Source organism: Egicoccus sp. AB-alg6-2 (genome assembly GCF_041821025.1).
Classification (GTDB): Bacteria; Actinomycetota; Nitriliruptoria; order Nitriliruptorales; family Nitriliruptoraceae; genus Egicoccus.
Genome location: NZ_JBGUAY010000005.1, coordinates 114,513 through 171,385 on the forward strand (window position 1 = coordinate 114,513; position 56,873 = coordinate 171,385).

General features: G+C 72.9%; 60 protein-coding genes and 1 pseudogene (2 of these 61 cut by a window edge). 18 read left to right on the forward strand and 43 right to left on the reverse strand.

Annotated elements, in window-relative coordinates; all coding sequences use genetic code 11:
* The 19 genes from ACERMF_RS10000 to ACERMF_RS10090 form a co-directional block, all read right to left on the reverse strand.
* On the reverse strand, positions 1–1,629 hold the 5' portion of the coding sequence (locus tag ACERMF_RS10000) for a bifunctional (p)ppGpp synthetase/guanosine-3',5'-bis(diphosphate) 3'-pyrophosphohydrolase (protein ID WP_373668936.1). The gene continues 699 nt to the left of window position 1, outside the view; the window shows 1,629 of its 2,328 coding nt (coding positions 1–1,629); its start codon is at positions 1,627–1,629; its stop codon lies beyond the left edge, outside the window.
* Positions 1,630–1,636: 7 nt separating this feature from the next.
* Positions 1,637–3,409 carry an ATP-binding protein gene (locus ACERMF_RS10005; protein WP_373668937.1) on the reverse strand — a complete coding sequence of 591 codons (1,773 nt, stop codon included), beginning with the start codon at positions 3,407–3,409 and terminating at the stop codon, positions 1,637–1,639.
* 77 nt (positions 3,410–3,486) lie between these two features.
* Positions 3,487–4,011 carry an adenine phosphoribosyltransferase gene (locus ACERMF_RS10010; protein ID WP_373669249.1) on the reverse strand — a complete coding sequence of 175 codons (525 nt, stop codon included), beginning with the start codon at positions 4,009–4,011 and terminating at the stop codon, positions 3,487–3,489.
* A gap of 49 nt (positions 4,012–4,060) precedes the next feature.
* Positions 4,061–5,116 carry a protein translocase subunit SecF gene (gene secF, locus ACERMF_RS10015; protein ID WP_373668938.1) on the reverse strand — a complete coding sequence of 352 codons (1,056 nt, stop codon included), beginning with the start codon at positions 5,114–5,116 and terminating at the stop codon, positions 4,061–4,063.
* Positions 5,113–6,594: a protein translocase subunit SecD gene (gene secD, locus ACERMF_RS10020; protein ID WP_373668939.1), complete on the reverse strand. Its 1,482-nt coding sequence runs from the start codon at positions 6,592–6,594 to the stop codon at positions 5,113–5,115. Before secD ends, secF begins: the two co-directional genes overlap by 4 nt.
* A gap of 33 nt (positions 6,595–6,627) precedes the next feature.
* Positions 6,628–7,521, reverse strand: a complete 894-nt coding sequence (locus ACERMF_RS10025) for a phosphohydrolase (protein ID WP_373668940.1) — start codon at positions 7,519–7,521, stop codon at positions 6,628–6,630.
* Complete coding sequence (gene yajC / locus ACERMF_RS10030) at positions 7,518–7,793, reverse strand: preprotein translocase subunit YajC (RefSeq protein WP_373668941.1); 276 nt, start codon at positions 7,791–7,793, stop codon at positions 7,518–7,520. Before yajC ends, ACERMF_RS10025 begins: the two co-directional genes overlap by 4 nt.
* Positions 7,794–7,913: 120 nt before the next feature.
* A complete protein-coding gene (locus ACERMF_RS10035) occupies positions 7,914–9,464 on the reverse strand; it encodes a potassium/proton antiporter (protein WP_373668943.1) in 1,551 nt (516 codons plus the stop codon).
* A 56-nt stretch (positions 9,465–9,520) separates the two neighbouring features.
* Complete coding sequence (ruvB, locus tag ACERMF_RS10040; RefSeq protein WP_373668944.1) at positions 9,521–10,630, reverse strand: Holliday junction branch migration DNA helicase RuvB; 1,110 nt, start codon at positions 10,628–10,630, stop codon at positions 9,521–9,523.
* A complete protein-coding gene (gene ruvA, locus ACERMF_RS10045; RefSeq protein WP_373668945.1) occupies positions 10,627–11,250 on the reverse strand; it encodes a Holliday junction branch migration protein RuvA in 624 nt (207 codons plus the stop codon). Before ruvA ends, ruvB begins: the two co-directional genes overlap by 4 nt.
* Positions 11,247–11,912, reverse strand: coding sequence for a crossover junction endodeoxyribonuclease RuvC (ruvC, locus tag ACERMF_RS10050; RefSeq protein ID WP_373669250.1), 666 nt, complete (start codon positions 11,910–11,912; stop codon positions 11,247–11,249). Before ruvC ends, ruvA begins: the two co-directional genes overlap by 4 nt.
* Positions 11,913–12,024: 112 nt before the next feature.
* Positions 12,025–12,783, reverse strand: a complete 759-nt coding sequence (locus ACERMF_RS10055; protein WP_373668946.1) for a YebC/PmpR family DNA-binding transcriptional regulator — start codon at positions 12,781–12,783, stop codon at positions 12,025–12,027.
* A gap of 90 nt (positions 12,784–12,873) precedes the next feature.
* Positions 12,874–13,158: a hypothetical protein gene (locus tag ACERMF_RS10060; RefSeq protein WP_373668947.1), complete on the reverse strand. Its 285-nt coding sequence runs from the start codon at positions 13,156–13,158 to the stop codon at positions 12,874–12,876.
* Positions 13,155–13,787: a pyridoxal 5'-phosphate synthase glutaminase subunit PdxT gene (pdxT, locus tag ACERMF_RS10065; protein ID WP_373669251.1), complete on the reverse strand. Its 633-nt coding sequence runs from the start codon at positions 13,785–13,787 to the stop codon at positions 13,155–13,157. Before pdxT ends, ACERMF_RS10060 begins: the two co-directional genes overlap by 4 nt.
* Positions 13,788–13,852: 65 nt before the next feature.
* A complete protein-coding gene (pdxS, locus tag ACERMF_RS10070; protein ID WP_373668948.1) occupies positions 13,853–14,782 on the reverse strand; it encodes a pyridoxal 5'-phosphate synthase lyase subunit PdxS in 930 nt (309 codons plus the stop codon).
* Positions 14,783–14,829: 47 nt separating this feature from the next.
* The gene (locus ACERMF_RS10075) at positions 14,830–15,951 is read right to left on the reverse strand and encodes a DUF3048 domain-containing protein (RefSeq protein WP_373668949.1); all 1,122 of its coding nucleotides are present in this window, start codon (positions 15,949–15,951) and stop codon (positions 14,830–14,832) included.
* A 152-nt stretch (positions 15,952–16,103) separates the two neighbouring features.
* Positions 16,104–17,225, reverse strand: coding sequence for a glycosyltransferase family 4 protein (locus tag ACERMF_RS10080; RefSeq protein ID WP_373668950.1), 1,122 nt, complete (start codon positions 17,223–17,225; stop codon positions 16,104–16,106).
* Positions 17,222–18,250: a phosphatidylinositol mannoside acyltransferase gene (locus ACERMF_RS10085; RefSeq protein ID WP_373668951.1), complete on the reverse strand. Its 1,029-nt coding sequence runs from the start codon at positions 18,248–18,250 to the stop codon at positions 17,222–17,224. The genes ACERMF_RS10080 and ACERMF_RS10085 overlap by 4 nt, the downstream gene beginning before the upstream one ends.
* The gene (locus ACERMF_RS10090) at positions 18,247–19,086 is read right to left on the reverse strand and encodes a CDP-alcohol phosphatidyltransferase family protein (protein WP_373668953.1); all 840 of its coding nucleotides are present in this window, start codon (positions 19,084–19,086) and stop codon (positions 18,247–18,249) included. The genes ACERMF_RS10085 and ACERMF_RS10090 overlap by 4 nt, the downstream gene beginning before the upstream one ends.
* Before the next feature lie 163 nt (positions 19,087–19,249).
* Here ACERMF_RS10090 and ACERMF_RS10095 point away from each other — a divergent pair, with 163 nt between their 5' ends.
* Both ACERMF_RS10095 and msrB read left to right on the forward strand, forming a co-directional pair.
* Entirely contained in the window at positions 19,250–19,951 is a 702-nt protein-coding gene (locus ACERMF_RS10095) for a hypothetical protein (protein WP_373668954.1), read from the forward strand.
* Positions 19,948–20,349, forward strand: a complete 402-nt coding sequence (msrB, locus tag ACERMF_RS10100) for a peptide-methionine (R)-S-oxide reductase MsrB (RefSeq protein WP_373668955.1) — start codon at positions 19,948–19,950, stop codon at positions 20,347–20,349. Before ACERMF_RS10095 ends, msrB begins: the two co-directional genes overlap by 4 nt.
* A 20-nt stretch (positions 20,350–20,369) precedes the next feature.
* Here the strand turns inward: msrB and ACERMF_RS10105 are convergent, their stop codons facing one another.
* Positions 20,370–21,134, reverse strand: a complete 765-nt coding sequence (locus tag ACERMF_RS10105) for a lysophospholipid acyltransferase family protein (protein WP_373668956.1) — start codon at positions 21,132–21,134, stop codon at positions 20,370–20,372.
* 243 nt (positions 21,135–21,377) lie between these two features.
* Here ACERMF_RS10105 and ACERMF_RS10110 point away from each other — a divergent pair, with 243 nt between their 5' ends.
* Entirely contained in the window at positions 21,378–21,845 is a 468-nt protein-coding gene (locus ACERMF_RS10110) for a hypothetical protein (protein ID WP_373668957.1), read from the forward strand.
* A 376-nt stretch (positions 21,846–22,221) separates the two neighbouring features.
* Here the strand turns inward: ACERMF_RS10110 and ACERMF_RS10115 are convergent, their stop codons facing one another.
* The 12 genes from ACERMF_RS10115 to ACERMF_RS10170 all read right to left on the reverse strand — a co-directional run bounded on the left by ACERMF_RS10115 (position 22,222) and on the right by ACERMF_RS10170 (position 33,754).
* Positions 22,222–24,423, reverse strand: a complete 2,202-nt coding sequence (locus tag ACERMF_RS10115; protein WP_373668958.1) for a prolyl oligopeptidase family serine peptidase — start codon at positions 24,421–24,423, stop codon at positions 22,222–22,224.
* The gene (locus tag ACERMF_RS10120; protein WP_373668959.1) at positions 24,396–25,166 is read right to left on the reverse strand and encodes a hypothetical protein; all 771 of its coding nucleotides are present in this window, start codon (positions 25,164–25,166) and stop codon (positions 24,396–24,398) included. The genes ACERMF_RS10115 and ACERMF_RS10120 overlap by 28 nt, the downstream gene beginning before the upstream one ends.
* On the reverse strand, positions 25,163–26,128 hold the full coding sequence (locus ACERMF_RS10125) for an ROK family protein (RefSeq protein WP_373668960.1): 966 nt from the start codon (positions 26,126–26,128) through the stop codon (positions 25,163–25,165). The genes ACERMF_RS10120 and ACERMF_RS10125 overlap by 4 nt, the downstream gene beginning before the upstream one ends.
* A gap of 38 nt (positions 26,129–26,166) precedes the next feature.
* Entirely contained in the window at positions 26,167–26,526 is a 360-nt protein-coding gene (locus tag ACERMF_RS10130; RefSeq protein WP_373668961.1) for a hypothetical protein, read from the reverse strand.
* On the reverse strand, positions 26,523–27,734 hold the full coding sequence (locus ACERMF_RS10135; protein ID WP_373668962.1) for an ArsA family ATPase: 1,212 nt from the start codon (positions 27,732–27,734) through the stop codon (positions 26,523–26,525). Before ACERMF_RS10135 ends, ACERMF_RS10130 begins: the two co-directional genes overlap by 4 nt.
* Positions 27,735–27,819: 85 nt before the next feature.
* Positions 27,820–28,311 (reverse strand): hypothetical protein, encoded by a 492-nt coding sequence (locus tag ACERMF_RS10140; protein WP_373668963.1) that lies wholly within the window; start codon positions 28,309–28,311, stop codon positions 27,820–27,822.
* A complete protein-coding gene (locus tag ACERMF_RS10145) occupies positions 28,308–29,093 on the reverse strand; it encodes an alpha/beta hydrolase (protein ID WP_373668964.1) in 786 nt (261 codons plus the stop codon). The genes ACERMF_RS10140 and ACERMF_RS10145 overlap by 4 nt, the downstream gene beginning before the upstream one ends.
* A 48-nt stretch (positions 29,094–29,141) precedes the next feature.
* Positions 29,142–30,272 carry a glycosyltransferase family 4 protein gene (locus ACERMF_RS10150; RefSeq protein WP_373668966.1) on the reverse strand — a complete coding sequence of 377 codons (1,131 nt, stop codon included), beginning with the start codon at positions 30,270–30,272 and terminating at the stop codon, positions 29,142–29,144.
* Positions 30,269–31,642 (reverse strand): M48 family metalloprotease, encoded by a 1,374-nt coding sequence (locus ACERMF_RS10155; protein WP_373668967.1) that lies wholly within the window; start codon positions 31,640–31,642, stop codon positions 30,269–30,271. The genes ACERMF_RS10150 and ACERMF_RS10155 overlap by 4 nt, the downstream gene beginning before the upstream one ends.
* A 25-nt stretch (positions 31,643–31,667) precedes the next feature.
* On the reverse strand, positions 31,668–32,897 hold the full coding sequence (locus tag ACERMF_RS10160) for an NYN domain-containing protein (protein ID WP_373668968.1): 1,230 nt from the start codon (positions 32,895–32,897) through the stop codon (positions 31,668–31,670).
* Entirely contained in the window at positions 32,897–33,142 is a 246-nt protein-coding gene (locus ACERMF_RS10165) for a hypothetical protein (protein ID WP_373668969.1), read from the reverse strand. The genes ACERMF_RS10160 and ACERMF_RS10165 overlap by 1 nt, the downstream gene beginning before the upstream one ends.
* 12 nt (positions 33,143–33,154) lie before the next feature.
* Complete coding sequence (locus ACERMF_RS10170) at positions 33,155–33,754, reverse strand: DUF309 domain-containing protein (protein ID WP_373668970.1); 600 nt, start codon at positions 33,752–33,754, stop codon at positions 33,155–33,157.
* A 111-nt stretch (positions 33,755–33,865) separates the two neighbouring features.
* Here ACERMF_RS10170 and mutM point away from each other — a divergent pair, with 111 nt between their 5' ends.
* Complete coding sequence (mutM, locus tag ACERMF_RS10175; RefSeq protein ID WP_373668971.1) at positions 33,866–34,699, forward strand: bifunctional DNA-formamidopyrimidine glycosylase/DNA-(apurinic or apyrimidinic site) lyase; 834 nt, start codon at positions 33,866–33,868, stop codon at positions 34,697–34,699.
* 22 nt (positions 34,700–34,721) lie between these two features.
* Here the strand turns inward: mutM and ACERMF_RS10180 are convergent, their stop codons facing one another.
* Positions 34,722–35,366 carry a TetR/AcrR family transcriptional regulator gene (locus tag ACERMF_RS10180; protein WP_373668972.1) on the reverse strand — a complete coding sequence of 215 codons (645 nt, stop codon included), beginning with the start codon at positions 35,364–35,366 and terminating at the stop codon, positions 34,722–34,724.
* A gap of 205 nt (positions 35,367–35,571) precedes the next feature.
* Between ACERMF_RS10180 and ACERMF_RS10185 the strand changes: the two genes are divergently transcribed.
* Positions 35,572–35,829, forward strand: coding sequence for a WhiB family transcriptional regulator (locus ACERMF_RS10185; protein ID WP_373668973.1), 258 nt, complete (start codon positions 35,572–35,574; stop codon positions 35,827–35,829).
* 125 nt (positions 35,830–35,954) lie between these two features.
* Entirely contained in the window at positions 35,955–37,793 is a 1,839-nt protein-coding gene (locus ACERMF_RS10190; protein WP_373668974.1) for a DEDD exonuclease domain-containing protein, read from the forward strand.
* On the opposite strand, the gene ACERMF_RS10195 is transcribed toward ACERMF_RS10190, so the two are convergent.
* Genes ACERMF_RS10195 through trpD form a run of 3 tightly spaced genes read right to left on the reverse strand, consistent with a single transcriptional unit; the run spans position 37,703 to position 39,619 of the window.
* Positions 37,703–38,170, reverse strand: a complete 468-nt coding sequence (locus tag ACERMF_RS10195) for a hypothetical protein (protein WP_373668975.1) — start codon at positions 38,168–38,170, stop codon at positions 37,703–37,705. The two genes, ACERMF_RS10190 and ACERMF_RS10195, sit on opposite strands and share 91 nt — an antisense overlap.
* Positions 38,167–38,565: a tRNA-binding protein gene (locus ACERMF_RS10200; RefSeq protein ID WP_373668976.1), complete on the reverse strand. Its 399-nt coding sequence runs from the start codon at positions 38,563–38,565 to the stop codon at positions 38,167–38,169. The genes ACERMF_RS10195 and ACERMF_RS10200 overlap by 4 nt, the downstream gene beginning before the upstream one ends.
* Entirely contained in the window at positions 38,558–39,619 is a 1,062-nt protein-coding gene (trpD, locus tag ACERMF_RS10205) for an anthranilate phosphoribosyltransferase (RefSeq protein WP_373668977.1), read from the reverse strand. Before trpD ends, ACERMF_RS10200 begins: the two co-directional genes overlap by 8 nt.
* Before the next feature lie 144 nt (positions 39,620–39,763).
* On the opposite strand from trpD, the gene ACERMF_RS10210 reads away from it, so the two are divergent.
* Positions 39,764–40,492: a response regulator gene (locus ACERMF_RS10210; protein ID WP_373668978.1), complete on the forward strand. Its 729-nt coding sequence runs from the start codon at positions 39,764–39,766 to the stop codon at positions 40,490–40,492.
* 8 nt (positions 40,493–40,500) lie between these two features.
* On the opposite strand, the gene ACERMF_RS10215 is transcribed toward ACERMF_RS10210, so the two are convergent.
* Positions 40,501–40,953, reverse strand: coding sequence for a response regulator (locus ACERMF_RS10215; protein WP_373668979.1), 453 nt, complete (start codon positions 40,951–40,953; stop codon positions 40,501–40,503).
* Between the two features lie 112 nt (positions 40,954–41,065).
* Here ACERMF_RS10215 and ACERMF_RS10220 point away from each other — a divergent pair, with 112 nt between their 5' ends.
* The 3 genes from ACERMF_RS10220 to ACERMF_RS10230 all read left to right on the forward strand — a co-directional run bounded on the left by ACERMF_RS10220 (position 41,066) and on the right by ACERMF_RS10230 (position 43,659).
* Positions 41,066–42,232, forward strand: a complete 1,167-nt coding sequence (locus ACERMF_RS10220; RefSeq protein ID WP_373668980.1) for a cysteine desulfurase family protein — start codon at positions 41,066–41,068, stop codon at positions 42,230–42,232.
* Position 42,233: 1 nt separating this feature from the next.
* Positions 42,234–43,349, forward strand: coding sequence for a universal stress protein (locus ACERMF_RS10225; RefSeq protein WP_373668981.1), 1,116 nt, complete (start codon positions 42,234–42,236; stop codon positions 43,347–43,349).
* 61 nt (positions 43,350–43,410) lie between these two features.
* Positions 43,411–43,659, forward strand: a complete 249-nt coding sequence (locus ACERMF_RS10230; RefSeq protein WP_373668982.1) for a sulfurtransferase TusA family protein — start codon at positions 43,411–43,413, stop codon at positions 43,657–43,659.
* Positions 43,660–43,668: 9 nt separating this feature from the next.
* Here the strand turns inward: ACERMF_RS10230 and ACERMF_RS10235 are convergent, their stop codons facing one another.
* A complete protein-coding gene (locus ACERMF_RS10235; protein WP_373668983.1) occupies positions 43,669–44,211 on the reverse strand; it encodes a hypothetical protein in 543 nt (180 codons plus the stop codon).
* Between the two features lie 167 nt (positions 44,212–44,378).
* Between ACERMF_RS10235 and ACERMF_RS10240 the strand changes: the two genes are divergently transcribed.
* Positions 44,379–44,666: a hypothetical protein gene (locus ACERMF_RS10240; protein ID WP_373668984.1), complete on the forward strand. Its 288-nt coding sequence runs from the start codon at positions 44,379–44,381 to the stop codon at positions 44,664–44,666.
* A gap of 11 nt (positions 44,667–44,677) precedes the next feature.
* Here the strand turns inward: ACERMF_RS10240 and ACERMF_RS10245 are convergent, their stop codons facing one another.
* Positions 44,678–45,052 carry a DUF983 domain-containing protein gene (locus tag ACERMF_RS10245; protein ID WP_373668985.1) on the reverse strand — a complete coding sequence of 125 codons (375 nt, stop codon included), beginning with the start codon at positions 45,050–45,052 and terminating at the stop codon, positions 44,678–44,680.
* A 182-nt stretch (positions 45,053–45,234) separates the two neighbouring features.
* Between ACERMF_RS10245 and ACERMF_RS10250 the strand changes: the two genes are divergently transcribed.
* Complete coding sequence (locus ACERMF_RS10250; protein ID WP_373668986.1) at positions 45,235–47,271, forward strand: heavy metal translocating P-type ATPase; 2,037 nt, start codon at positions 45,235–45,237, stop codon at positions 47,269–47,271.
* 75 nt (positions 47,272–47,346) lie between these two features.
* Here ACERMF_RS10250 and ACERMF_RS10255 read toward each other — a convergent pair whose 3' ends face one another.
* Together ACERMF_RS10255 and ACERMF_RS10260 are read right to left on the reverse strand one after the other, a co-directional pair.
* Positions 47,347–47,697 (reverse strand): HesB/IscA family protein, encoded by a 351-nt coding sequence (locus ACERMF_RS10255; protein ID WP_373668987.1) that lies wholly within the window; start codon positions 47,695–47,697, stop codon positions 47,347–47,349.
* A gap of 88 nt (positions 47,698–47,785) precedes the next feature.
* A complete protein-coding gene (locus ACERMF_RS10260; RefSeq protein ID WP_373668988.1) occupies positions 47,786–48,814 on the reverse strand; it encodes a glycerate kinase in 1,029 nt (342 codons plus the stop codon).
* Between the two features lie 149 nt (positions 48,815–48,963).
* Here ACERMF_RS10260 and nadA point away from each other — a divergent pair, with 149 nt between their 5' ends.
* Positions 48,964–50,220 (forward strand): quinolinate synthase NadA, encoded by a 1,257-nt coding sequence (nadA, locus tag ACERMF_RS10265; protein WP_373669252.1) that lies wholly within the window; start codon positions 48,964–48,966, stop codon positions 50,218–50,220.
* A 34-nt stretch (positions 50,221–50,254) separates the two neighbouring features.
* Here nadA and ACERMF_RS10270 read toward each other — a convergent pair whose 3' ends face one another.
* Positions 50,255–51,076, reverse strand: a complete 822-nt coding sequence (locus ACERMF_RS10270) for an SDR family NAD(P)-dependent oxidoreductase (protein WP_373668989.1) — start codon at positions 51,074–51,076, stop codon at positions 50,255–50,257.
* 158 nt (positions 51,077–51,234) lie between these two features.
* On the opposite strand from ACERMF_RS10270, the gene ACERMF_RS10275 reads away from it, so the two are divergent.
* Both ACERMF_RS10275 and ACERMF_RS10280 read left to right on the forward strand, forming a co-directional pair.
* Positions 51,235–52,098, forward strand: coding sequence for a YihY/virulence factor BrkB family protein (locus ACERMF_RS10275; RefSeq protein WP_373668990.1), 864 nt, complete (start codon positions 51,235–51,237; stop codon positions 52,096–52,098).
* A gap of 93 nt (positions 52,099–52,191) precedes the next feature.
* On the forward strand, positions 52,192–53,337 hold the full coding sequence (locus tag ACERMF_RS10280) for a phosphatidylserine/phosphatidylglycerophosphate/cardiolipin synthase family protein (RefSeq protein ID WP_373668991.1): 1,146 nt from the start codon (positions 52,192–52,194) through the stop codon (positions 53,335–53,337).
* 21 nt (positions 53,338–53,358) lie between these two features.
* Here ACERMF_RS10280 and gcvT read toward each other — a convergent pair whose 3' ends face one another.
* Entirely contained in the window at positions 53,359–54,462 is a 1,104-nt protein-coding gene (gene gcvT, locus ACERMF_RS10285; protein WP_373668992.1) for a glycine cleavage system aminomethyltransferase GcvT, read from the reverse strand.
* Positions 54,463–54,726: 264 nt separating this feature from the next.
* Between gcvT and ACERMF_RS10290 the strand changes: the two are divergent.
* The 3 genes and pseudogenes from ACERMF_RS10290 to sucB form a co-directional block, all read left to right on the forward strand.
* Positions 54,727–54,942 (forward strand): annotated as a pseudogene (locus ACERMF_RS10290) (biotin/lipoyl-containing protein); the annotation flags it as partial.
* Positions 54,943–55,179: 237 nt separating this feature from the next.
* Complete coding sequence (gene lpdA / locus ACERMF_RS10295) at positions 55,180–56,604, forward strand: dihydrolipoyl dehydrogenase (protein WP_373669253.1); 1,425 nt, start codon at positions 55,180–55,182, stop codon at positions 56,602–56,604.
* Positions 56,605–56,664: 60 nt separating this feature from the next.
* Positions 56,665–56,873 carry the 5' portion of a 2-oxoglutarate dehydrogenase, E2 component, dihydrolipoamide succinyltransferase gene (gene sucB, locus ACERMF_RS10300; protein ID WP_373668993.1) on the forward strand. The gene runs 1,219 nt beyond the window's last position, so the window shows 209 of its 1,428 coding nt (coding positions 1–209); the start codon lies at positions 56,665–56,667; the stop codon falls past the right edge of the window.

Below are 56,873 nucleotides of genomic sequence, written 5' to 3' on the forward strand. Positions count from 1 at the left end.
ACGCAGCGCCCGTGTGATCGCGTCGCGTCCGCGCGTGATGGCGTCCTCGCGGCGCTCACGGTTGAAGTAGGCCCGGATCTTGGACTGTGCCCGGGTCGACCCGGCGATCTGCAGCCAGTCCCGCGAGGGCCCGGCGTCCTCGGCCTTCGAGGTCAGCACCTCGATGGAGTCGCCGTTCACGAGCTGGTGGTCGAGCGGGACCAACCGCCCGTTGACGCGGGCGCCGATGCAGCGGTGCCCGACCTCGGTGTGGACCGCGTAGGCGAAGTCGATCGGCGTCGAGCCGGCCGGCAGCCCCATCACCTCGCCCTTGGGGGTGAAGACGAACACCTCGTCCTGGTACAGGTCGATCTTGAGCGACTCGAGGTAGTCGCCCGGCTCCTGGACCTCCTGCTGCCACTCGAGCAGCTGCTCGATCCAGGGCAGGTCGTCGGTCGAGGCAGAGTCGCCGTCGGCGCTGCGCGAGCCGTCCTTGTACTTCCAGTGGGCGGCGACGCCGTACTCGGCGGTCTCGTGCATGGCGCGGGTGCGGATCTGCACCTCGAGCGGGCGGCCCTGGGGCCCGATGACCGAGGTGTGCAGCGACTGGTACAGGTTGACCTTCGGCATCGCGATGTAGTCCTTGAAACGTCCCGGAACGGGACGCCAGGTCGCGTGCAACTGGCCGAGGACCGCGTAGCAGTCGCGGACGGACGAGACGATGACGCGGACGGCGACGAGGTCGTAGATCTCGTCGAACTCCTTGCCGCGCAGGACCATCTTCTCGTAGATGGAGTAGTAGTGCTTCGGCCGCCCGGTGACCTCGCCGCGGACCTTCAGTTCGCGCAACTCGTCGCGGATCGCGGCCATCACCTGCTCGATGTAGGCCTCGCGCTCGGGGTTTCGCTCCTCGACCATCGCCACGATCTCGTCGTAGCGCTTCGGGTGCAGCGTCTTGAACCCGAGGTCCTCCAGGCGCAGCTTGAAGTTCTGCATGCCGAGGCGGTGCGCGAGCGGCGCGTAGATGTCCAGGGTCTCCTGGGCGATGCGCTTCTGCTTCTCGCGCGGCATGTGGCCGATGGTCTCCATGTTGTGGAGCCGGTCGGCCAGCTTGATGACGAGCACCCGGATGTCGCGGGCCATCGCCAGGATCATCTTGCGCAGCGTCTCGGCCTGCTGCTGCTGCTTCGACTCGACCTGGATCCGGTCGAGCTTGGTCACCCCGTCGACGAGGTGCGCGACCTCCTCGCCGAACCCCTCGCGGATGTCCTCGAGGGTGGCCGGGGTGTCCTCGACCGTGTCGTGGAGCAGCGCCGCCGCCAGCGTCGGGGTGCCCAGGCCCAGGGTGGCGAGCTCGGTCGCGACGGCGACCGGATGCGTGATGTAGGCCTCGCCGGACTTGCGGCGCTGCCCCTCGTGCATCAACTCGGCGAAGCGGTAGGCGCGGACGACCTCGCGCAGGTCGGCGCGGGTCGAGGCGCGGATCGCGGCCGCCAGCCCCTCGAGTTCGGGCGGGACCTGTTCACGCTGCACCAACGGCAACCGCGAGAAGACGCCGAGGACGCCGCTCGGGCGCGCCGGACGTGCCCCAGGGCGCGCTTCACGGCCCTGCTCGGTCCCGGTCCCCGACTCCTGCGCCAGCTTCGCCACCCCGCGATCAGTCGTTTGGATCCACTGTACCGACCGCCGCCCGGGGCACCGGGGCGGCCAGGGGCAGCCGCAGCACGAAGCAGGCACCGGGCCGGTCGGCCGCGGGCTCGTACGACAACCGGCCACCGTTCGCCTCGGCGAGTCGGTGGCTGATGGAGAGCCCGAGGCCCAGCCCGTGTGCCGTGCGCTCCAGTCCCGTCGGCGCCTGTGCGAACGGCGTGAACAGGTCCGGGACGAAGGCCGGCGGCACCCCGTCGCCGTGGTCGCGGACGCGCACCACGGCGACCTCGTCCTCACGGCTCACCTCGACCTCGACGGGGGCGCGCCCGTAGGTGTGGGCATTGACCAGCAGCCCGGTCACGACCTGCGCGACGTGGCCGCTGTCGGCCTCGGCCACCACGTCGGGGTCGAGGTGCGCGCGGATCGCCGACCCCAGGACCGGCCGCAGCTCGGCAAGCAGGTCCGCGACCGTCGTCGCCAGCGCCACCGGCTCAGGCTGGACGGGCGTCGCGACACGTTCGATCCGCGCGTGGGTCAGCAACGTGGAGACCAGCCGGGTGAGCCGGTTGCCGGCCCGGTGGGCCCGATCGAGCAGTTCGAGCCGGCGATGGTCGTCGAGTCCGTCCCAGCGCACCATCACGGTTTCGAGCAGGCCGTTGACGGATGCGAGCGGCGTCCGCAGCTCGTGCGCCACGCGCGACACCAGGTCGTCGCGCAGCCGGTCCAGCTCCACCTGCGCCGTGACGTCGCGGCCGACCAGGACCACGCCCTGCCGCGGGTCGTCCCCACCGCCGATCGGCGTGCGGTCGAGGCGGACCGTCCGGATCTCCCCCGAGGCGGACCGCAGCCGTGTCTGGCCGTCCTGGACCGGTTCGCCCGCCGGCGCGGCTTCCGCGAGGACGTCGTCGGCGCGTCGGCCGATCACGGCATCGTGGTCGGTGCCCGTCAGGGCCGCCATCGCCGGGTTCCAGACCTCGATGCGCCCGTGGACGTCGAGCAGGGCGATGCCGTCGGACGCACCGGCCAGCGTGCGCTCGAGGCGGTCGTGCTGGGCCATGCGGGAGCGTTCGAGCGCCTCCTGCTGCTGGAGCCGGCCGCGCTGGACGACGATCGGCAGCACGAGCAACGGCACCAGGGCCGGGGTGTGGCGCAGGAGCGCGGCACCGACCAGTCCGGTGGCCCCGGCGAGCAGTCCGGTGACGAGGTGGCTGACCAGGCCGTCCCAAAACACGGTGGGCAGCGGACGACGGTCGCCCAGCCGCTGCCGGAGCCCGGCGATGGCGACCCAGTTGACCAGCGTGAAGGTCGTGACGGCGGCGGCGATCGCGACGAGCCCGAGCGGTCCGAACGCGTCCGTCGGCCCGATCGCGACATAGACGAGCATGGCCGAGGCGACGGCCGCTGCGGACCAGGCCGTGTTGAAGCCGAACCGCAGCCTGCCCCGGCGCTCGAGCATGGAGGCGCCGACCGTCCCCGCGAGCGCGATCACGACCGCCCAACCGGGGCGGAGCACGCACAACCCCGCGGCCAGGATCAACTCCTCGGGGCCCTCGACGCCCTCGAGGTGTCGCCCGAGGATGTCCACGCCGTAGCTGCTCAGGACGACGGCAACGGCCCCGAGCGCCAGCAGGTACCACCACGGCCCCTCGGACGTCGCCGGCCAGGGCAGGCCCACGTACACGAGACCGGCCGCCAACACCGCGGCGCCCACGACGGCACACAGGATCACATACGACGGCACGCCGGCGGGAACGCTCCGGGCCTCGCTGTCGGTGTCCACGATCCTCGGCGCCTCCGATGCCACACCGGTGGACCTGTCGGCCGCCTGCGTGCTCGGACGAGGGCCGGCCCGGTGGATCAGTAGGTCAGCAACGCCACATGGTCGTACTTCAGTCGCTCGGCACCGGCGAGGAACGCCAGTTCGATCAGGAAGCCCAGCCCGACGACCTCGCCACCGAGCTCCTCGACCAGCTGGATCGCCGCCGCCGCCGTCCCACCGGTCGCCAGCACGTCGTCGACGATCAGGACCCGGTCGCCGGGCGCGATCGCGTCGCGGTGCAGCTCGAGGGTCTCGGTGCCGTACTCGAGGTCGTAGGTGGCCGTGACGGTGTCGCCGGGCAGCTTGCCGGCCTTGCGTGCCGGCACGAAGCCGGCACCGAAGTGGTAGGCGACGGGCGCGGCGAGGATGAACCCGCGCGCCTCGATGCCGACCACCTTGTCGACCGTGCCGCGCCCGAAGCGCGTGACCAGCCAGTCCACGGCGGTGGAGAAGGTGACGTGGTCACCGAGCAACGGCGTGACGTCCTTGAAGACCACCCCCGGCTTGGGGTAGTCGGGGACGTCGCGGATCCGGTCGGCCAACACCGCCGGATCGAGTTGGATCTCCACCTGCTCTCCTGTCGAGCGCGCCGACGCCGGCACCCTACTGCGACTAACGCCGACGCTTCTTGCGCTTGCCCTCGCCGCGGACGTACTCGGTCGTGATGGGCGCACGACGGCTGGCGCTGGCGGTGGGGGCGGCGACCTCGGCGTCGGGTTCGTCACCGCGGGCGAGCCGTTCGGTCTCGCGCTCGGCGGCCTTGCGCTGCTCGGGCTCGCGCATCTTCCACCATGCGAGGAAGGGCGAAGCCACGAACAGCGACGAGTAGACGCCGACCGCCATGCCGAGGAACAGCGCCAAGGCGAGGTCCTGCAGCGTCGTCGCACCCAGGACCTGGGCGCCGATGAACAGCAGTGCCGCGACCGGCAGGACCGACGTGATCGAGGTGTTGAGCGAGCGGTACAGCACCTCGTTCATCGACGCGTTGATCAACTGCGCGTACGTGCGTCGGCCCGGCTCGCCGAGCTGGACCGCGTTCTCCTTGACCCGGTCGAACACCACCACCGTGTCATAGAGCGAGTAACCGAGGATCGTCAGCAGCGCGATCACCGTGGCCGGCGAGACGTTGAAGCCCACCAAGGCGTACAGGCCGATCGTGATGAGCAGGTCGTGCACCAGCGCGACGACGGCCGCGACGGCCATCTTGAACTCGAGCCGGAAGGAGATGTAGATCACGACCACGACCATGAAGACCAGCAGGGCCTCGAGCGCCTGCTGGGTGATGCGCTGGCCCCAGTTGGGCCCGACGAAGCTGATGGTGGCGTTGTCGGCGTCCGACACCTCGACCAGCGCCCGCTCCACCGCGAGCGCCTCGTCGCTGCCGGGCTCCATCGCGTCCGTACGCACGAGTGCGCCGCGGGTGTCGCCCTCGCCCTGCAGCTGCGGGAGCACGTCGCGGGCACCGGCGTCCTCGGCGGCCGCGCGCAGGTCGTCGGAGGTCGTCTCGGGATCGATGCCCTCGAGCCGGTAGGCGGTCCCCCCGACGAAGTCGATCGACAGGTCGAGGCCGCCGATCAGCAACGAGCCGAGGCTGACGAGCACCAGGGCACCCGAGATCATGGCCCACAGGCGGCTGCGCCCGACGAAGTCGAAGTTGGGCGTCCTCATCGGCGTCCCCCTGCGGTCACGGTGGCCGGTTCGGCGGCCCGGACCGTCCGGCGGTTCATCAGCTTGGTACCCGAGAGCAGGAACACCAGCGGGCGGGTGAAGAAGTACATGATGACGATGTCGAGGATGCTGGCGATGCCGAGCATCAGCGCGAAGCCACGGACCGGGCCCACGGCGAGGAAGTACAGGATCACCGCGGCCGCCAGCGTGACGGTGTTGCCGGCCAGGTTGGTCCGGAAGGCCGACGAGAAGGCGGTCCGGACGCTGGTGCGTACCGTCTTGCCCAGGTTGGCCTCGTCACGGATGCGTTCGAAGAAGATGATCGAGGAGTCGGCGGTGATGCCGATCGAGACGATCAACCCGGCGATGCCGGCCAGGGTCAGGGCGAACCCGACCGTGCCGAGCGCCGTGACCAGCGACAGGATGACCACGCCGAAGATGCCCAGCGCCGCGAGCGCGACCGCCCCGAGCGCGCGGTAGAAGAAGAGCAGCCAGATCGCGACCAGCACCAGGCCGATGATCCCGGCGAGCAGCCCCGAGCGCAACGACTCGGTGCCCAGGGTCGGCGACACGACGTCGAAGGTGGCGGCGTCGAGGCTGATCGGCAGCGCACCCGTGCGCAGGATCAGGGCGAGGTCGACCGCGTCGGTCTCCTGTTCGGCCTGGGTCGCGCCGCCGGTGGTGATCGTCGCCTGTCCGCCCGTGATGCCGACGCCGCAGGCGACGCCGGGGTTCATCCCGGGCGCGGACTCCACGACGTTGTCGAGGACGATGGCGAGCATCCCTGGCTGGCCCTGGTCGCGCTGGCAGGCCAGGTCGCCGGTGATCTGCGCCCACTCCGCCGCGCCCTGGCTGTCGAGCTGCAGCGACACCTCGAAGCCGCCTTGTCCCAGGGTCGGGAAGGCGTCGTCGATCCGTTCGCCGGTCAGGGCGATCGGTCCGACGCGGTACTTCTCGACCTCGGCGAGGGCGGCCTCGTCGTCGTCGTCACCGGGGGTGGCGCCGTCGGTCGGGGACCCGCACAGGATCCCCGACTCCTCGGCCGGGAGCTCCTCGCGCTCGTCGACCGGGGCGGTGCAGTCGGGGCCCTCGTCGTAGGCGGGGTCACCGGGCACGAGGATGTCCTCGACCGGACGGAAGGCGAGCTGCGCCGTCGTGCCGATGATCTCCTGGACCCGGTCCGCGTCGGAGATGCCAGGCAACTGCACGATGATGTCGTTGCCGGCCCGCGAGATGTCGGGCTCGGCGACCCCGAGGCTGTCGACGCGCGCGCGGATGACCTCGACGGTCTGGTCGAGGATGTCGTCGATGCCCTCCTCGGGCTCGTCCCCCTCGAGTTCGGCGGTGTAGACCGCGCTGATGCCGCCCTGCAGGTCGAGGCCGAGGTTGGGCCGGTTGCCCAGGCCGAGGTAGGTGCCGGCGAGCAGCACCACGAGCAGGGTCACCATGAGGGTGGCGACGAGGCTCCGTTTGTTCACGTCAGGTCCTACGTTCGTTCGGCGCCGGCTGGATCAGCCGAGCGGGACGCCGTTGGCGGTGATGCGGAACTCGCATCCGAGGGTCCGCGCGGCGCGGCGGCACATCACCATGCGTTCCAGGAAGATCTCGAAGTACTCGATCACCGTCGACCGTTCCGTGTCGAGATCGAGTTCGAGGGTGATGGTGGCGCGGTCGGCGTCGACCCGCAGGAACGAGTGCGTGACGGCATCGTTCACGCGGTCGTGGATGTCCGTCGCGGTGTCGGCGCCCTTGCGGACCCGGCTGCGGTGCACGTCGGCCTTGTCGGCGAGGATCACGGCCGCGCCGACGGGACCGATGGAGGACCCGTACTGCTCCTCGTGGTTGCCGATGGCCGATAGCACCAACCCGATGCGGTAGGGATCCACCTCCAGCCGGCGCAGCGCGTCGTAGGCGATCCACGCGCCGGACAGGCCGTGGTTCATGCGGCTGACGACGTTGCCGACGTCGTGCATGTACCCGCCGATGGCGGCGAGGTCGCACAGGTCCTGGTCGGCGCCGAGGTGCAGCAGCACGTTGTGGGCGATGCGGCCGACCAGGTTCGCGTGGCGGAATCCGTGCTCGGTGAACCCCTGGGTGCCGAGGAACTGGTCGGAGAGCTTGATGAAGGCGCTGACGACCTCGTCCTGCTGCAACTGCGTGAGGATGGAGACCTGACCGGCACTGCGCTCGGCGGCCAGGGCGACCTCGGCGGCCTCGACGACCGCGTCCTGCGCGTCCGCCCCTCGCACGAGCGCGGCCTCGGCGGACTCGGCGATGGTCGCCGCCGGGTCGCTGAGGCCGGCCGGGTCGGCGAGCTGCTCGGGCCGCTCGACCTCGGCGGCCGCCAGCGGTGCCGCGTCGGCGCGTTCGGCGGCGGCCGGGTCGAGATCGTCGTGCTCGGTCACGCGGTCTCCGCGTCCTCGCGCACGACACGCGCGAGCGAGCTGCGCTGGAAGCGCAGCACGACGTCGTCGGTCACCAGCAGGTCCATGGTGTCGTCGGACAGGGCGGTGATGCGCCCATGCAGACCACCGATCGTCACCACGTCGTCGCCGACCTGCAGGTCCGCGACCTGGGCCTGGTGCTGCTTCTGGCGCTTCTGCTGCGGGCGGATGAGCAGCATGTAGAGCACGACCAGGAACAGCAGCGGCAGCAGCAGTCCACTGAGGTTTTCCACGGCGAGGTCCTTTTGGCGAGTCGAGCCCGCGCGGCCGGCTGACGCCCCGGAACCGGCCGGAGGTGACCGCGCGGAAAGCCGCCCAGACCGGTGGGGACGGTGGGCGGACGGACGGGCAGCCTACCGTCCAGCGTCCCGGCTGCCACGACGACGCCGCCGCTCCGCGTCCCGGTCCTCGCCCCGCGCGGCGGGTAGGGCCTCACCGCGCGCCCATGCGGTCAGCCGCAGCAGCGCGTCGCCCTCGCGTTGGGCGGTCAAGAGCAGCACGTCGCCGTTGGCCAGGCGCGTGTCGCCGCGCGGGATCAGCACCCGGTGCCCGCGCACGATCGCGGCGACGAGCGCGCGCTCCGGTGGGGGCACCTCCCGCAGGCGGCGTCCGTGCAGGGGCAGGTCCTCGGTGACGAACACCTCGATGAGGTCGACGTCGATGCCCTCGAGCGGCAGCGCCTCGGCGACCGGCGACCAACCGGGGCGGGTGACCTCCAGACCCAGCCAACGCACCAGTGGCACGAGGGTCGTGCCCTGCACGAGCACGGACACCAGCACGACGAAGAAGACGACGTTGAAGATCGCGCCGCCGTCGTCGAGGTCGGCGGTTGCCGGAAAGGTTGCCAGGACGATCGGGACCGCGCCGCGGAGCCCACCCCACGACATCAGGGCACGTTCGCGCCAGCCGTAGCGCTGACCGAGGGTGCACGCCCACACCGCGATCGGCCGGGCGACGAAGGTGAGCACGAACGCCACCAGCAGGCCCGCCAGCGCCACCCCCGGCAGGTCCGATGGGAACACCAGCAGGCCGAGCAGCAGGAACAGCCCGATCTCGCTGGCGTTGGCGAGCGCTTCGTGGACGCCGCGGATCGAGCGCCGGTGGCGGGGTACGAGGGCGCCGATGAGCAGCCCGGCCAGGTACACCGCGACGAAGCCGGAGGCGCCCAGGGTGGCCGCCACCGCGTAGGCGAGCGCCCCGAGGGCGCCGGCGATCACCGGGTACATCCCCTCGGCGCCCAGCTCCAGGCGACGCAGGGCGGCGACGCCGGCGAGACCGATCGCACCGCCGACCAGGGCGCCCCCGAACAACTGGGTGACGGCGAAGACGACCCAGTCGCCGGACGTGACGCCGGGACCGGTGAGCGTGGCGATGAGGCCGACGGTGAGCATCACCGCGATGGGGTCGTTGGCGCCGGACTCGAGCCGCAGCAGGGCCGACACCCGTCGCGGCAACGGCGTCGTGCGCATCATGGAGAAGACCGCGGCGGCGTCGGTGGACGCGACCACCGCACCGAGCAGCCCGGCGGTGAGCGGGTCGAGGTCGAGCACGAGCCAGATCCCGAACCCGGTGACTGCGGCCGTGATGGCCACTCCCAGTGTCGCGAGCAGCGTCCCCGGCAGCGCGGCCAGCCGGAGGTCGGTGGGCTTGGTGGTCAACCCGCCCTCGAACAGGATGAACAGCAGCGCCATCGTGCCGACGTTCTGGACCAGCGCGGGATCGCTCATGCGCACCAGCCCGAGGCCGTCGTCGCCGGCGAGCATGCCGAGGCCGAGGAACAGCAACGCGCCCGGGATGCGCAGCCGCGCGCCTGCGGAAGCCATCACGGCCGCCGTGACCGCCGCGGCGAGCAGCAACACGGAGCCGATCAGCAGGACACCGTCGACGCCGAGTTCGAGTTGCACACCGCGCCTGTCGTCACCTGGCCGAACACGCCCGTGCCCGGGTCCGCGCGCAGAAGTTAGCCGGCGTCGCCGCCGGGCTCGTCGCGGTCGTCGAACAGCGACACCGCCCCCGGCGTGCGGTGCGGCAGACCGCTCGCGGGCGGCGGCATGGGCCGGCCGAGGTGGGCATAGGCGCCGGCCGTGGCGATCCGTCCGCGCGGCGTGCGTTGCAACAGGCCGCAGCGGAGCAGGAACGGTTCGACGGCGTCCTCGAGGGTGTCGGACTCCTCGGTCACCGCGGTCGCCAGCGTGCCGAGGCCGACCGGTCCCCCGCCGAAGCTGTCGACCAGTGCCTCGAGGACCCGCCGGTCGAGCCGGTCGAGCCCGAGTTCGTCGACGTCGAAGACCTCCAGCGCGGCCCGCGCGACGGTGAGGTCGATGTGGCCGCCCGCCTCGACCTCGGCGTAGTCGCGGACGCGGCGCAGCAGGCGGTTGGCGATGCGCGGGGTGCCGCGCGAGCGGCTGGCGATCTCGCTGGCTCCCTCGTGGTCGACGTCGACGCCGAGCAGGCCCGCCGAGCGACGGACGATGGCGAGCAGCTCGTCGGTCTCGTAGTGCTCGAGGTGCGCGGCGAACCCGAAGCGGTCGCGCAGCGGCGAGGAGATCAGGCCGGTGCGGGTGGTGGCGCCCACCAGCGTGAAGCGCGGCAGGTCGAGACGGATGGACCGGGCGCCCGGACCCTTGCCGACCACGATGTCGAGTTGGAAGTCCTCCATGGCGGAGTACAGGACCTCTTCCACCGTGCGTGGCAGCCGGTGGATCTCGTCCACGAACAGCACGTCGCCGCCCTCGAGGCCGGTGAGGATCGCGGCGAGGTCGCCGGGCCGCTCGATCGCGGGGCCCGACGTGGCCCGGAACTGTGCCCCGACCTCGGCGGCGACGATCGCGGCCAGGGTCGTCTTGCCGAGCCCCGGCGCACCCGAGAGCAGGACGTGGTCGGCCGGCTGCCCGCGACGGCGGGCGCCGGTGAGCACGAGCTGCAGTTGGCGGCGGACCCGGTCCTGGCCGATGAACTCGTCCAGCCGCGTCGGGCGGAGACTCGCCTCGAGGCCGTCCTCGCCCGGCAGCGGATCCACGTGCAGCAACGGGTTGCCGTCGAGGGGTTCGTGGCCGGGACCGCCGGTCATCGGGCGCCCTCGAAGGCGGCGGCGCCGAGGTGGCGCAGGCACGCGCGAAGCACGTCGGTGACCTGCGCGTCGGCCGGCAGGCCGCCGTCGGCACCGACCGCCCCCAACGCCTGCTGCACCTCGCCGGAGGAGTAGCCGAGTGCCAGCAGCGCGTCGCGCGCCTCGGTCAGCAGGTCGGCGTCGGGGCCGTCGACCGACACGCCCGCGAGCTGACCGCCGGTCACGCCGCCGACCTTGTCCTTGAGCTCGAGCACCAACCGTTCGGCGACCTTCTTGCCGACGCCGGGGATGGCGGTCAGCGTCGCGATGTCCCCGCCTCCGATCGCGGTGCGCAGGACGTCGGGGCGGTGGGTGCCCAGGGCCGCGAGGGCCAGCTTGGGCCCGACGCCGGAGGAGGTCAGCAGCAGTTCGAACAGCTGCAGCATGCTGCGTTCGGCGAAGCCGTACAGGGTCATCGACTCCTCGCGGACCTGCAAGGAGGTGTGCAACTCGACCGACTCACCCCGGGCGGGGATGCGCTCGGCCGGCGTCACGTGCACCAGGTAGCCGACGCCGCCGACGTCGACGACCACGGTCGAGGTGTCGCGGTGGGCGACCCGGCCCCGGAGTGAGGCGATCACGAACGTCCTCCTGCGGGCCGGGCGGAGCGGGCCGGGCGGCGCGCGGGCGTGCCGGCCGGTTTCGGCAGCCGGTCCCCCAGTACCGCCTCCCAGCCGCCTCGGGCGGCGGTGTCGGCCGCGCGATGCGCGTCGGCGAGCTCCGACGCCGCGGCGGTCCCCACGACCCGGCTGGCGAGCCGCGACCGGGCCAGGTGGGTGAGGGCCACCGCGAGGGCGTCGGCGACGTCGGCCGGACGCGGCACCTCGGCGAGACCGAGCTGTGCCGCGACGAGGCGGCCCACGGCGTCCTTGTCGGCGTTGCCGGTCCCGGCGACGGTCTGCTTGACCTCGTTCGGGCTGTAGCTGGTGACCGACAGCCCGGCGCGGGCCGCCGCGACGAGGGCGACGCCCGCCGCCTGCCCGGTCGCCATCGCGGAGCGGACGTTGGAGGAGAACAGCACCCGCTCGACGGCGACGGCATCGGGGCGGTACCGCGCGATGGCGGCCTCGATGGCCTCCTGCACGGCCAGCAACCGCCGCTCGAGGGGCAGCTCGGGATCGGTACGGACGCAGGCGTGGTGGACGACACGCGGCCGCTGGTCGGGCCCCTGCACGACCCCGAGCCCGCAGCGCGTCAGGCCCGGGTCGATCCCCAGGACCGTCGTCGGCGCCCGCCCAGCCACCACGCGTCCTCCTCGAGCCTGCGCCCGAGCCTACGCTCGAACGTGCGTTCGTCCGAGCCTAGCAGCGTGGTCCGGGCGGCTTGCGGAGGCGCCCCGGTGGGGCGGTGCGGTCCTAGTCCTCGATCGAATCGATCAGGTCCTCGGGGATGTCGAAGTTGGCGTAGACGTCCTGGACGTCGTCGTTGTCGTCGAGGGTGTCGAGCAGCCGTAGCACCTTGCGGGCCTCGGCGGCCTCGGCGATCGGCACGACCGACGCGGGGACCATCGTCGACCCGGCCTGCACGATGGTGAAGCCGCCGTCCTCGAAGGCCTTGCGCAGGCCGGGGACATCGCTCGGGTCGCACCACGCGGTGTACTGCTCACCCTCGTGCTCGAGGTCCTCGAGGCCCGCGTCGAGGCCGACCAGCATGAGGTCGTCCTCGCTGTGCCCGTTCGCCTCGACCAGCACCTGGCCCCGACGGGAGAACAGAAACGACACGGAGCCGGGTTCGGCCAGGTTGCCGCCGGACTTGCTGAAGGCGCTGCGGATGTCGGAGGCGGTCCGGTTGCGGTTGTCGGTCAGGCAGTCGACGAGCACGGCCACACCGCCGGGCGCATATCCCTCGTACTGGGTCGCCTCGTAGGTGGAGGCACCGTCGAGTTCGCCTGCGCCCCGCTTGCAGGCACGCTCGATCGTGTCCTTCGGGACCTCGGCGTCCTTCGCCTTCTGCACCGCCAGCGCCAGCGAGGGCGAGGCGTCGGTGTCCGCCGTGCCGGCCTCGCGGGCCGCGACCTCGATCTGCCGGATCAGCTTCGCCCACTGCTTGCCTCGCCGGGCGTCCTTGGCCGCCTTCTTGTGCTTGATCGTCGACCACTTGCTGTGTCCGGACATCCGTTGCTCCGCGGTGCGAGGTGGCTGGGTGACTCGACCTGCGATCGTACCTGCAACGACCGGCGGATCGTCGTGTGGACCCGACCCTGCTCAACCCCCGCGGCGGTGTCGGGCGGCGTCGCGCGCGACCCGCCACCGGACGCGGAGCGCATGGGCGACCGTCGCCAAGAGCACGAACGCGGCACCTGCCAGCGAGCCCCGCACCGCCAGTGCGACGGCGAGGACACTGCCCAGCCACGGCACCAGCGGGGCCGCGTTCGGGAAGGGGACGGTCGACGCTCCCCGGGAGGTCCGCAGGCCGGCGACGACGGCCGCCGCCAGCGCGAGCAGCCCGACCGCGACCAGCACCGCGGCCTGGCCGAAGACCTCGCTCACGGACGTGTGCGTGCCTGCTCCACGGCAGCCACGAAGGCGGCGTGCAGCCGGTCGTCGCCGGTGACCTCGGGATGGAACGCCGCCGCCAGCAGCCGGCCCTGGCGCACGATCACGGGGTGCCCGTCGACCTGCGCCAGCACCTCGACCGCGTCGTCGAGGACGCGTTCCACCCGCGGCGCACGGATGAACGAGACGTCCATGGGCCCACCGTCGATCCCGACCACCTCGAGGTGGGTGTCGAAGGAGTCGACCTGGCGTCCGTAGGCGTTGCGCCGGGTGCGGACGGCGAGGCCGCCGACGAGCGGCTGCTGCCGGTCCTGGTCGAGTTCGTCGGACAACAGGATCATGCCGGCACAGGTGCCGAAGACCGGCAGCCCGCCGGCGATGCGCTCCTGCAGCGGCTGTAGCAGACCGAAGCGCTCGAGGAGCTTGCCGATGGTCGTCGACTCACCGCCGGGCAGGACCAGGCCGTCGACCTCGGCCAGTTGGGCCGGGGTGCGGACCTCGACCGCGTGGGCGCCGCAGCGGCGCAGTGCCCGCAGGTGCTCGAGTACGTCACCCTGGAGGGCGAGCACCCCGATCGTGGGGGCGCCGACCGCGGGCTCGGGATCCGGGTCGCGACCGACCAGCCGCTCCCCCGGTACCCAGGCGCGGCGGGGCCGGCGCGCGTCGAGTTCCTGACCGGTGTGGCCGCTCACCACCCGCGGGAGGCGTACTTCTGCCCCTCGGGCAGGGCGTCGATCTCGATGCCGACCATCGCCTCACCGAGGTTGCGCGACACCTTGGCGATGACGCCGGCGTCCTCGAAGTGGGTCGTGGCCTCGACGATGGCGCGGGCACGCTGCTCGGGGTTGCCGGACTTGAAGATGCCGGAACCGACGAACACGCCGTCGGCGCCGAGCTGCATCATCATGGCGGCGTCGGCGGGGGTGGCGATGCCACCGGCCGTGAACAGCACCACCGGCAGGCGCCCCGTGTCGGCGACCTCGCGGATCAGTTCGATCGGCGCGCGGTGCTCCTTGGCCGCGGCGTACAGCTCGGTCTCGTCCATCGTGGCGAGCTTGCGGATCTCGCCGGTGATGGAGCGCATGTGCCGTGTGGCCTCGACCACGTTGCCGGTCCCGGCCTCGCCCTTGGAACGGATCATCGCCGCACCCTCGGACAGTCGCCGCAGGGCCTCGCCGAGGTTGGTCGCGCCGCACACGAACGGAACGTCGAACGCCCACTTGTCGATGTGGTGGTCCTCGTCCGCCGGGGTCAGCACCTCGGACTCGTCGACGTAGTCGACGCCGAGCGACTGCAGGACCTGTGCCTCCACGAAGTGGCCGATGCGCGCCTTGGCCATGACCGGGATCGAGACGGCCTCGATGATGCCGTCGATCATGTCGGGATCGGACGCGCGCGCCACACCGCCGTCGCGACGGATGTCGGCGGGGACGCGCTCGAGGGCCATGACCGCGACCGCACCCGCCTCCTCGGCGATCTTGGCCTGCTCGGGCGTGACGACGTCCATGATGACGCCGCCCTTGAGCATGTCGGCGAGCCCGCGCTTGACCCGCGTCGTGCCGTGGGCGGCGCGCGAGGAGTCGGTGCCCGGGGTGGTGGCCTGGTTGGTGTCGGTCATGGCGCTCTCGAGAGTCCTGGGGGTCGACCGGAAGCGTACTGCGCGGGTCAGGAGGTCGGGACCGCGGGCAGGCGGCTGGCGTCGGGAAGCAGCAGCCACGTCGGGCCGGGCTTGAGCGGCAGGGCGGCGCCGGAGGCGTCGAGCAGGCGCAACGGGGCGGTCGCGTCCGGCTTGTCCCAGCGGGCCTCGTACCAGGCCCCGTCGCGCAGGACGACGGCTCGTCCCTGGCCGGTCGCGTCGGTCTCGTCGTAGGGGTTGCCGGCCGTGTCGCAGCAACCGGAGCGGTAGTGGCGGGCACCGATCACGACCACGTTCGCGGCGCCGACGATGCCTTCGCCCGTCACGGTGAAGGGCGCGCCGTTCTGCAGGCGCCGGTAGACGCCGGCGGCGGTGTCGTAGGTGAAGCCGGTCCGGAAGCTGCCGGACATGGCCACCTCGATGTCCGCCCCGGCCGCGAGGCAACCCGGGAACTCCTCGGGGCAGGCCGGGGGTTGCTCGCTGAAGGTGAACGCGGCGGCTTCGGTCGGCGGCGTCGCCCCTCTGGCGGCAACCGTCTCGAAGGTCGCGGGCGTGTGCACGTACAGGTTGTGCGGGGCGCGGCGGCTCGCGTCGCGGTGGAAACCGCCCTCGCCCTCGGTGACCAGCACGAGCCCGCTCGCGCCGAGCATCCCCTGGACCTCCTTGCGGGCGCCGGAGTACGCGAAGCCGGGCCGTTCCGCGACGCCCGACGCGATCTGGATGTCGATCGGACGGGCCGAGCGCACCGGCCCGGCCAGCTCCGGGACCTGGCTGTGGAACACGGTGATGAAGCGGGTCACGCCGCCCTCGACCAGTTCCTCGAACACCAGGTCGGCGGCGTCGAGCCCGGCCTGGGGCCGCGCCTGGGGCGAGTTCTCGATCTTGACCACCAGCGCAGGGCGCTCGGCGAGGTCCTGCTCGGTCGGTACGCCGGTCAACGGGGCGAGCGGCAGGTCCGGCTCGGGCTCGGGTTCCGGCTCGGCCGCAGGCTCCTCCGGTTCCGGCGAGGGCTCCTCGGTCGGCTCGGCGGCCGCGGTCTCGACGGGCGTCTCGGGCTCCGTCGACGCGCAGGCGCCGGCGAGCAGGGCGCCACACAGGCAGGCGGCGAACAGCGCACGACCACGGGCATGCAGGGAGAGCGCGAGCGACAAGGCAGGACTTTCGCGAGGTGGCACACCGGTGGACGCGTGGCGGCCGCGCCGACACCTCGATGGCATCGGCCGGACCCGGTCATCGTACGAGCGGACACCCACGATCCGAGGCATTCCCCGCAGGGTCGGTGCGCCGGCCGCTCGGCAGTCCCTCAGCCGGCGCGGGCGGACTCGTAGACGGCGCGGATGCGGCTCGCCACGACGGGCCAGTCGTAGGCGGCCACGGTGCGGCGGCCCTCGGCGGCCATCGCAGCGCGTAGCGACGGGTTGTCGAGCAGGGCGCCGATCGCGCCCGCGAGCGCGCGCGGATCACCGGGCGGGACCAGGCGGCCCTGGGCCCCGTCGCGGGCGACGGTGCGGTAGCCGGGGAGGTCCGACGCCACCAGCGCGCATCCGGCCGCCATCGCCTCCAGCAGCACGATCCCGAACGACTCGCCGCCGAGCGCCGGGGACACGTAGAGGTCGCAGGAGGCGAAGAAGCGCGGCAGTTCGTCCTCACCGACGCGGCCGAGGAACACCACGTCCGCGCGCAGGCGGGCCGGCAGCAGCTGCTGGCACCGGTCGCGCTCGGGGCCGTCCCCCACCACGTACAGGCGCAGGTCGGGACGTTGGGTCTTGAGCTGCGTGAAGGCGCGGATGAGCGGTTCGAGCCCCTTGCGCTGCTCGAGTCGACCGACGAACAGCAGCGTCGGCTGGCCGGACCGGGCGATGTCGGCCAGCGGCTCGGCCGCGGCGAACCGCGCGACGTCCACGCCGTTGGGCACGACGCGGAACCGGCTGACGGGGACGCCGAGCGCATCGGCGTGGTAGCCGGCCGCCGCCTCGCTGACCGCGATCGCCGCCGCCAGGCCTTCGAGGACGCGCCGACCGAAGGGTCGCGCCAGCCGATAGGCGCGGATGTCCGACGACCACGCATGGAACGTGCCGACCACCGGAGCCACGTCCGCGCGGACGGCCGCGAGACCGGCCCAGGGCACGACGGGTTCGTGGACGTGGACGACGTCGGGCGCGGCCGCGCGTAGCTGGGCGCGTAGCCGGCGCGCCGCCCGGGGAGACGGCGCGACCGGCGCCACCGAGCCGTTGAACGGCACCCGCAGCGAGCGGCCGATGGCGGCGGCCTCGTCACTGCCCGGGCCGAAAACGGTGACCTCGTCACCGCGGGCTCGCAGCGCAGCGGCCAGGTGTGTCACGTGCGACTGCACGCCGCCCGGGGTCCGCAGGTCGTAGGGCGTCACCAGTGCCACCCGCAGCGCGCCGCGGTCGTCGGCGCTCACAGCGATCCGCCGAACCGGCGGCGACGCTTGACCCAGTCCGCGCGCGCGAGCTCGCGCCAGTCCTCGCCGGCCCGCCAGGCCGCGACCACCGGATGGGCGGGCTCACGGTCGGCGAGCCAGTTCGGGACGAAGACGTGCCACTGCTCGGGGGCGAACCGGACCAGTTCCTCGAGTTCGGCGGCCACCGCCTGCGTGCCGTCGTAGACGTCGAGGTCGGCCACCTCGATCGGCGGGCGCACGTAGCCGTGGAAGCCGTCGTCGCCCCGGGTGAAGAAGGCACCCGCCGCGACGGGGCGCCGGGTCCTCCTGGCGAGCGCGGCCGTGCCCGGTGGCAGCCGGCACGGCTCGCCGAAGAACGAGACGATCGGTCCCTTCTTCGTCAGGTCGCGGTCGGCGAGCAGCGTGGCCAGTGCCCCGCTGTCGTGGACGCGGCGTTCGAGCTGGTCGAGCATGTCGCCGCCCCGCACGAGCGGGATGACCTCGATGCCGGCCTGCTCGCGCAACCGGACGAAGCGCTCGAACAGGCGCCGGGGCTCGACGAGTTCGGCGACCACCACCATGCCCCACCGACGCTGGCTCGTGAAGAACGCGCCGACGTCCCACGAGCCGAGGTGGCCGGTCGCGAACACGCCGCCCCGGCCGCTGTCGCGGAACGCGTCGACGTGCTCGAGGCCCTCGGCGGTCGAGGCGGCGACCACCTCGGCGCCGTCCATGGTGTGGAGTCGGAAGCTGTCGAGCCAGTAGCGGGCATAGGAGACGTAGGCGGCACGCACGAGGTCACGCCGTTCGGTCGGCGAGGCGTCGGGGACGACACGCGCCAGGTTGCGTCGGACCTGTTCGCGCTGGCGCTCGGAGGCGGCGCGGTACCACACCGGACCGATCCGGGCGGGCAGGCGCCGGGCGAGCGGCGCCGGCAGCGTCGCCGCCGTGTCCCAGATCGAGCGGTACTGCCAGTAGGCGGCCCGCTGCCGGAAGGTCTCGGGTGGGGCGGGAGGAAGGTCGGCGAGCGTGGCCGGACGCCTCACCTGGGGTCCTCCGAGGTGCTCGAGCGCGATCCCGAACGGGGACGCGGCCCCCGTGAGCGCGAGGTCGAGCGTGGCAACCGGTCGCCGCGCGACCGCGGTGGCAAGGGGACCTCGTCGGTCTCCTGCGCCGCCCGCTGGGCGGAGTCCAGGGCCGGGTCGAAGTTGTACTCGCCGTAGAACCGACGCGCGGCCCGCAGGAAGGCGCGGCTCCAGGCCCGGTCGGCGACCGCGAGCTCGAGCAGTTCCTCGGGGATGTCGCGGTCGATCTGGCACCAGACGTGGTGGATGCGTTGCACGACGGTGACCACGCCGCCGACCGCGAGCAGCCACAGCACGGGTTCGAGCAACCAGCGGTGGAAGACGAGCGCGAACATCAGCAGGATGGCCCGCTCCGCGCGCTCCAGGATGCCGATGTCGCAGGTCAGGTCGATGGACTCGGCCTTCGCGCGCACATAGCTCGTGACCTCGGCGGCGACGAGCGCGGACACGGCCAGCACGAACACGCGTGGTTCGTCGCGGACCCACCAGGCGACGCCGGCGAGGATGAGACCGTCCGAGATCCGGTCACTGACCGAGTCGTAGAAGCCGCCGAAGGGCGTCGAGCGGCCGGTCGCACGGGCGACGGCACCGTCGAAGGTGTCCATGAGCCCGCCCGCGACCAGGACCCAGCCGCCGATGACGGGCTCACCGTTGGCGACGAACCAGGTCGCCGCCGCGGTGAGGAGCAGGCCGAACGTCGTGAGCCAGTTCGGGGTGATGCCGGTCCTGGCGATGCCGCGGCCGAGCGGCGTCGTCACCGCCGACACGTACTCGGGAAACTGAGACCGCAGTGCCACATCGTCCTCGCTGGTCGCCCCGAGCGGGCGTTGGGCGCCAACACGCTAGCAACCTCGACGTTTGCCGCTCGCGAGGTGCTGTCCACAGCCCGCGACGGATGCGCGGGGGCCCACGACGGTCGTGCCGGGCATGGTCGTGTGCCGACCGATCGACGAGGCTTCCATGTTCACCACCATCCCGCCCCTGCCGTGGACGGACGCGACGCCCGCGCTGCTCGACCTCGCCCGCGAGGACCTCGCGGACGGCCTGCTCCCGCGACCGCGCCTGATCGCCCACGCCGGGAACGAGGCGGTGGGGATCGCCCAGCTGCGCCCACACGTCGACGACGTGCTCCCGCCGCTGCTCGAACTGCTCGCCCTGTTCCTGCCCCTGGGCGCCGACCGGCTCACCCTGGCGCTGCCGGGACGAGCCTGGTCCCTCGAGGACCCGATCGCACCGGTCACCGACGAGGTCGACCTGCGCCAGCGCGTGCTCCTGGTCATCGGTGCCGACGCGGGCGACGCGGGCGACGCGGGCGAGGCGGGCGAGGCGGGCGACGCGGGCGACGCGGGCGACGCTGCCTGCCGGCTGTCGAGCCACCTGTACCCGCTCGAGCAGGGCGTGGGCGGCGACGGCTGGCGGTTGGGGAGCCCCTGGTCGCCCCCCGAGGACCCCGAGGGCCCCACCGGCAGCGCGTTGCGCGTGCTCCTCGAGCAACGTCACCAGCTGGCCGGGGACGCCACGCCGCACCAACTGGCGAGCCAGTTCGCGCGCGTGCTCCTGCTGGGACACCTGGTGGCGGTGACCCACGACGGGGCGGGCGTGCTGCTGCGCGACACGACCGCCGTACCCTGCGTTGCCGACACCGCGGAGGGCGATCGATGAGCGACGAGTTGCAGCTGACCGATGCGGAATGGCGCGAGCGCCTGACGCCGGAGCAGTACCGGGTGCTGCGCCAACAGGGCACCGAACGTCCCTTCACCGGCGCGTACTGGGACGAACAGGGCGAGGGCACCTACCGGTGCGCCGGTTGCAGAACCGCGCTGTTCACCGCCCAGACCAAGTTCGACGCCCACTGCGGCTGGCCCAGCTTCTACCAGCCCGTCGACGACGGGGCCGTCGAGGAGCACGAGGACCTCAGCCTCGGCATGCGGCGGGTGGAGGTGACCTGCGCCACGTGCGGGGGCCATCTCGGACACGTCTTCGACGACGCCCCCGATCAGCCCACGGGGCTGCGGTACTGCATCAACTCGCTGGCACTCGACCTCGACCGCGGGCGCTGACGGATCTCCCGGCTTTCGGCTCAGCCGGCGGCGCGACGATCGGCCGCCTGGTCGGGCAGTTCGATCGTGATCCCGTCGACCGCGTCGCGCACGTCGAGGTCGGCACTGACGTCGACGGCGCCCGACTTGACCTTCGCGGCGTACTCGTCGACGTATTCCTGCCCACTGAGCAGCATGATCTCGTACATCAGCTCGTCGGTCGCCGACCGCAGGGCGAAGGGATCGGTGCGTTGCTCGCGGTAGCGGGACAGGTCCAGGGGCCGCCCGTAGCGGACCGTGACCTGGTGCCGTCGCGGACGGTAGGTGCCGGTGGGCATCGCCTTGTCGGTGCCGATGACCGCACACGGGATGATGGGCACCTCGGCTTCGAGGGCCATCCGGACCGGGCCGGTCTTGCCGCGGTAGAGCCGACCGTCGGGGCTGCGGGTGCCTTCGGGATAGATGCCGAGCAGGTCACCGTTGCGCAGGATCTCGACCCCCGTGCGCAGGCTGTCGCCGCCCTTGTCCCCGCCGCCGCGGTGGACCGGTACGACGCCGGTCCCCTGGAAGAACCAGCGCGTCCGCCACGAATCCCAGTAGTCGGCCTTGCCGAGGAAATAGACCGGCCGGCCGACGTTGATCGGCAGGACGATCGAGTCGATGAACGACAGGTGGTTGCAGGCCAGGATCGCGGGGGCACGATCGGGGACGTGCTCGATGCCCTCGAGGCGCAGCCGGACGTAGCGGTTGAGGAGCGGCGGGAGCGCCCGCTTCAGCGTCCGGTACATCCGCGGTGCGTCGGCCATCCCCGGCACTTCGACCTCCTCGGTCAGCTCGTGTCGCCCTGGCGGATCCGGTGGGCGAGCAACCCTTCGGCGGGCGTATCGCCGCCCGCGCTGACCGGGTTGCCACCCGCCGGTCGGGTCCGGCACGTCCTCGAACGCCGCTAGCCTACGGTCGCCTCGGGGAAGCGTCGAGTGTTCTCCCCCACCGCACACCTGTACCGACGGGTGGACGACCCGGGCAGACGGACGAGAGGAGCCTGGCGAGTGGCGAGCGACCTGGGAGCGTGGCCGGCCGAGCAGGCGAGCGTGCTGCTCGAGGTGCTGCAGCGCGACGGGTTGACGCCGGAGGCCAAGCGCACCCGGGAGGGCATCCACGTCCTGGTCCCCGACGGCCAGTCCGACCAGGCCCACCAGGTACTGGCGGCGAACATGGACGTGATCGCTCGTGCGGCCCGGCCCGGAGGGGGGACCGCCCGCGGGCGCCGGGGCCGGCGCAAGACCGACCCCACCCCGCGCCCGGCGTCACGCGGTGGCTCCCGGCGCCACGAGGAGGCCTCGCCCAGGCTCGCCAGCGAGCGACTGATGCGCGCGGGACCGGCGATCGCGCTGTTCCTGGTCGCGTTGCTGGTGGCGGGGTTCCTGCCCGGCCTGGCCTTTCCGATCCTCGTCATCGGCGCCTTCGTCGGGATCTGGCTGCTCGGCAAACGCACGATGGACGATCGCGACGAGTGACCTCGGCGACACCTCGACATCGGCGTGATGCGAGCCGGCGGCCGTGATGTTGGGGCGAGGCCCACCTCGGTCTCGCCGCACCGCCACGCCGAGGCATCACCGCGCACGGCCGTGATATCAGCCGGCGGCCGTGATCCGAGCCGGCGGCCGTGATGTTGGGGCGAGGCCCACCTCGGTCTCGCCGCACCGCCGCGCCGAGGCATCACCGCGCACGGCCGTGATGCCAGCCCGCGGCCGTGATGCGAGCGTGCGGCCGTGATGCCGGGGCGAGGCCCACCTCGGTCTCGCCGCACCGCCACGCCGAGGCATCACCGCGCACGTCCTCGGCGGTGGCGGGACGCGGCGGTCAGACGCGGCGGTTGGCGGGACGCGGCGGTCACGCGCTGCGTGGACGGCCGAGCGCCTGGTGCAGGAAGTCGACCTGCCGTCGCAGCAACTGCTCGGCGACGACCTCCTGCGGGGTCATGTGCGTGACGCCGGAGAGGGGCAGGAAGCGGTGCGGACGCCCATCGGCGAGCAGCGCGCTCGACAGCCGGAGGGCGTGCGCGGCGACCACGTTGTCGTCCGCCAGGCCGTGGACGATGAGCAGTTCCGGCGGGTCGTCGCCCCACGGCTGCGCACCCAGCAGGCGGCCCTCGGCGTCGACGAGGCTCGAGACCTCGTAGTTGGCGGGCGCGTCGGCGGGGTGACCGAGGTAGCGCTCGGTGTAGTGGGTGTCGTACAGCTGCCAGTCGGTGACCGGCGCCCCGGCGATCGCGGCCCGGAACACGTCCGGACGGCGAAGGACCGCGAGGGCGGCGAGATAGCCGCCGAACGACCAGCCACGGATCGCCACACGGTCGAGGTCCAGCCGTGGCTCGTGTGCGGCCGCGGCGTGCAACGCATCGATCTGGTCCTCGAGGACCGGCGTGGCGAGGTCGCCGTGGATCTGCCGTTCCCACTGCGGCCCACGGGCGGGTGAGCCCCGTCCGTCGACGACCAGCACGGCGAAGCCCTGGTCGGCGAGCCACTGCGAGGTCAGATGGGCGCTCGCACTCTGCACCACCCGTTGGGCGTGCGGGCCACCGTAGGGGTCCAGCACGACGGGCAGCCGGGTGTCCCCGGTCGCTCCCGTGGGCAGCAACAGCGCTGCCCGCAATCCGCGGGGACCGAGCTCCAGCAGCTGCACCTGCGGGCGGACGTCCGGTGTCGCGGCGACCACGCGCAACCGTGCCACGGTGCGACCGTCGGTGTCGACGACCTGGACCTTCGGTGCGGTGGCATCGAGGTCGGTGCTGGCGACCACGTGGCGACCACCCGCGGAGGCACCGCCGGCGTGCATCCCCGGCGCTGCGGGGCTCAGGCGCGCGATCCCGTCGTCACGCCGCCACCGCCACAGGTGGACCTGGGTCGGGTCGGTGTCGGCCCCGGTGAACACCACCTCGTCGGCATCGGTGGCCACGACGGCCCGCACCTGGAGTCCCGGCGGGGTCACCACCTCGCCGTCGATCACCAGGGCCCGACTGCCGTCCGGCCCGTGGTCGGCGAGGTCCTCGACGGTGACCAGGTCGGAGCCCGACCACGCCGGGGCGCCGTCGACGAGTTCGATCCAGGCGGGGTCGGTGACCTCGCGCAGCACCGTGGTCGCGCCGGTTTCGACGTCGACGGCGAGCACCTGCGCACGACGCTGATCGCGTGACTGCACCAGCAGGGTCAGCCCCTGACCGGTCCACGACACCCGCGCCAGGTAGGGCAGCGTGGCACGGTCCCAGTTGACGCCGATGCGACGCCCGTCGTCGACGCCCAGCACGGCGAGGCGGACGTCGGCGTTGGCCGTTCCGGCCGCCGGGTAGGCCACCCGCTGCGGCGCCCGGTCGGGATTGGCCGGGTCAGCGATCCACCACGCGGGAACGGCGGACTCGTCGACGCGTGCGACCGCGACGCGCTCACCGTCCGGCGACCACCAGCTCCCGTGCCCGCGACCCATCTCCTCGGCGGCCACGAACTCCGCACGGCCCCACGAGACCCCGTCCTCGACCACGAGTGGCCGGGTCACGCCCGGCTGCGTCGGGCCGCCGACCAGGTCGAGCACGTGCAGTCCATCGCCGCTCACGTAGACGATCCGCCGGCCGTCGGGGGCCGGACGCGGGTCGAACACGGGGCCCGCGGACGGTTGCTCCACGAGCGTCTCGTGGTCGCGTTCGAAGGTGTACAGCCGTCCCCCGAGGGTGAAGGCGACCAGTCGCGCGTCCCGGTCGGTCGCGAAGGAGGTGATGCCGCCGGCCATCTCCCGCGCGCGTTCACGCCGGGCCCGCTCCTCGGGCGGCAGCTCGGCGGGGTCCTCCTCGCCAAGCGCGGCAGGATCGACCAGGCATCGCTCGGCCGAGCCGCCGTCCGTCGGCGCGCCGTCCGCCACGGCGTCGAGGTCGAGTTCCCACAACGCGTTCACGGGGTCCTCGCCGCCATGGGAACGCAGGAACAGCAGCCGCCGGCCGGCGGGGTCGAAATGGAACGCTCGTGGAACGCCGAGACTGAACCGGCGGGTACGGGCGTGCTGACGCGGGAAGTTGCTCACGCTGATCTCCGGCGGATGCGGCATCCAAGGGACGGAGCGTCGGTCAGGGGTGGGGTGGTGGGAGCGACGTCGAGGTCACGCTCGCCCACGGGAAGTCTGGTCGCGTCGTCGTTGCGGCCGGCGAGGTCGGCCACCACGGGGCGGTGCCGGCTCGCGACCTCGACGGGCGCCTCCTCGGGCACGAAGCTGCCCAGGACGTCGAGTGCCGGGTCGACGAACAGGAAGTCCTGCCGGCTGGTGGGATGCATCGCCGGGGCGTTCTCGCCACCCCCCGTGCCAGCGAGGGCGTGTGCGTCCTGGAGGCGCTCGGCCAGGACTTCGGCCACCGCCGCGTGCGCCGGGATGGCGATGCCGCAGCCGACGACGACGGGCGCGTCGCTCGAGTCGAGGAAGTGCGTCATGCCGATGGGGTGGGTGCCCACCTCGTCGGACGGTGGGCCGAACCGGGCGGCCGTCACCGCCAACCGGTAGCCACCGACACCGGCGACGACCCGGATCGCCTGGTGGGACGGACCGTCGCCGGTCAGCGGCACGAGCCCGGACGAACTGATGGCGACGCCGGGGTTCACCAGGACCGCGGTCCCGGACCCGCCACGGCCGGAGCGGGCGGCGATGCGCAGCCCCGCACGTCCCGCCAGGCGGCGCAACCGCTGGCGTCCCGGCAGCTCGAGCACGCACACGATGCTCGGCTCGAGACGGGCCAGGACCTCGGCCGCGGCCGCGACGTCGACGGGACCGCCGAGGTCGTAGGCGACCACCCGGATCACGACCGGCTGCCATGGGGTGCGGCGGCGCCGGCCCGGTCGAGGGCGAGCATGGCGGCGCCGACCATGCCGGCGTCGTCGCCGAGGGCGGCGAGCTCGAAGGCGGGCGCGACGCGCCAGGCGTTGCCGAGCATGCGCTGCTGGAGCGCCTCGGTCGCGGCCGGCACGATCCACCGGGAGGTGGCCAGCGCCGCCCCTCCCCCCACGAGCAGCACCTCCGGGTCGAGCAGGTTGACCAGGCTCGCGGCGGCGACGCCCAGCCACGTGCCGGCCTCCACCAGGACCTGTTGGGCGAGTTCGTCGCCGGCCAGCGCGGCTTGGCTGACGTCGCGGCCCGTCGGCATCGGCACGTCACGCAGGACGGTCGGACCGTCGTGGGCGGCCGCGCGCTCGGCGGCCACGCGACCGATCGCGGTTCCCGAGGCGTACGCCTCGATGCAGCCCCTTGCGCCGCACGGGCAGCGGCGCCCGCCCTCGGCGACGATCAGGTGCCCGATCTCGGCTGCGAAGCCGTTCGCGCCCAGCAGGAGCCGGTCGCCGACGACGATGCCGCCGCCGACGCCCGTGCCGAGGGTGAACATGACCACGTCCCGGTGCCCCTGCGCGGCGCCGGCGCGCTGCTCCCCCAGTGCGGCGGCCGAGGCGTCGTTGGTCACGGCGATCGGGGCGCTGGTGGTGTCCGCGAGTTCCTCGGCGATGGCCACGTCGCGCACGCCGATGTTGGGGCCGTACCGGATCACGCCGTCGGGCGACACCAGTCCGGCGATGCCGATCCCGACCGGCAGGTCGGTGCGGCCGGCCGCCAGTTGCCGGATCGAGGCGCGAAGGGTCTGGAGCAGCAGAGCGGTGTCGTGTGCCGGCGTCTCGCGTCGGTGACGCTCGATCAGACGCCCGTCGGCTGCCACGGTGGCGGCGACGAGCTTGGTACCGCCGATGTCGATGCCGATGGCGACGGGGTCGGACACGGCCATGGCCCTTTCGAGAGTTCGCGGCGACAGCGCCGTCAGTCCAGGTCGATGTGCTCGAACGGCTCGTTCCGATCCGACCGCTGCTGGTCCGCACCCGCCGGGAAGCCGGCGAGAAGTGCCCGCACCGCGTGGGTGAGGTGTCGCGCCGCCTCGGTCAGGTGGGCCACCGCGTCGGGGTGCGACGTCGCCAGCAGCCGCAGCCCCGTGCACCATGGGCACACCCCGCAGACGTCGGGGTCGTGGGCGGCGGTCGTCTCGCCGCCGTCCGTCGTTTCGGCGTCCGGTCCCGGGGCGCCGCGGCGGGCTTCGCGGTGTGCCTGCACGGGATCGCGGTCGTCGAGGTGTTCGCTGCCTTCCGCGGTCGCCCACCACGGCCGTGCGGGATCGGCGGTCACGTCGCCACCTCCATCTCCTCGGCGGATCGTGCGGGCCGGAAGCGGACCTCGAGCCAACCGTCCTCGAGCGCGGCTCCCGCGACCTGGTCCCGTCGCAGCGAGCCGGGCAGCGCGACCGTGCGCCGGACCCCCGCCACCTTCAGGTGCAGGTCGGCCCCGCGCCGCTGCAGGTCGATCTCGCCCTTGGTCGCAAAGGGCAGTGCGACGCGCAGGAGATGGCCGTCGGCGGTCGGTTCGACCGTGACGGGGCGCACCGGATCCCGCAACGCCCGCTCGTCGACGTGGTCGTACACGGCGTTGGCGAGCCGAAGGAGCCCGTCGACCCCGATCACCTCGTCGTCGAGCAGTGGCGCCCGCAGGACCGGCGTCGGCGCGAACGACGCCTCGATCTCGGCCAGGTACGCGACGTGACGCGCCTTCCAGCGCGCCAGGTACGGGTCCTGCACGTGGTCGGGCAGGACACGGTTGACGACGACGGCGTCCACCGCATAGCCGAACAACGACAGGGTCGTGGCCGTGCGTTCGGTCTCGGCGATCGAGAGCCGCTCGGGATTGCACACCAGGCGCAGCGAGGTCGTCGCGGGATCCTGCAGGATCGCGTGCACGGCGGCGAGGTCGGCGTTGACCCGCTCGACCGTGGCGAAGACGTCGTCGTCGGGCAGGGGAAGGACCGCTCCCCCGGCGCCGCGTGCCAGCGGACGCAACGCGCGCAACATCCGACGTCCCGGGCCGGCGATGCGGTCCACGTACCAGCCCAGCGCCTCGGGCAGCGCCAACAGTCTCAGGGTCTCGGCGGTCGGTGCGCAGTCGACGACGACCAGGTCGTGGTCGCCACCCGCCACCTGTGCCCGCAGGTCGATCAGCGCGAACAGCTCGTCGATCCCCGGCAGCAGCACCAACTCCTCCGCCGCGATCTCCCCGACCCCGCTCCAGGCCAACAGCGCGACGAGGTAGTCCCGCACGTCGCTCCAGTGCCGCTCGAGCCGCGCCTGTGCGTCGATCTGCAACGCCGACAGGCGGCCGTCGGCGCGCGGCAACGGAACGGTGCGGGGGGTGTCGGCGAGCGGCACGTCCAACGCGTCGGCCAGCGAATGGGCGGGGTCGGTGGAGGTGACCAGGACGCGGAGCCCGTTCGCCGCCGCGCGGACCGCCGTCGCCGCGGCGAGCGAGGTCTTGCCGACGCCACCTTTACCGGTGAACAGCAGCACGCGGGTCAGGATCGCCTCGATCGGGAACGACGGCAGGAAGGGCAGAGGCTAGCGAACCGCGTTGCGGCGGGATCGGGCGCCCACGTCAGGGCAACAGCCCCGCGGACGTCCGGGACTCGAGATGCAACCGGTCCTTGAGCCCCCACAGGCCCCGCCGCACGGCGCGGCGGTAGTCGCCCTGCACGCGCCGGAACGAGGCGGCCGGGACCTCGGCCGTCAGCAGGTGGTGGACGACCGTGCCGCCCCCCGCGACCTCGAGCCAGAACTCGGCGCGACCGTCGACGTCGCCGCGCAGCTGGAGCGCGAACCCCTGCTCGTGCCGCCAGTCGTGCAGCCGGGCTGCGACCCGCAGCCGCCGCAGGGGCGCACCGGGGAGGTCGAGGGCCCACACCTCGTCCGCGGGATCCTGCCGGGGGGCGTCGGGCGCCCGCTCGGGCGGCATCGGACGGACGCGTAGGCCGGGCCACCATCCGGGCCAGTCGCCGACGGCGCTCAGCCGGCGATAGACGAGCGGCGCCGGCGCGCGGACGAACCCGTCGTCGTCGACGTGCAGGTCGAGCCGGCCCCGCGTCGTCATCCGACGTGTTCCGCGACGAACGCCAGCAGGGCCGAGCGCAGCTTGTCGGCGTCGTAGTCGAGCTGCGGCAGGTGGTAGGAGCGGTCGCAGACCACCGTGGTGACCTGGCCGGTCCCGACCAGCTCCTGGAGTGCCTCGGCGTTGTCCGGGGGCACGGTGTGGTCGTCGGGCGACCAGGCGACCAGCAGCGGCTGGGTCAGGTCGATCAGCTGGCCGCGGATGCGGCGGAGCTGGCTGATCAGCGACTGCGCGGCACGTGCGGAGACCATCGGGTAGGCGCCCTCGGTCACGCCCGGCCTGGCGAAGTCGTTGGACGGCAGGCCGGCGAGGTCCCGTGGGACGTACGGGACCAGGTACTGCAGGACCGGGGCGAGCTTTGCCAGCGGTTGGATCGGGTTCGACACCTGGGCGTTGATGACCGCGACGGCGGCCACGCGGTCCGGGTTGCGGCTGGCGTAGTCCAGCGACAGCGTGCCGCCCATCGAGTGGCCGACCAGCACGATCCGGGAGCAACCATTGGCGAGGTGGTCGATGGTCCGCTCGAGGGCGCCGTACCAGTCGTGGTAGCGCGTCGCGCCGAGCTCACGGACGCTGGTGCCGTGCCCGGGCAGCAACGGGACCTCGACGGCGTAGCCCTCGGCCGCGAACCACTGCCCGATCGGTCGCGTCGCGAGCGGGTTGCCCGTGAAGCCGTGGGTCACGACCACCCCGATGTCGGCGCGGACCCCGCTGCCGAGCGCTCCCCACGGTTCGGCACCTTCGATACCAACGACCGCGTCCACGCGCCTCTCCTGTCGCCCGGCCCGAACCGTAGCGCGCCGGTCGCCGGATCAGCCGCCCACGACGTCGTCGAGAAGTCCGCGGAAACGCGCCGCGATCGCCGTCCACGACCAGTGCTGTTCGACCCAGGCGCGTCCGGCCCGGCCGGCCCGCCGGCGGGCGGCGGGATCGGCCAGCCAGTGGTCGAGCGCAGCGACCAACGCGTCGCCGTCCCGGCCGTCGACGACGCTGCCCGTCACCCCGTCGACGACGGCCTCGGGAGCACCGCCGGAGCGGCCGGCCACGGCGGGGACCCCGCACGCCTGCGCCTCGAGGTAGACGATGCCGAGGCCTTCGACGTCGGTGCCGGCGAGGCGGGTCCTGCACGGCATGGCGAAGACGTCCAGCGCGGCGTAGCACGCCGGCAGGTCGTCCCAGGCCGCACGTCCTGCCAGCACCACGCCGGCGGCGCGCCCACCGAGCGCCTCGACCCGCTGACGTAGTCGAGGCTCCAGCGGGCCCTCCCCGACGATGACCAGCCAGGCGTCGGGATGCCGTGCCCGTACGCGCGGCCACGTCGCGAGCAGCAGGTCCTGGCCCTTGCGTGGCACGAGTCGCGAGATGCACCCCACCACGGGCGCGTCGGCGGGGATGCCCCACGAAGCACGCATCGCGGTCCCGTCCACCTGCGGGGCGAAGCGCTCGACGTCGACGCCGGGCGGCACCCGGACCACGGTCGGCGCCGCGACGTGGGGCGTCAGCCGCGCCTCGGCCCAGTCGCTGATGGTGGTCAGTGCAGCGAGGTCCGCGGTCGCCCGTCGGACCAGCCGGCCGAGGCCGACTCCCGGCAGACCGGCCTCGAGACCGTGTGAGAGGGCGACGACCGGTGCGTCGAGACCGTCTCGCAAGTGGCCGGCGAGTTCGCCCAGCGGCCAGGACGCACCCAGCACCACGACGTCGGGGCGGTGCGCGCCGCCCGCCGCCAGCACCCGCCGACGCGTGGCGGGCGTCGGGAACACCGCGCCCGGCAGGCGCAGCGTGCGATAGGGCTGACGGGCGTCGTGGGCCTCGGCCCCCGCGTCACCGGCCGGTCCCACCACCAGCGTCTGCTCCGGATGGACCCGGTCGAGCAGGTTGCCGACGAACTGCTGGATGCCTCCGGTGCGCGGCGGCAGGTCGTTGGTGACCCAGAGCACCCTCATGGCCGGGCACCGCCGGGCTGGCGGGGCGGGCCGTCTGCGATCGCAGGATGGTGCTGGTCCCTCTCGGCCTCCTGCAGTTCGGTGACCGAGGGCAGATCCACCCCGTGCTGACGTGCCCATCCGTCGAGGTAGTCGATGCGCTCAGCCACGGTCGGGTGCGAGCCGTACAGCAGGCGGATCCATGAAGGCGGCTCGGGGGCCGAGAGGTCACGGACGGTGAACACGCGGGTCGTCGCGAGCAGGTGGGCTGGATCCCGGGTGAGCTCGACGGCGCGCGCATCGGCGGCCGCCTCCGCGCGCCGCGACACGAGGTTGCCGATCGGCGTGCCGACCAGCTCCAGCACGGCCGCGGCCGCGAGGATGACGGCGACCATGCGGGGATCCGCCGGACCGCGGGCGCCCATGGCGGCCTGCGCGCTGCGGCTCGCCGTCACCAGGTGCACCACCAGCAGGCCGGCCAACAGGGCGGCGGCCGACAGGGCGACGCCGCGCGGCAGGTCCGCATGCTCGTGATGGGCCAGTTCGTGGGCGACGACCGCGGCGATCTGCTCCCGCGGCAACTCCAGCAGGTTGTCGTAGATCACGATGCGTTCGGTGGGGCCGAGGCCGGTGACGAGGGCGTTCACGCGGGTGCTGCGCAGGCTCGCCTGGCCGATGCGGACGTCGAGGTCGGACGCGCCGGCCCGCGCCAGCACCTCTTCCACCGCCTCGCGGTCCGGACCATCGGCCAGCGGTGTCGTCGGGAGGAACAGCGGCTGCACCACCAGCGGATGCAGGAGCACGAAGGCGGCCACCAGCACGGTCCCGCCGACCGTCGCGCGGTAGGGCCACGACGACGGCCAGCGCCGCATGGCGGCCAGGAGCGCCGCGACGAGCACCGACACGAGCAACCAGTGCCCGGCCGACCGGAGGAACCAGTCACTGAACCAGCCGCCGACCGACCGGGTGCGGAAGCCCCAGCGGCCGTCGTGGACGATTCCGACGTAGACCGCGAGGGGCAGCACGGCCAGGGACGACAGGACGCTCAGACGTAGCGCCACGAGACCGCCGCGCAGTGCGCCACCTCCCCCGCCGGCCCAGACCGCGATCCTGCGCCGCCCCCACCGGGTCACGACGAAGACCAGTGGCACCGCGACGCTCGCGGCCGTGGCCAGGGCAGCCACCACATACCGCGGCGTCCGGTAGGCCCGAACCGTGTCGAGCACCGAGGCGGAGAACGCCGACAGCTCGCCGCCGGAGGCCGGGACACGCGGCGCCAGCGGACGCCAGATCGAGACCGCCAGGCCGGTCACGGCCAGGAGGAGCGCCAGCAGCAGCCAGCCGACGACCCGTTCTCGCCGGGCACCCAGACGCGGATACCGACGGCTCACGGCACGTCCGACCGGTGGCGCACCGTCATCCGAGCGCATCCAGGAACGCGGCGGTACCGACCACGTCGGCGCCGGAGACGCGCACCCGTGCCTGCAGCTCGCGGTCGTCGGTCACCACGAGGACCGGCTCGTCCGTGGCCTCGACGGCGAGCACCAACTCGTCGTCTGCGGTGATCCCCTCGGGGGTGAAACGCACCTCGACCTCGCGGCTGGCGATGATCGGTCTGGCGACACTCGCCCGCTGGCCGTCGAACACGACGACCGGTCGGATGCGGCGCTGCATGGCCGCCGTCGCCAACAGCTGCACCAACCAGGCGCGCTGCGTCTCGAGATCGAGGTGGTCGCGGTGCTGACGGGTCAGGTTGTAGCCGTCGACGAGAACCACCCGTCCGGTGTGCAGCAGCAGTCGGGCCGCCTCGGTCGAGCCGCGGGCGACGCCTTCGGGCAGGCTGCTGGGGCGACCTGGCACGACCCGCGGCGTCCGGCTGCTGCGCCGCTCGCGTCGCTTGCGCTGGGTCTCGGCGGCCTCGGCTTCGAGGGCACGACGGCGCTCCAGGTGGCGTCGCTGCTCGATGCGTCGTTCCTCGTCGGCGCGACGCAGTTCGGCCAACTCCTCGCGCAACCGCGCCTGTGCGGCCTCGCCTCGCCGCCGCTCGCGTGCGACCGCGCGTTCGCGGTCGTACTCCAGTTCCTCGACGCGCTGCCGGAGCTCGACGTTCTCCGCCTGCGTCGTCTGGACCCTCGCCTCGGCGCTGGCCGCGGCCTCCTCGGCCTGCTTCGCACGCGACTCGGCGCCGTCGAGGCGACGACGGAGGGCGTCGCGTTCCTGGCGTGCGTCGCGCAGCCGCTCCCTCGTCCGGGCGAGTTCCCGCTCCGTCGGCGCGGTCGGCGCCGGCGCCGCCGAGGCTGCCGGGTCCACCGTAGGCGGTGCCGTGAGCGGCTCGGCGCGGATGGTCTCCGCCCACGACCTCGCGACGTCGTCGGCGATCAACCGCCGGTACAGCGCCTCCCAGGCCGGGCCGCCGGCGCCCAACAGCGAACAGACCTCCTTGCGGACACGGCCGCCGGCCAGTCGCCCCGTCGGCGCCGCGCGCAGGCGTCGGATGGCGGGTGTCGCGAGGGCGTCGTCGACGTCGTTGAGCGCGGCCCGGATGGTCGGGAGCAGGTCACCCCACGCGTCCGCCGGAAGCGCCAGCAGCGCGGCCGCCGGCGGCGGCGGCGGGACCTGGTCGGGCGCGGGGGACGTGGACGGCACTAGGCACCGGCCGGCGACGACTCCACCTGCACGGCATCGGTTCGTCCACACCATCGGCAGGTGACCGATTCGACCGTCTGCTCGAGGACCTCCTCGTCCTCGACGTGTCCCGCACCGCCCAGGTCGAAGTGGTGGTAGCGGCGGGTACGGGTGGTCGCGACCACGTCGAACCGGGTCACGTTGCCGCAGCCGTCGCAACGGAAGCGGGCACCGGGCGCCAGGCCCCGGGCGAGTTGCTCGGACACGGTCGCTCCTCGTCAGTCGCGGCGACGCGGTTCGCGGGCCCGGCCGGTGGCCAGCCACACGGGCGCGTCCGGGAGGGGGGTCGGCCGGTCGGGAGGTTGCAGTGCACCGGCGTCGGGCGTGAACCACGGGCCGCCGTCCATCGCGGGGAACTCGGGGAAGCCGACCTCGATGACCGCGCCGGCGTCGCTGAGGGCCGCGACCGCGCCGTGACAGGCCGTGCGCAGCTGCTCGACGTCGACGCCGCGGTGGACGTCGGGGTACCCGCTCAGCCGCTGCGCCGCACGCGTGAACAGTGCCATGGCGCCGTCGAGGTTGTCGCGCTGGAGGTGGACCCCGGCGACGGCCACCTGGATGACTCCCTGCCAGAAGTCGCGGTCGACGTCGGGCGCCGCATGCCACACGTGCTCGAGGCACTCGTGGGCCTCGAAGAAGCGCTCGTCGTTCCACAGGGCGACGCCGAGCAACAGCGCCTCCTCGACCGAGCCGGGTTCGTGGTCCTCGGCGAGCGGCACGTCGTCGGTGCCGTACGGCAACGGCCGTCCGGTGCGGTCACGGGGACGCGCCTGCTCCGGGCGGCCGTCCTCGCGGCGGTCGCGCGCGTCCTGGCTCACGGGTCGATTCCGTCCATCGAGGTCCCCTCGAGCGTAACCGCGGGCCACCGCCGTCCGACACCACGGCGCTACCTTTCGGTCCACACCCTTCTCCCACCGGACCGCGCCGTCATGCCCGAGTTGCCCGAGGTCGAATCGGTGCGGAGGCAGCTGGCGCCCGAGCTGACCGGCCGGGTGGTGCGCGAGGTGTGGTGGGACGCCCATCCGCACGCGCGGCTGTCCGACCTCGAACTCCTGGCGGGACGGCGCATCCTGGCGGTGCAGCGGCGCGGCAAGTTCCTGCTGTGTCCGCTCGACCGCGACATCGACGGCGACGACCTGGAGCTGGTCCTGCACCTGGGGATGACCGGTTCGTTCCGATTCGTGCCGGCCGAGCACGGCATGGCCGACGTCACGCACGTACGACTGCGTGCGGTGCTCGACGACGGCCGGGCCCTGCTGTTCCGCGATCCCCGCCGATTCGGACGCGCCTCGGTGGTGCCGGCCGGCGACTACGACCGCGCCATCCCGACCCTGGCGTCGCTGGGCCCCGAACCGCTCTCCGACGCGTTCGACCCGGACGCGTTCGCGGCCGCGCTGGCACGCACACGCGGGCCGGTGAAGGCACGGCTGCTGGACCAGCGTCTGGTGGCGGGAGTCGGCAACATCTATGCCGACGAGGCCCTGTGGCTGGCGCGCATCCATCCCACGAGCCGGCGCGTCGGACGCGCCCGTGCTCACGCGCTGCACGCCGCGATCCGGGCCGTGCTGGCGGCCGCCATCGAACGCGAGGGCACGACCTTCCGCGACTACCAGATGGTGAACGGCGAGTCCGGCCGCAACGCCGACTACCTGCAGGCGTACGGGCAGGGGGACCTGCCCTGTTCCCGGTGCGGCACCACGCTGGTGAGATCGGTCGTCGCGCAGCGCGGCACGACCCACTGCCCCTCGTGTCAACGCCGCTGACCTCGGCGACCGGGACGGCCGGTCAGGTGCGCGAGTCGGCCCGGAACCCTCCGGCGACGAGCGCCCTGGCGAACGCACGGGCTTCGTCCTCGTCGTCGACGCGGACGTACAGCGGCGGGATGCTGAAGTACGACAGCATCAACCGCATGATCACCTCGGCGGCCGCCGGGGGGTCGACCGGCCGGAGTTCGCCGTCGGCCACGCCGTCGGCCAGCAGGCCGGTGAACAACTCGAGTCCGCGACGGACCAAAGGTCCGCCGTTGGCGGTGATGCGTGGCAGCAGGATGCCCGGCTCCTCGTCGCGGCCCCGGGTCATCACCGGGTGGGTGACGAAGAAGGTCACGCCCGCGACGAAGGCCGCCTCGATCCTTCCGGCCGCGTCGTCGCGTTCGGCGACCGCCGACCGCAGGCGCCGGTCGAGTCGGTCGGCCTCGCGCTCGAGCAGCGCGTCGAGGAGCGCGTCCTTGTTGGCGAAGTGCCGGTAGAGGGTCGCCTTGCCGGCCCGGGCCTCGCGGGCGACGTCCTCCATCGTGGTCCGGCGGATGCCGGTCGCCACGAAGCGGCGGGCGGCAGCGGCGAGCAGGTCCTCCCGCCGATCACGGCGGCGTCCGGCCTCGGCGTCGATGTCGGACGCGGCGCCGTCGCGGCCCATCTCGGTACTGCGCACGCGTCCACACCTCGTACGGAACGTCGGCTGTCCGACCCCGTCCGGACGACGGTGCCGGTTCCGGGCCCCCGACGACCACGCTGCACACCACCCGGAAACGGCAACCGTAGCGGCCCGCGCCGCAGCGACGTCCGACCCATGATCGCCGCCCGCCCGGGTCGCCGTGCCCGCCCCCACCCGTCCGACGACCATCTCGGAGTTCCCCGTGTCCTCACCTCTTCCCCTGGTCATCCCCGGCTCCTGGCACGAAGACGCCAACTGCAAGGATGTCGAGGTCGACGTCTTCTTCTCCCTCGACGAGGACGACCAGCGCGAGGCACTGGCGCGGTGCAACGCCTGCCCGGTACGGGCCCAGTGCCTCGAGTATGCGGTCGTCAACCGCGAGCAGTACGGCATCTGGGGTGGGACCCGTGAGCAGGAGCGACGCCGGCTGATGCGCGACCGTCGCCGCTACGCCGCCTGATCCGTTCCTGGTTCGCGCGCCCCCGCGCGGGCTGATCTCCACGTCACAGCCACCTGGTAGAACATGCGTTCGAGGAACGTGTGTTTGACATCCACCGCACGGTGGACCGACCAGGAGGCGCGCCCGTGGCGGCCAGGGCGACGCAGTTCGGTTTCGAACAGCTCGGCATGCCGTTGTTCGACACCACCTTCGTGGTGCTCGATCTCGAGACGACCGGGTTGCAGCCGGGACGCGACCGCATCACCGAGGTGGGTGCGGTCAAGGTCCGGGGCGGTGACGTCCTGGGCGAACTGCGGACCTTCGTGCACCCGGGTCGACCGATTCCGCCGGCCGTGACGGCGGTGACCGGGATCACCGACGCGATGGTGCGTGACGCCCCGCCGGTCACGACCGTCGTGCCGGTGCTGCGGGAATTCCTCGGCGATGCCGTGTTCGTGGCCCACAACGCCCGGTTCGACCTGTCGTTCCTGCGTGCCGCGTGGGCCGACACGGGAGCCGGGGGCTACAACCCGGTCGTGGTGGACACGGCCCGGCTGGCGCGGCGGCTGCTGCACGACGAGGTCCGCAACTGCCGGCTCGAGACCCTCGCGCGGCACCTGCGCGCCCGCACGATGCCCGAGCACCGCGCCCTCGCCGACGCCCGCGCCACCGTCGACGTCCTGCACGGGCTCATCGAACGCGCCGGAACCCTCGGTGCGGTGACACTCGAGGATCTGCGCGACCTGTCACGCTCGACCTCCGACAAGGCGTTCCGTCGCATCGACCTGGTCCGCGACGCACCCGCCGCCTGCGGGGTCTACCGGTTCCTCGACGCCCGCGACGAGGTCCTCTACGTCGGCAAGGCGACCGACCTGCGAAGTCGGCTGCGCACGTACTTCGGGCAGGACCGCCGGCGTCGCGTCGCCGACCTGGTCCGCGAGACGGCCCGGGTGAGCTGGTCCCCCACCGAGACCCTCCTCGAGGCCGAGGTGCGCGAACTGCGCGAGATCCACGCCCACCGGCCCCGCTACAACCGCCGCTCGACCCGCCCCGAGGCCGCCGTCCACGTCGCCCTGACCCGCGAGGCGTTCCCTCGGCTGTCCGTGGTGCGTGCGCCGGGCAGCAACCACCTGCGCACCCTCGGCCCCCTCCCCTCCCGCGCCGCCGCACAGCAGCTGGTGGACGCCCTGCAGGACGCCTATCCCCTGCGGACGTGCACACCGCGACTGCGGCGGGCCCAGGACCACCCCGCGTGCGTGCTCAAGGACCTCGGCCGCTGCGGGGCGCCGTGCGACGGCACCCAGTCGGCTGCCGCCTACGACCGCGTGGTCGCCGAGGTCGAGGCCGCGTGGGACGACCCGACGGACCTGCTCGCCCGCCTGCGTTCCCGCATGCTCCGCTACGGCCGCGACGGACGCTTCGAACGGGCCGGCGAGGTCCGGGCACGGCTGCACGCCGCCGCTCGTGCCGTGCACGGCTCCCGGGCCCGAGCCGCGCTCGCGGCCGTCGACGAACTGGTCGTGGGCATCGACACGGCGGACGCCTGTGAGGTCGCCGTCATCCGACGTGGTCGTCTGGCTGGCAGCGGCCGCCTGCCACGCCGCAGCGACGACACGACGGTGGTCGCGTGGTTACGGCAGGCCGACCTCGACGCCTGTTCCGGTCCCCCGAGCCGCGACGACGCCGAGGAAGTGGCGCTCGTGCTCGGTTGGCTCGAACGGCCGGGCGGCCGCGTCGTGGCCGCCACCGGCTCGTGGGCGCTGCCGGTCGCCGGCGGCGCGCCCCTGGCAGACGCCGTGGAGGAAGCACGACGTCTCGGCCGCCAGCTCCGGCGCGACCGGCAGGTGCTCGAGGGTGCCAAGGTGGTCCGGCGCGCGGAGCCGCCGCCACCCGCTCACGCCAGCGAGAACCAGCGACTCCACGCATCGGGGAGCTCAGCGAGGACGCCTGGCTCGCGGCCCAGCCAGCTCAGCCGCACGCGGTAGCGGCCCGGCTCCACGCGTGGGCCCGGCGGCTCGCCCGCCCACCCCGGCACCAGGGGCCCGGCCGTCTGGTTCCAGTACGTGGGCGAGACCAGCATCTGTCCGGGCAGCCAGCGATCGATGGCGGGTCCCTCGCTCGTGCGTCGCACGGTGTCCTCGGCCACCACGCGGTGGTACTCGTCGCGCACGCTGAGCACGTACCGCTGCCAGCCGGGATAGTGGTGCTCGACGAACCGGTCGCCGGCGTTGTGCGCCGTGACGGTGATCCGCACGGTCTCGCCGGCCGCGTAGGCGGCACGTTCCACCAGGACGCTGGTCTCGAATCCGGCGAAGGGCTCGAGATCGATCCGGAACGGCCGGTCGGCCTCGTCCTGGCTCACGCCACGACCGAACCCGGCGCCAGGTCACCGTCCACCTCGAGCAGGCGGACCGTTCCGTCCGGCTCGAGACCGCCCAGCACCAGGAACTCGCTGGCGAAGCCCGCGATCCGTTTCCGACCGAGGTTCACGGCGCCGACGACCTGCCTCCCGACCAGGTCGTCGGCGGCGTAGTTGGTGATCTTCGCGCTGGTACGCAGCGTGCCGACCAGTGGACCGAAGTCGACGGTCAGCTTCCAGGCCGGCTGGCGGGCCTCGGGGAACGGCTCGACGTCCAGTACCCGTCCCACCCGCAGGTCCAGTGCGAAGAAGCCCTCGGCACCGATCACGTCCTTGGGCGGCAACTGGGCGGGGTCGTACGGACGCGCGACGCCGTCGATCCGGTGCCCCTCAGCCACGGTGTCCTCCTGCGGCCAGTTCCTTGGTGCGCGTCACCCACCGGTCACGCAGGTCGCGGGCGGCGCCGGACGCGAGCGTCTCGCGGGCGAGCGCGACGCCGCCGGCCATGTCGGTGACCCGGTCGGCGGCGTAGAGCGCGGCGGCCGCGTTGAGCGCGACGATGTCGGCCGGCGCACCGGTCTCACCCGCGAGGACGGCATCCGCGATGGCGACGTTGCGTTCGACCGAGCCGCCGTGCAGGGCCTCGAGGTCGGCCCGGTCGATGCCGAGGTCGGCGGGATCGAGTTCCCACTGCTCCACCGCGCCGTCGCGGACCTCCCACACCTGGCTCGGACCGGTGGTGCTCAGCTCGTCGAGGCCGTCGTCGCCGCGGAACACCAGCGCATGACGCTTCCCGAGGCGGGCGAGGGCGTCGGCCATGACCGGAGCGAGGCGCGCGTCGCTGACCCCGACGACCTGGTGCGGCGCCCCGGCCGGGTTCGACAACGGGCCCAGGACGTTGAACGCCGTCCGGATGCCGAGCTGCACCCGCACCGGCGCGACGTGGCGCATCGCCGGGTGGAACGAGCGGGCGTACAGGAAGCCGATGCCGAGTTCCCGGACGCACGTCGCGACGGCGGCCGGAGGCAGCTCGATGGCGACCCCCCAGGCCTCGAGCAGGTCCGCGCTGCCGCACACCCCCGACGCCGCCCGGTTGCCGTGCTTGGCGACGGGTTGACCGGCGGCTGCGGTCACCACGGCGGCGATGGTGGAGATGTTGAACGTGTTGGCGCCGTCGCCCCCGGTTCCGCAGGTGTCGACGAGCGTGTCGACGACGGCCGGATCGAGGTCGATCGGCTCGGCCTCGGCCAGCATGACCCGCACGAAACCGGCCACCTCGCTCGCCGACTCGCCCTTGGCGCGCAGCGCCACCAGCAGCCCGGCCACCTGGGCCGGCTCGGCCTCGCCACGCCAGATCGTGCCCATCACGCGGGCCGCGAGCTCTTCGTCGAGGTCCTCGCCGTGGAGCAGGCGTGTCAGCACCTCGGACCAGCGGAACGGCTCGTCGGTCACGGGCGAGACCCCTTGTCGGCGACGATGATCGATCCGCGACGGTAGCGCCGAGGCCGAGGTCCCCGGAAGCGCAGCGGCCGGCCCTGGTAGCTTCCGCGCGGGCGTTCGGCCGCGATCTCGCGCGGCCAGCACGTGGGAGGATCCGTGGAGGGGGCACATCTGCTGGTCGTCGACGACGAGCCGGAACTCACCCGCCTCGTCCGACGGAACCTCGAGCAGGCCGGCTTCACCGTCCGCACCGCCGCCGACGGCGAGGAGGCGGTCGAGCTGCTGCGACAGCGTCGCCCCGACCTGCTGCTGCTCGACGTGCTGATGCCCCGGCTCGACGGCTGGGGTGTGCTCGCCGAGCTTCACCGGCACGAATCACTTCGCGACCTGCCGGTGGTCATGCTCACGGCGCTCTCGGGTGAACGCGACGTCATCCGCGCGCACCTGTCCGGCGCGGTCCGGTTCCTCACCAAGCCGTTCGATCTCGAGGGCCTGCTCGCCACGATCCGCGAGGCGTTGGCCCCCGAGTCGGACGAGCAGCGCCTCGCGCGGCGGCAGCAGGTTCGCGGTTTCGTCCAGCGACTGGCCGAACTCGACGCCGGCCGGGAGGCGTCCGGTCCGCGCGTCACCCTGTCACGGCTCGAGTCGCCACCGCGTCCGTCGACCGGGCACGAACGAGGGTTGGCGTTGCTCGACAGCCTCACGCCGCGCCAACGCGAGATCGCGCGGCTGCTGGCGGCAGGCGTCGAGGCCCGGACCATCGCGGATCGGCTCGGAACCTCCCGCAGCAACGTCTACGCCGCCCGGAAGCGGATCGCGCACCACCTCGGGGTGGATCCCGACGAGGTCGGGAGCAGCGTGCGCGCGATCGAACCGAACGGCTGAGCGACGGCTCAGCCCGCCGGCGGCGACTCGGCGAGCGCGGCGGCGACCTGCCTGGCGGTTCCTCCCGAACCGCCGTAGGGCGGCGGCTCCTGCCCCACGAGCTCCCTGACCTTGCTGGAGAGCTCGAAGGGATCGACGGGCTTGAGCATCGTCGCGTTGGCGCCGGCCCAGTCCGCCAGCCAGGCGTCCTGCTTGCGCGACGTCATCACCAACGACGGCAGCGGCGCGAACCCCTCGAGGGCGGCCTGCTGGCGCAGGTCGTAGAGGATCGCGAAGCCCCCGCGTGGCTGCAGGTCGCCGTCGATCACCACGACGTCGTAGGCGTCGCGCTCCCGCAGCAGCTCCTGCCGGGCATGCTCACCGCTGTCGGACTCCGTGACCTCGGCGTCGGCGTGCAGCTGCAGGGCACTGACGGCCCGCAACCGCTCCCCGACGTTCTCGGCAACCACCAGGACACGCACGCCGGCTTCCATTTCCTCGTTCTACGACAGGTCGTGGGCTACCACGCAACCGTACCCCGCCGCCGGCCGGAGCTGCACCGCCCGACCGGCTGCGCCGCCTACCGTGGGGGACATGTCCGAGCGCGTCTACCTCGACCATGCCTCCGCCTGGCCGCTGCGGCCCGAGGCCCGCCAGGCGTGGACGGACGCCGCCGCGCTGGTCTGGGCCGATCCCACACGCTCGCATCGGGAGGGCCGCACGGCGCGCGACCTGCTCGACCGCGCGACGGTGACGACCGCAGCGGCGCTGGGTGCCGACGAAGGTTCGCTGGTGTGGACCTCCGGTGGGACCGAGGCCGTCCACCTCGCCGTGCTCGGCGCGGCCAGAGCGGCTGAACGACGCGGCGAGCCCCGCACCCACCTGGTCTGCAGCGCCGTCGAGCACTCGTCGGTCCTTCGCGCCTGCGAACGGCTGCGCGACGAACACGGCTACACCCTGGACGTGGTCGGCGTCGACGGGGCGGGCCTCGTCGACCCCGACGCGGTCGCGGCGCTGGTCGGCGACCGGACGCTCGCCGTCCACGTCCAGCACGCCAACCACGAGGTCGGCGCGATCCAGCCCACCAACGAGATCGCGCACGTCTGCCGGCGCGTCGGGGCGTTGCTGCACGTCGACGCCTGCCAGACGGTCGGACAGCTCGGCGTCACGCTCGAGCAACTCGGCGCCGACCTGCTCTCCGCCTCGGGCGCGAAGTTCGGCGGTCCCGCAGGCACCGGACTGCTCGCTGTCGGCCGGCGTGGTCGCGTGCATGCGCTCCTCGAGGGCGACGAGCGGCAACGTCGTCGGCGCTCCGGCGCGCTGGACGTCGCCGGCATCGCCGCCACGGCGGTGGCGCTCGAGGTCGCGCGCGCCAACCTGCAGACCGAACGCTCCGCCCGCGAGCTCGTGCGCCGCCATCTGCGGCGGCGGCTTCCCGAAGCCGTGCCCGACGTGCAGGTGCACGGCCCCCTTGCCGACGCGCACCCCGGGATCGTCGCCGTCAGCGCCCTCTACGTCGACGGGGAGGCGCTCGTCAGCCGGCTGGACGAAGCCGGCTACGCGCTGCATTCGGGGTCGTCGTGCGCGTCGACGTCGGGCGAACCGTCACACGTGTTGATGGCGATGGGGGTGCTGACCCACGGTCACGTCAGGATCTCGATCGGTCCCGACCTGGACGTGGCCGGCGCTGATGCCTTCGTCGCCGCCTATGCCGAGGTGGTCGAGCGCCTGCGAAGATCGTCCGGCCCGAGGAGGAGCTGACGTGTCGCGAGCCTCCCAGCAGCAGACGATCGTGGTGCCGATCGCCAACCCGGCATCGGTGCGTCCCCTGCTCGCGATCGCCGCCGCGCTGGCGAGCGAGGGCGAGACGCTCGTGCCGGTGACCGTGGTGCGCCCGAACGCCTCGCGCGACGAGCGCGACCTCGCCCACCGCGGCCTCGACCTCGCCGGGGAAGCGGGCGCGGCATCCGGCGCGAGCGTGCGCGGCCGCGTGGTGGAGGCGGACGACCCTGCCGTGGGCGTGCTCGGCGCCGTCGCCGAGGAAGCCGCCGCGCTGGTCGTCATGGGCTGGCGCGGGCAGAGTTCGACCACCAACGTCTTCGGGCGGATGCTCGACACGATCGTGGGCCGCTCGGCCGCACCGCTCGCCGTCGTGCGCATGGGCGCGGTCCCGTTCCGGCGGGTCCTGCTGCCGATCAGTGCCGATCACCTCCTGCCCGGTGGCGACCGTGGCCTCGGCCTCGCCACCCGGCTGGCCCAGTGCCTCGATGCCGCCACGCCGGAACCGGTCACGGTCCTGCGCACGGGCGCGCGTGAGATGCAGCTGCCGGCTGCGCTCGGACGCTTCGGCGACCGCGTCCATCACGACCCGCGCCGCACCGACCAGGCCGTCGCCGCCTTCGCGCGTCCTGAGGACGTCATCGTGGCGGCGGTGGCGCCCACCGTCTCGGGGTTGCGCGCCGCTACGACCCATCTCGCCTGGGCCGCTCCGGACGCCACGCTGGTCGTCGCCATCGACGTCGGCCCGACCCGGGAGGAGGGCCTCGCTGAGGCGGTCCACGCCGCCGGCGAGCCCGCGCCCGCCACCGCCCCGCAGGGGCAACGGCCGGTGCGCGTCATCGTGACCGCACGACTGCTGGACGACGACGTTCGTCCCGACGACCTGGCCTGGGTCCTGCAGGCCGCCGGCGACACCGACCAGGTCATGGCGTGGTGGCCGGCGGGGGACCCCCACCCCCACGTTCGGGCGACGGTGACCGTCATGGCACCCACGGTCAACGCCGCCATCTCCGCGGTGATGGTGGCCGTTCACGACGCACCCGTGTTCCGGGGCGCCGAGATCAGCTACGACCTCGATCGCTCACGCGGCGGCCGGTGACGGCGTCGGCCGGGCCGCGGATAGCCTCGGCGGGCAACGACCAGCGACCGAGAGCCGTCCGATGTCTGAGCTTCCCACCAGCGACGACGCCGTCGAAGTGGACGCGACCGGCCTCAGCTGCCCGATGCCGGTGATCGAGCTGGCCAAGGCGATCGACAAGGTCGCGGTCGGTCGGTCCGTCCGCCTGCTGGCCACCGACCCGGCAGCGAAGGTCGACGTCCCGGTGTGGTGCCGCATGCAGCGCCAGGAGTTGCGCGCACAGGAGGAGCGGGATCGCGTCTGGCACTTCGAGGTCCGCCGGGTCCACTGACCGGCGCCGTCAGCGGCCGCGGGCACAGGCGCGCGCGATCAGACCGGCGGTGATCCGCGACTCGTCGTGGGGATCACGACCGGCGAGGTACTGCTGCAGACCCTCGAGATCGACCAGGAGGCGTCCTCGCAACCAGAGCGGGTCGGGCGGGTCGGTGCCGGCGTCGGCGCCGGCGGCCTCGGCTGCCGCGACCGGGAGCCCCTCCAGCAATCGGACCACGTCGGGCTCGGCGCCGATCGGCACGCGGCACAGACGACCCCCGTTGCCCCACCTGAGGGCGAGTCGGTCCCAGACCTGCTCGTAGCAGGACCAGGCGGCCTGCGACCCCAGGGCGTCGAGGTCCGCACCCGTCTCGTCGCGGATGGCCGCGACGATCAGGGCGTGCAGCGACTCGGTCCAGGCGTAGCGTGCGCCGTCGGGATCGGCGAGCGTCCTCACGAGCTGCCCGTGACGGCCGCCGGTGGCGCGTTCCACCCGCAGCACGACGGCGTCACGCACCCCGGCGTGCCAGCCGCCGACCAGGACGTCGTTCCAGCCCGACTCGTCGTCCATGCGCGCCTCACGTGTCCGCGCTGCTCCCGCAGGAGACCCTAGCGGTGGCACACGGCCACCGGCCCAGCGGCCATGGTCAAATGACCCACTACATCGCTAGGCTGCCCGACCACGGAAGCGTCCAGACCGCGGGCCCGGCCGGTCGTCGACCAGTCGAGGAGCCCGCCATGACGACATCCGAATCGACCGCGACCGCCCGCGATCCCGCGGACGTCGAGGCGGTCCCGTCGCCCCCCGAGGCGTCGTCGCCGTTCCAGTGCGTCGCCTGCGGGATGGCGCTCGAGGAACCCGGCTGTTGCTCGTTCACCTGCGTCAGCACGGCCCGGCGCGAACTCGAGGACAACGTCGCCCGCCTGCGTCAGCTGCAGTTGCACGACGGACCCGCGGCGACCCGGACCCGCTTGGTCGAACGCAACGGCCGCCTGACGGCAGCGTTGATGGGCTGGCGCCAGTAGTACCGCCGCACTCAACGTGGCCGTTCGGTCTCGTGACGATTGCTCGTGACCACGGCGTGGTGCAATCCCATCCAGGTGGTCTTCGACCACGGGTACAACGCCACGGGAACGATCGCGTTGAGCGCGAGTCCGGCGACGAGCAGCGCGGTCCACGGCACATCGGGCCAGGTCATCACCATCCCGCCGACGAACACCAACCCGAAGATCGCCTCGGTGATCCCCAGTGCGACGACCATCGCGCCGAGCCAGTAGCCGTCCTCACGCTCGAACTCGAGGTCGCAGGTCGGGCACCGTTCGCGCAGCGTGAAGAAGCCGGTGAACAGCTCCCCGGTGCCGCAGATCGGGCACCGCATCTGCAATCCGCGGCTGAGCGCCTTGCCGTCCACGTGCCCGCCTCCCGCGATGTTCCACCAGTCGTGACGGTACCGCTGGTTTCGTGGCAGGAGCAGCGCAGGGCGCGTCGAGGCCCTTCCTCGCCTGCGCGTCGTCAACGCCTGCGGCCTTGACGCCATACTCGTGGGGGGGTATGTTGGTTGATACCCCCCACGAGTATGAACGGACTTTGAACATGGACGGCCACGGCCATGGCGGCGAACACGCCCACCTGCACCATGAGACCCATGATGACGGTCCAGGCGGTCACGGCGATCACGCTGCGCTGTTCCGAGACCGGTTCTGGCTGACGCTGCTGCTCACGATCCCGGTGGTGATCTGGTCGCACCACGTGCAGGAGCTGCTCGGCTACACCGCCCCGCGGGGCCCGGGCGCGGAGCTGATCGGACCCGTGCTCGGTTCGGTCATCTTCTTCTACGGCGGCTGGCCGTTCCTGACCGGCGGGCTGGACGAGGCGCGCGGTCGTCAGCCGGGGATGATGCTGCTCATCTCCATGGCGATCACGGTCGCCTACGTCGCCTCGATGGCGACCTCGCTGGGCCTGTTCTCGCAGGAGGTGTGGTGGGAGCTGTCCCTGCTCATCGCGATCATGCTGCTCGGGCACTGGGTCGAGATGCGCGCCATCGGGCAGGCGCAGGGGGCACTGGCCGCGTTGGCCGAGCTGCTCCCCGACGACGCCGAGATCGTCCACGACGACGGCAGGGTCGAGCGTGTCGCCGCCAGCTCGCTGACGGAGGGCGACGTGATCCTCGTGCGGCCGGGCGCACGGATCCCCGCCGACGGGGAGGTGGTGGACGGCGCCGGCGACGTGGACGAGTCCATGATCACCGGCGAGTCCACGCCGGTGTCCCACACGGTCGGCGACCGGGTCGTGGCCGGCACGGTTGCGACCGACGCGAGCCTGCGGGTCCGCGTGACCGCGACCGGTGAGCAGACCACGCTGGCTGGCATCCAGCGCATGGTCGCCGACGCCCAGGCGTCCCGATCCCGGACCCAGGTGCTCGCCGACCGTGCCGCGGCGCTGCTGTTCTACGTCGCGCTGGCCGCCGGCGCGGTCACGGCGCTGGTGTGGGTCGCGTTCGGACAGCCCGCGTTCGCGCTCGACCGGACCGTCACCGTGCTGATCATCGCCTGCCCGCACGCACTCGGGCTCGCGATCCCGCTCGTGACGGCGATCTCGACCACCAAGTCGGCCCGCTCCGGGGTGCTGGTCAAGGACCGGCTCGCGCTGGAACAGGTCCGCACCGTCGATGCGGTCCTGTTCGACAAGACCGGCACGCTCACCCGCGGCGAGCACGTGGTCACCGACATCGCCACGGCCGAGAACGCCGACGAGGATCAGCTGCTGCGGCTGGCCGGTGCGGTCGAAGCCGACTCCGAGCACCCGCTCGCACGCGCCGTCCACGCCCACGCCCGCCGGCAGCTCGGCCCGCTACCTACCGCCGGCGGGTTCCGATCCATGACCGGCCGCGGCGTCGAGGCCGAGGTCGATGGCGCGGCCGTCGCGGTCGGTGGACCGGCGCTGCTGCGCGAACGCGACCTGCAGGTCCCCGACGGACTCGCCGAGCGGACCCGGGCCTGGGCCGAACGCGGCGCTGCCGTCCTGCACGTCGTCCGTGACGGGCAGGTCATCGGCGCCCTGAGCCTCGAGGACGAGGTCCGCGAGGTCTCCCGCCAGGCCGTCGACGACCTGCACGCTGCCGGCGTCAAGGTCGTGATGATCACCGGTGACGCCCGCCAGGTCGCTGACGCGGTCGCGGCTGAGCTCGACATCGACGAGGTGTTCGCCGAGGTCCTGCCCGAGGACAAAGACGCCAAGGTCGCCGAGCTGCAGGCCCGCGGCCTGACCGTGGCCATGGTGGGCGACGGCGTCAACGACGCGCCGGCCCTCGCACGTGCCGACGTCGGGATCGCCATCGGCGCCGGCACCGACGTCGCGGTCGAGTCCGCCGGGATCGTGCTCGCCTCCGACGATCCGCGCGGCGTCGTGGCGGTCCGGCGGCTGTCGGCGGCCAGCTACCGCAAGATGGTGCAGAACCTGTGGTGGGCCGCCGGCTACAACCTGGTCGCCATCCCGCTCGCCGCAGGCGTGCTCGCCCCGATCGGATTCGTCCTGCCCATGGCGCTCGGCGCGGTGCTGATGAGCACCTCGACGATCATCGTCGCGCTCAACGCCCAGCTGCTGCGACGCGTCCGACTGACCGCCGCCTGACGGGCACGGGTACGCGATCGGTGGACGACGAAGACGGCCGCCTCACGGCGGCCGTCTTCGCGTTTGCGGATGAGGTCAGAAGGTGGCGCTGTCGCCGCAGGCGCACGATCCGGAGGCATTGGGGTTGTCGATCGAGAACCCGGAGGCCTCGAGCGATTCCTTCCAGTCGATGACCGCACCCGACAGGTACGGGGTCGACATCTTGTCCATCCGGATGCGGATGCCGTGCTGCTCCTCCTCGACGTCACCGTCGAGCTGACGGTCGTCGAAGAACAGGGCATAACGGAAGCCGGCGCAACCGCCGGCCTGCACCGCCACGCGAAGCGCGATGTCGTCGACGTCGGGCTGGTCGGCGAGGAAGCTGCGCACCTTCTCGGCGGCCGTCTCGGTGAGGACGACCGAGCTCTCGACGGTGTCGGTGCTCACGGCATTGCTCCTGTGTCGAACTGGTTCGGTGCCGGCCGGTCGAAGGCGGGCATCGGGGCCACCGAGTGTATCGGGTGGCGCACGGTCCTCAGCGGAGCGTGTCGACGTGCCGCTGGGCCACCTCGACGAGCGCGGCGGCCGCGTCTTCGGCCTCGGCCACACCGGCGAGGCCCTCGCCCAGGTCTGGCAGGGCGTGGCAGGCGACCCCGAGCCGTGTCGCCGTGTCGAGGGTGCGCCGGCCCACGGCACCGGCGGGCGATGCGGCGACGAGCACTAGGTCCGACGCCGCGATCGCCGCATCGACGCGCTGGAGGTCCCACAGCACGTCGGCTCCGCGCACCAGGTCGGCCCCGAGGGCGGCCGCCAGCCCGAAGGCGAGTCCACCACCCGCCCCGCTGCCGGGCTGGACGACCGCTGCCGACGCCTGCAGGTCCCGGCTCGCCACCTCGGCCCAGGCGTGCAGCCCGGCCGTCAGCGACTCGGCCTCCCCACCGCCGATCTCGACGTCGGCGGCGAGGTGCTCGGGCGCCTCCAGCAGCGTCGCGTCGTGCTCGGTGAGCACCTGCACGTCGACACCGGACCAGTCCTGTGACCAGCCGGGCTCGACGGCACGGACCCGTGGCAGGTCCGACGCGCCGATCTTGAGCCCGGAGCCGTCCTCGACACGCAGACGCCACCCCAACGCCGTCAGCGCGCCCGCGCCGCCATCGACCGCGGCCACCTGTGCGACGTCGACGAGGATCCGGCGGGCGTCGGCGTCGCGGGCGGCCTGGAGCAGTTCGCCCACCCCGTAGGTCGTGGCGAGTCCGACCGAGGCGCTACCTCCCGGCGCCAGCGCGCCGGCGGCGACGCGTGCGGCCTCGACGAGCGCGGTGCCGTCCTCACGGAGCAGGAGCGCCGCCTCCACCGGATGCCCGTGCGGCCCGGCGGCCTCGGTGACGAGCCAGGTGTCGTCCGGTCCCGCGAGCGTCTCGAGCACACCGGGGCCGCCGAGCGTGACGGGGAGCGCAACCACGTCGTCGGCGGGCGCGTGCCGTCGCCACACGCCACGAACCAGCGAGGCGACCGCGGGCGCCGCGACGCCGGGCGTGGGTTCGGCCACGACCAGGACCTGCACGCCCGCCTCCTCACCGTCGTCGACGCGGCGGGAGCCTACTTGCCCTCGACATGGCGATCGGCGCCGGTTCCGGTACCCTGCCGCAGTAATGGTCACCTTGACCACAACTGACCGGGGCGCCGAGGAGGCCGTCCTCGGCGAGAGGACTGATCGTGACCGCTCCGCGCCCTGCGGCGGCTCCTGCCCGCAACACGAGTTCTACGCCCACCATCCCGCTGGGCTCGCCGCTGCTGTTGCTCGGACGTGGCGCGGATCCGGCCACCGAGCGCGGCGTGGTCTGCGCCGGGGACCTGCCCGCCGCCGATGACCCGACCCTGGTCGACCGCGCCCGCCGCGCGAAGGACACCCTGGGCGACCAGGCCATGATCCTGGGCCATCACTACCAGCGCGACCAGGTGATCGAGTTCGCCGACGCGCGTGGCGACTCCTTCGAACTGTCCAGGCAGGCATCGGTCGCGCAGGCGCCCTTCATCGTGTTCTGCGGAGTGCACTTCATGGCGGAGTCGGCCTCGGTGCTCGGCCGTGACGACCAGACGGTGATCCTGCCGGACCTGGCTGCCGGTTGCTCCATGGCGGACATGGCCGAGGGACACCAGGTGGTCGACGCCTGGGCGCGGCTCGAGCGAGCCGGCGTCGCGGAGCAGACGGTGCCCCTGACGTACATGAACTCCACGGCAGCGATCAAGTCGTTCTGCGGCGAGCGGGGCGGCGCCATCTGCACCTCGTCCAATGCCCCCGCGGCGATGCGCTGGGCGTTCGAGCAGGCGCCCGCCGCCGGGGGCAAGGTGCTGTTCCTGCCCGACCAGCACCTCGGCCGCAACACCGCCGTCCTGGGGCTCGGCCTGGCACTGGACGACTGCGTCGTCTACGACCCGTGGCAGCCCGACGGTGGGCTCACCGACCAGCAACTGCGCGACGCGCGTGTCCTGCTGTGGAAGGGGCACTGCTCGGTGCACGCGCGGTTCCAGCCCGAGATGGTGGGCCGGATCCGCGACGAACTGCCGGGCGTCGAGGTCCTGGTGCACCCCGAGTGCCGCCACGAGGTGGTGCTCGAGGCCGACCGCGTCGGCTCGACCGGGCAGATCATCCGCTGGGTCGAGGAAGCACCGGCCGGCGCGCGCATCGCCATCGCCACCGAGCTCAACCTCGTCAAGCGGCTCGGTCAGGAGCATCCCGACAAGGACATCGTCTTCCTCGACGACACGGTCTGTTTCTGCGCCACGATGAACCGCATCGACCTGCCGCACCTGGTGTGGGTCCTCGAGGCACTGGTCGACGGCGAGGTGGTCAACGAGGTCCGGGTCGACGCGGACACCCGGCACTGGGCCCGCGTGGCGCTCGAGCGCATGCTCGCCCTGCCCGGGGACGGAGCGTCGCTCACCGCCGCGGGCGCCAGCGTCGGCTGACACCGGCTCCCGCGGCGCGCCGGCGCACCGACCCTCAGAGTCCGAGAATGGTGCGCACGAGTCGGTCGCGGACACGGTCGGGCAGTACGGCGTGCGCAGCCCGGAGCACCGCGACCTCCGGGCCGACGCGATAGCGCGTCCGCGGTCGGCGTACGCGCAGGGCGCGGCCGATGGCTTCGGCGACCAGGCCCGGCGGATGCATCCGGTCCTCGAGGGCCTCGATGATCGACAGCGACCGGTCGTAGGCGGATCGCTTCGTGCTGCCCGCGCGTAGTTGGCGCAGGTCCTCCTCGGCACGACGCCAGATCTCGGAGCGGATGCCGCCCGGCTCGACGAGGACCACCTCGACGCCGTCGGCCGCGACCTCCGCACGCAGCTGGTCGCTGACGGCGGACAGCGCCTGCTTGCTGGCCTGGTACCAACCGGTGCCGGGAGCGCCGAGGTGCACGATCCCGGAGCTGACGTTGACGATCCTGCCGCCGCCGCGGCGGCGCATGGCCGGCAACACGAGGCGCGCGAGATCGAGCGGCGCCAGCACCATCACCTCGAACTGCGCCCGCGCGGCGGCTCGGTCGACGTCCTCGATGAGCCCGGCGTTGAAGTAGCCGGCGTTGTTCACCAGGCCGTACCACGGTCGCTGGCCCACCGCGCTGGCGCACGCGTCCGGGTCGGCGAGATCGAGGTGCAGGGTCTCGATCGGCGTCCCCTGATCGTCGGCTGCGGACCGGATCCGCTCGCCGGCGGCGTCGTCACGAACGGTTCCGGTCACTGCGAAGCCGAGCTGCGCCAGGTGCAGCGCCGTGGCACGGCCGATCCCCGAGCTGACGCCGGTCACCAGCACCTCGGGGGCGTTCATGGGCTCTCCTCCAGCGTCCATGCCGAGGATGCGGCGACGACACCCGGCGTGCCTCGTCGCTTGCCGCCGAACGTCACCGGGCCACGTCCAGTCCGGCCAACCAGGGCCGGTGGGCCGGTCCCGGCCCTCTCCCCCGCTCCCGGTCGTGTCTAGCGTGGGTGGCGACGTCACGAGGTCTACCGCTGGGCACCTTCACCAACGTGTGGCACCGTGCCCGCGACCGTGCCTCGGCACTGCGGGAACGGCTGCCACCTCGCGCCCGCAACCTCCTGGAACGGCTGCTCGACCGCGACCTGATCGCACAGGCCAGCAGCCTCGCGTTCTTCGGCCTCGTGTCGGCGCTGCCCCTGCTCATGCTGACCTTCGCCCTGGTCGCCGCCGTCGCGGGCGAGGACACCCTGCAGCAGTTCGTCGAGCAGGCGGGCTCGGAAGGTCCCGAGGGCAGTGCGCAGTTCCTCGAACAACTCGCGGGCAGCGGTGGCTCCTTCACCTTGGCGACCGTCGTCTTCACGCTGTGGCCCGCCACCGCCTACGGCGGTGGGCTCCGGCGCGCGCTGCTGCGCGCGAGCGGTGACGAGGAGACGGCGGCCGGGATGCGGGGCCGTGCACGAGCCCTGGGCCTGGTGCTCCTGCTCCCCGCGCTGATGCTGGCCGGGCTGCCGCTGGTGTTCGTGCTGTCCCATCTCTCGGGCGACGGGTTGCTCGCCACGGTGCTGGCCTGGATCCTGGCGCTCGGCGGCGCGACCGTGCTGGGCGGGGCCATCACCGCGGTGCTGTACCAGGCGTTCGCACCGGCCGACCTCGGCTGGCGCGGCACGGCGGCCGGTGCGCTGCTGACCTCGGCGACGACGGCGGTGTTCTCCGTCGGGTTCGTCGTCTACCTGCAGGTCGCCGACACCGAGGACCGCTTCGGCGGCGGAACCATCGCCGTGGTCGTCATGCTCGGCCTGTGGTTGTTCGTCGCGAACGCGTTGTTGCTCGCCGGCTACCAGGCCGTCCTCGCCGTCGAGGAACACGGCTGACCGGCCTGTCCGGCCGTGCAGCGGCCGCCACCGCCTCGCGGGGATAGCGTGCGTCGGTCGCGGATCTGCCGCGCGGGACCGACAGGAACGAAGGTGGACAGCCTCGCTCGCTACCGCCGGGCGCTCGAAGGACTGCTGGGTGTCCCGGCGACCGAGGGCAACGCCGTCGAGGTACTCCGCGACGGCGTGGAGATCTTCCCGTCGATGCTCGACGCCATCGAACACGCCGAGCGGACCGTCGACCTGCTGACGTTCGTGTACTGGCAGGGTGAGATCGCCGAGCACTTCGCCAAGGCGTTGTGCCAGCGGGCGAAGGCCGGTGTGCGCTGCCGGGTCATCCTGGACGCCCTCGGCGCGCGCCACGTGCAGAACGACATCGTCGAGGCGATGGAGGACGCCGGCGTCCAACTCCACTGGTTCCGGCCGCTGCTGCCCGGCTCGGGTCCGGGCCATCGGACCCACCGCAAGGTGCTCATCTGCGACGAGCAGGTGGCGTTCACCGGGGGGATCGGCATCGCCGACGAATGGGACGGATCCAGCGACGACGCCTCCGGCTGGCGCGAGACGCAGATCCGTCTGCAGGGTCCGGTCGTCGACGGCCTGCGCGCCGCCTTCGCCGACGACTGGCTCGACGCCGAGTTCATGCTCTTCGACGAGCACGACCGCTTCCCCGACCAACCGCAGCACGGCGCCACGACGGCGATGGTGGTCCGCAGCGAATCGGAGCACGGCTGGTCCGACGGCGCGCTGCTTCGGCACGCCCTGCTGGAGTTGGCCCAGGAGCGGGTGCGCATCACGACGGCCTACCTCGCACCCAGCCAACCGATGCTGGACGCGCTCTGCCGCGCGGTCAGCCGTGGCGTCCAGGTCCAGATCCTGCACCCGGGTCCCCAGACCGACAAGGAGATCGCCCGCCTGGCCGCCGAGAACGTCTACGACGACCTGCTCTCGGGTGGCGTCGAGTTGTACGAGTTCCAGCCCACGATGCTGCACGCCAAGGTGCTGACCGTCGACAATCTGCTCGCGGTCGTCGGCTCCTCCAACCTCAACATGCGCTCGTTGTCGCACGACGAGGAGGTCGACGTCGTGCTGTTCGACGACGAGGTCACCGCGACCCTCGATGCGCACACGGACCAGGACCTGCAGCGGTGCGAGCGCGTCGACGAGTCCTGGAACGAGCGCAGCCCGGCCCGCTGGGCGCCCCAGAAGCTGGTCGGCCTCATCGATCACTGGACCTGAGCGCCGAGGAGCACAGGAGGGTCAGCCCTTCGGGTCGCGCTCGACGAACGGGGGCTTGACCACCTCGAAGGGCACCGGCGTCCCGCGGACGTCCACGACCACCCTCGTGCCGGCGTCGACGTCCCGCGCCAGCAGCGCCAGACCGATGCCGACGCCGGCGGTCGGCGAGAAGGATCCCGAGGTCACCCGCCCCACGTCGCGCTCGCCGGCCAGCACCCGCATACCGGCCCGCGGCGGGCGCCGGCCCTCGCCACGAAGACCCCACAGTCGCCGCTGCGTGCCGGCCTCCTCGGCGGCCACCAGCGCATCACGGCCGACGAAGTCGCCGCGGTCGAGCTTGACCGCCCAGCCCAGGCGCGCCTCGCCGGGAAGGACGTCGGTCGACAGGTCGTTGCCGTGCAGCGGGTAGCCCATCTCCAGGCGGAGGGTGTCGCGGGCGCCCAGGCCGCACGGTGTCGCGCCCGCATCGAGCATCGCCTGCCACACACCGGCGGCCAGGGGTCCGGGAACGACCAGCTCGGCGCCCACCTCGCCCGTGTAACCGGTCCGGCAGAGGTAGACGGAGCCGCCCGCCAACGGCACCTCCACGACGCCCAGATAGGGGACGTCCGTCGGGTCGAAGCCACTGCCCAGGGCCCGACACGCCACGGTCAGGGTGTCCAGCGAACGCGGCCCCTGGACGGCGACGATGGCCCATTCGGCGCTCTCGTCGACGACCTCGACGTCGCGGCCGCGGCCCTGCTCCCGCAAGCGGCCGACGACGGCGGCGGTGTTGGCCGCGTTCGGGACCGTCATCCAACGGTCGTCGGCGAGGCGGTAGACGATCAGGTCGTCGACGATCCCACCACGCTCGTCGCAGCACAGGGTGTACTGCGAGGTGCCGTCGTCGAGCCGCGCGGGGTCGTTGGTGAAGCTGGCGGCGATGGTGGCCTGCGCGTCGGGACCCTCGACGAAGACGGTGCCGAGGTGCGACACGTCGAAGACCCCGACGTCGGTGCGGACCGCCTCGTGCTCGGCCACCGTGCCGGTGAACTGCAAGGGCATGGACCAGCCCGCGAACGGGGCCAGCTTCGCGCCGCTGGCCACGTGGTGGGCCGTGAGCGGCGTGGGGCGCGGGTCGGTCACGAACATGCTCCTCGCGGCGTGCGGGGCGGTCACCGTAGCCCGCCCCGCGGCCGGGTCGTCGTCTGCAGGTGCCAGCGGCCGTCCGCTAGGTTCGGCGCCGACGCGCGCGTCAGTGCAACCGCTTCGCCGGACGCGGCCGAGCCCCGCCGCAGCGAGTTCGTGCTGACCCGAGCGCCCACCCGGGAAAGGCCCCCGCTTCTCCCGCCGACCGTCCCCCGCGGCGCCGACGACCATCGTGCCCGCGCACACGAGGAGATCCCCCACGTGGCCACCGAGGTCGAACTGCCCCAGCTGGGCGAGTCCGTCACCGAGGGCGTCATCACCGCCTGGCTCGTCGAGGTCGGTGACGAGGTCGACGTCGACCAACCGATCGTCGAGATCTCGACCGACAAGGTCGACACCGAGATCCCCTCCCCCGTCGCCGGCACCGTGCAGGAGCTGAAGGCGAACGTCGACGACACCATCGAGGTCGGCCAGGTCATCGCCGTCATCGGCGAAGGCGCCACCGGCGGCTCGGACGACGGCGGCGACGCCGGCGCCGACACGGACGCCGCCACCGGCGACGACCAGCAGGTGGCCCCCGAGCCCGAGCCCACCGAACAGGGCCAGGACGCGTCGGCGCAGGGCGCACCCGCCTCCGGCGGCGGCGAGTACGTCGGCGGCGCCGGCGGCACGCCGACCGGCCCGTCCGGCGGGGAACAGCCCTCCGGTGCGCGGATCCAGAGGGGCACCGACCACGACGTCGACCTCATCGTGCTCGGTGGGGGGACCGGCGGCTACTCGACCGCGCTGAGGGCCGCGCAACTCGGGCTCGAGGTCGCCCTCGTGGAGAAGGACAAGGTCGGCGGCACCTGCCTGCACTGGGGCTGCATCCCGACCAAGGCCGTGCTCCAGACCGCCGAGGTGGCCGAGACCGCGCAGGACGCCGCCGACTTCGGCGTCACGCTCGACTACCAGGGCATCGAGGTGAAGGCGCTCAACGCCCACAAGGACGCCGTGGTCGACAAGATGTGGAAGGGACTGCAGGGGGCGCTGAAGGGCCGCGGTGTCGAGACCGTCGCCGGCACCGGCAGGCTGACCGCGAAGGACACCGTCGAGGTCACCGGCGAAGGCGGCGAGACGCGCACCATCAAGGCGCCGGCGATCGTGGTCGCCACCGGCTCCGCCCCCCGCGAGCTGCCGTTCGCGAGGTTCGACGGCAAGCGCATCATCTCCTCGGACCACGCGCTCAACCTCACCAAGCTGCCGAAGAAGGCCATCGTCCTCGGCTCCGGCGCCGTCGGCATGGAGTTCGCGACCGCCTGGAACGCGTTCGGGGTCGAGGTGACGGTCGTCGAACTCGAGGACCGGCTGCTGCCGCTCGAGGACGCCGATGCCTCCAAGGAGATCGAGCGCGCGTTCCGCAAGCGTGGCATCACCGCGATGACGTCCGCGAAGTTGTCCGAGGTCAACGCCACCTCGCGCTCGGTGACCTGCAAGGTCGAGACGAAGAAGGGTGTCGAGGAACTGAAGGCGGACCTGCTGCTGGTCGCCGTCGGACGCCGCACGGTCACCGAGGACGCCGGGCTCGAGGACGTCGGGGTCGAGATCGACGAGCGCGGCTTCGTGGCCGTCGACGAGTACTGCCGGACCTCCGTCGAGGGTGTCTGGGCCGTCGGCGACGTGATTCCGACGCTCGGGCTGGCACACGCCTCGTTCGCCGAGGGCATGCTGGTCGCCGATCAGCTCGCCGGCCTCGAGGTCCTGCCCATCGACTACAAGGGCGTCCCACGCGTCACCTACTCCCACCCCGAGGTCGCGTCGGTCGGCTACACCGAGGCCCAGGCCAAAGACGCCGGCTTCGAGGTCGTGCTCGAGAAGTACCCGTTCCAGGCGCTGGGTCGTGCCGCCATGGTCAAGGCCACCGGCATGATCAAGCTGGTCGCGGAGAAGGACGACGACGCCGAGGGCGGCGCCGGCCGCGTCCTGGGCGTCCACATCGTCGGCCCGCGGGCGACCGACCTCATCGCCGAGGGCCAGCTGATCTACAACTGGGAGGCGCTGCCCACCGACGTGGCGCACCTCGTCCACGCCCACCCGTCGTTCAGCGAGGCGATCGGCGAGGCGCACCTCGCGCTGGCCGGCCGCGCGCTGCACGGCTGAGGCGACCAAGTCGTCCGTCGTCGTCGCGACGTCGGACCCACACCGCACAGGAGAGCACCCGTGGCCGAGGTGGAGCTGCCCCAGCTGGGCGAGTCCGTCACCGAGGGCGTCATCACCGCCTGGCTCGTCGAGGTCGGTGACGAGGTCGACGTCGACCAACCGATCGTCGAGATCTCGACCGACAAGGTCGACACCGAGATCCCCTCCCCCGTCGCCGGCACCGTGCAGGAACTGAAGGCGAACGTCGACGACACCATCGAGGTCGGCCA

What these genes read in the sequence shown, in the direction of transcription:
- secF (WP_373668938.1), bottom strand. Translation starts at nt 5,116, where the DNA reads ATGAGGACGCCCAACTTCGACTTCGTCGGGCGCAGCCGCCTGTGGGCC.
- ruvB (WP_373668944.1), bottom strand. Translation starts at nt 10,630, where the DNA reads ATGACCGGCGGTCCCGGCCACGAACCCCTCGACGGCAACCCGTTGCTG.
- ACERMF_RS10055 (WP_373668946.1), bottom strand. Translation starts at nt 12,783, where the DNA reads ATGTCCGGACACAGCAAGTGGTCGACGATCAAGCACAAGAAGGCGGCC.
- pdxS (WP_373668948.1), bottom strand. Translation starts at nt 14,782, where the DNA reads ATGACCGACACCAACCAGGCCACCACCCCGGGCACCGACTCCTCGCGC.
- ACERMF_RS10095 (WP_373668954.1), top strand. Translation starts at nt 19,250, where the DNA reads ATGTTCACCACCATCCCGCCCCTGCCGTGGACGGACGCGACGCCCGCG.
- msrB (WP_373668955.1), top strand. Translation starts at nt 19,948, where the DNA reads ATGAGCGACGAGTTGCAGCTGACCGATGCGGAATGGCGCGAGCGCCTG.
- ACERMF_RS10105 (WP_373668956.1), bottom strand. Translation starts at nt 21,134, where the DNA reads ATGGCCGACGCACCGCGGATGTACCGGACGCTGAAGCGGGCGCTCCCG.
- ACERMF_RS10115 (WP_373668958.1), bottom strand. Translation starts at nt 24,423, where the DNA reads ATGCCGCATCCGCCGGAGATCAGCGTGAGCAACTTCCCGCGTCAGCAC.
- ACERMF_RS10140 (WP_373668963.1), bottom strand. Translation starts at nt 28,311, where the DNA reads ATGACGACGCGGGGCCGGCTCGACCTGCACGTCGACGACGACGGGTTC.
- ACERMF_RS10150 (WP_373668966.1), bottom strand. Translation starts at nt 30,272, where the DNA reads ATGAGGGTGCTCTGGGTCACCAACGACCTGCCGCCGCGCACCGGAGGC.
- mutM (WP_373668971.1), top strand. Translation starts at nt 33,866, where the DNA reads ATGCCCGAGTTGCCCGAGGTCGAATCGGTGCGGAGGCAGCTGGCGCCC.
- ACERMF_RS10220 (WP_373668980.1), top strand. Translation starts at nt 41,066, where the DNA reads ATGTCCGAGCGCGTCTACCTCGACCATGCCTCCGCCTGGCCGCTGCGG.
- ACERMF_RS10230 (WP_373668982.1), top strand. Translation starts at nt 43,411, where the DNA reads ATGTCTGAGCTTCCCACCAGCGACGACGCCGTCGAAGTGGACGCGACC.
- ACERMF_RS10235 (WP_373668983.1), bottom strand. Translation starts at nt 44,211, where the DNA reads ATGGACGACGAGTCGGGCTGGAACGACGTCCTGGTCGGCGGCTGGCAC.
- ACERMF_RS10240 (WP_373668984.1), top strand. Translation starts at nt 44,379, where the DNA reads ATGACGACATCCGAATCGACCGCGACCGCCCGCGATCCCGCGGACGTC.
- ACERMF_RS10250 (WP_373668986.1), top strand. Translation starts at nt 45,235, where the DNA reads ATGGACGGCCACGGCCATGGCGGCGAACACGCCCACCTGCACCATGAG.
- ACERMF_RS10270 (WP_373668989.1), bottom strand. Translation starts at nt 51,076, where the DNA reads ATGAACGCCCCCGAGGTGCTGGTGACCGGCGTCAGCTCGGGGATCGGC.